At 38.4% G+C, this 57671-nt stretch carries 54 protein-coding genes (2 of these 54 only partly in view); 34 read left to right on the plus strand and 20 right to left on the minus strand.

What is annotated here, in order from left to right:
- The 5 genes from CDH51_RS18575 to CDH51_RS20140 all read left to right on the plus strand — a co-directional run.
- Positions 1-392: the 3' portion of a DUF5367 family protein gene (locus tag CDH51_RS18575; protein ID WP_100630144.1), read on the plus strand. Its footprint begins 13 nt before the window's first position; 392 of the gene's 405 nt are visible here — the last part of the coding sequence; the start codon falls outside the window, past its left edge; the stop codon is at positions 390-392.
- On the plus strand, positions 373-1350 hold the full coding sequence (locus CDH51_RS18580; protein ID WP_157807173.1) for a TolB family protein: 978 nt from the start codon (positions 373-375) through the stop codon (positions 1348-1350). The genes CDH51_RS18575 and CDH51_RS18580 overlap by 20 nt, the downstream gene beginning before the upstream one ends.
- Complete coding sequence (locus tag CDH51_RS18585; RefSeq protein WP_100630044.1) at positions 1347-3017, plus strand: serine hydrolase domain-containing protein; 1671 nt, start codon at positions 1347-1349, stop codon at positions 3015-3017. Before CDH51_RS18580 ends, CDH51_RS18585 begins: the two co-directional genes overlap by 4 nt.
- 221 nt (positions 3018-3238) lie before the next feature.
- Positions 3239-3691, plus strand: coding sequence for a GNAT family N-acetyltransferase (locus tag CDH51_RS18590; protein ID WP_100630147.1), 453 nt, complete (start codon positions 3239-3241; stop codon positions 3689-3691).
- 37 nt (positions 3692-3728) lie between these two features.
- Positions 3729-4112, plus strand: coding sequence for a hypothetical protein (locus CDH51_RS20140; RefSeq protein WP_133390035.1), 384 nt, complete (start codon positions 3729-3731; stop codon positions 4110-4112).
- A 29-nt stretch (positions 4113-4141) separates the two neighbouring features.
- Here CDH51_RS20140 and CDH51_RS18600 read toward each other — a convergent pair whose 3' ends face one another.
- A complete protein-coding gene (locus CDH51_RS18600) occupies positions 4142-7702 on the minus strand; it encodes an ABC transporter permease/M1 family aminopeptidase (protein ID WP_100630046.1) in 3561 nt (1186 codons plus the stop codon).
- Entirely contained in the window at positions 7699-8586 is an 888-nt protein-coding gene (locus CDH51_RS18605; RefSeq protein WP_100630047.1) for an ABC transporter ATP-binding protein, read from the minus strand. Before CDH51_RS18605 ends, CDH51_RS18600 begins: the two co-directional genes overlap by 4 nt.
- A 200-nt stretch (positions 8587-8786) precedes the next feature.
- Between CDH51_RS18605 and CDH51_RS18610 the strand changes: the two genes are divergently transcribed.
- Together CDH51_RS18610 and CDH51_RS18615 are read left to right on the plus strand one after the other, a co-directional pair.
- On the plus strand, positions 8787-9902 hold the full coding sequence (locus tag CDH51_RS18610) for a sensor histidine kinase (RefSeq protein WP_100630048.1): 1116 nt from the start codon (positions 8787-8789) through the stop codon (positions 9900-9902).
- Positions 9893-10588, plus strand: a complete 696-nt coding sequence (locus CDH51_RS18615) for a LytR/AlgR family response regulator transcription factor (protein WP_100630049.1) — start codon at positions 9893-9895, stop codon at positions 10586-10588. The genes CDH51_RS18610 and CDH51_RS18615 overlap by 10 nt, the downstream gene beginning before the upstream one ends.
- Before the next feature lie 7 nt (positions 10589-10595).
- Here the strand turns inward: CDH51_RS18615 and CDH51_RS18620 are convergent, their stop codons facing one another.
- The 4 genes from CDH51_RS18620 to CDH51_RS18635 all read right to left on the minus strand — a co-directional run bounded on the left by CDH51_RS18620 (position 10596) and on the right by CDH51_RS18635 (position 13246).
- On the minus strand, positions 10596-10943 hold the full coding sequence (locus tag CDH51_RS18620; protein WP_100630050.1) for a 5-carboxymethyl-2-hydroxymuconate Delta-isomerase: 348 nt from the start codon (positions 10941-10943) through the stop codon (positions 10596-10598).
- 143 nt (positions 10944-11086) lie between these two features.
- Positions 11087-12049, minus strand: a complete 963-nt coding sequence (locus CDH51_RS18625) for an alpha/beta fold hydrolase (protein WP_100630051.1) — start codon at positions 12047-12049, stop codon at positions 11087-11089.
- Positions 12050-12229: 180 nt separating this feature from the next.
- Positions 12230-12523: a Bor family protein gene (locus CDH51_RS18630; protein ID WP_100630052.1), complete on the minus strand. Its 294-nt coding sequence runs from the start codon at positions 12521-12523 to the stop codon at positions 12230-12232.
- A 30-nt stretch (positions 12524-12553) separates the two neighbouring features.
- Positions 12554-13246 carry a DUF4386 domain-containing protein gene (locus CDH51_RS18635; RefSeq protein WP_157807174.1) on the minus strand — a complete coding sequence of 231 codons (693 nt, stop codon included), beginning with the start codon at positions 13244-13246 and terminating at the stop codon, positions 12554-12556.
- A 263-nt stretch (positions 13247-13509) separates the two neighbouring features.
- On the opposite strand from CDH51_RS18635, the gene CDH51_RS18640 reads away from it, so the two are divergent.
- From CDH51_RS18640 to CDH51_RS18665, 6 genes are all read left to right on the plus strand, one after another.
- On the plus strand, positions 13510-15177 hold the full coding sequence (locus CDH51_RS18640; RefSeq protein WP_100630056.1) for a serine hydrolase domain-containing protein: 1668 nt from the start codon (positions 13510-13512) through the stop codon (positions 15175-15177).
- 32 nt (positions 15178-15209) lie between these two features.
- Positions 15210-15389: a hypothetical protein gene (locus tag CDH51_RS18645; protein WP_100630057.1), complete on the plus strand. Its 180-nt coding sequence runs from the start codon at positions 15210-15212 to the stop codon at positions 15387-15389.
- On the plus strand, positions 15358-16542 hold the full coding sequence (locus CDH51_RS18650; protein ID WP_157807175.1) for an amidohydrolase family protein: 1185 nt from the start codon (positions 15358-15360) through the stop codon (positions 16540-16542). The genes CDH51_RS18645 and CDH51_RS18650 overlap by 32 nt, the downstream gene beginning before the upstream one ends.
- A 102-nt stretch (positions 16543-16644) precedes the next feature.
- A complete protein-coding gene (locus tag CDH51_RS18655) occupies positions 16645-17733 on the plus strand; it encodes a serine hydrolase domain-containing protein (RefSeq protein ID WP_198514352.1) in 1089 nt (362 codons plus the stop codon).
- Positions 17734-17749: 16 nt separating this feature from the next.
- On the plus strand, positions 17750-18193 hold the full coding sequence (locus tag CDH51_RS18660; protein WP_100630061.1) for a GNAT family N-acetyltransferase: 444 nt from the start codon (positions 17750-17752) through the stop codon (positions 18191-18193).
- A 97-nt stretch (positions 18194-18290) separates the two neighbouring features.
- Positions 18291-19250: an NAD(P)-dependent alcohol dehydrogenase gene (locus CDH51_RS18665; RefSeq protein ID WP_100630063.1), complete on the plus strand. Its 960-nt coding sequence runs from the start codon at positions 18291-18293 to the stop codon at positions 19248-19250.
- Position 19251: 1 nt separating this feature from the next.
- Here the strand turns inward: CDH51_RS18665 and CDH51_RS18670 are convergent, their stop codons facing one another.
- Positions 19252-19824 (minus strand): Crp/Fnr family transcriptional regulator, encoded by a 573-nt coding sequence (locus CDH51_RS18670; RefSeq protein ID WP_100630064.1) that lies wholly within the window; start codon positions 19822-19824, stop codon positions 19252-19254.
- 201 nt (positions 19825-20025) lie between these two features.
- Entirely contained in the window at positions 20026-20604 is a 579-nt protein-coding gene (locus tag CDH51_RS18675; RefSeq protein WP_100630066.1) for a Crp/Fnr family transcriptional regulator, read from the minus strand.
- A gap of 101 nt (positions 20605-20705) precedes the next feature.
- Here CDH51_RS18675 and CDH51_RS18680 point away from each other — a divergent pair, with 101 nt between their 5' ends.
- From CDH51_RS18680 to CDH51_RS20225, 7 genes are all read left to right on the plus strand, one after another.
- Positions 20706-21689, plus strand: a complete 984-nt coding sequence (locus tag CDH51_RS18680; RefSeq protein ID WP_100630068.1) for a cyclase family protein — start codon at positions 20706-20708, stop codon at positions 21687-21689.
- Between the two features lie 7 nt (positions 21690-21696).
- Positions 21697-22143 (plus strand): DMT family transporter, encoded by a 447-nt coding sequence (locus CDH51_RS18685; RefSeq protein ID WP_100630069.1) that lies wholly within the window; start codon positions 21697-21699, stop codon positions 22141-22143.
- 4 nt (positions 22144-22147) lie between these two features.
- Complete coding sequence (locus CDH51_RS18690) at positions 22148-22876, plus strand: GNAT family N-acetyltransferase (protein ID WP_100630071.1); 729 nt, start codon at positions 22148-22150, stop codon at positions 22874-22876.
- A gap of 100 nt (positions 22877-22976) precedes the next feature.
- Positions 22977-23609, plus strand: a complete 633-nt coding sequence (locus CDH51_RS18695) for an NAD(P)H-dependent oxidoreductase (protein WP_100630073.1) — start codon at positions 22977-22979, stop codon at positions 23607-23609.
- A 15-nt stretch (positions 23610-23624) separates the two neighbouring features.
- A complete protein-coding gene (locus CDH51_RS18700; protein ID WP_100630075.1) occupies positions 23625-24281 on the plus strand; it encodes a VOC family protein in 657 nt (218 codons plus the stop codon).
- Positions 24282-24361: 80 nt separating this feature from the next.
- Positions 24362-24913 (plus strand): type 1 glutamine amidotransferase family protein, encoded by a 552-nt coding sequence (locus tag CDH51_RS20220; protein ID WP_198514353.1) that lies wholly within the window; start codon positions 24362-24364, stop codon positions 24911-24913.
- Between the two features lie 107 nt (positions 24914-25020).
- Positions 25021-25458 carry a type 1 glutamine amidotransferase family protein gene (locus CDH51_RS20225; protein ID WP_198514354.1) on the plus strand — a complete coding sequence of 146 codons (438 nt, stop codon included), beginning with the start codon at positions 25021-25023 and terminating at the stop codon, positions 25456-25458.
- A 3-nt stretch (positions 25459-25461) separates the two neighbouring features.
- On the opposite strand, the gene CDH51_RS18710 is transcribed toward CDH51_RS20225, so the two are convergent.
- Positions 25462-25770 carry a helix-turn-helix domain-containing protein gene (locus tag CDH51_RS18710; RefSeq protein ID WP_100630077.1) on the minus strand — a complete coding sequence of 103 codons (309 nt, stop codon included), beginning with the start codon at positions 25768-25770 and terminating at the stop codon, positions 25462-25464.
- A gap of 178 nt (positions 25771-25948) precedes the next feature.
- Between CDH51_RS18710 and CDH51_RS18715 the strand changes: the two genes are divergently transcribed.
- The 8 genes from CDH51_RS18715 (at position 25949) to CDH51_RS18750 (ending at position 33060) form a co-directional block, all read left to right on the plus strand.
- Positions 25949-26164: a hypothetical protein gene (locus CDH51_RS18715; protein WP_100630078.1), complete on the plus strand. Its 216-nt coding sequence runs from the start codon at positions 25949-25951 to the stop codon at positions 26162-26164.
- A 234-nt stretch (positions 26165-26398) separates the two neighbouring features.
- Positions 26399-26806 carry a plasmid mobilization protein gene (locus CDH51_RS18720; RefSeq protein ID WP_100630079.1) on the plus strand — a complete coding sequence of 136 codons (408 nt, stop codon included), beginning with the start codon at positions 26399-26401 and terminating at the stop codon, positions 26804-26806.
- A complete protein-coding gene (locus CDH51_RS18725) occupies positions 26791-28044 on the plus strand; it encodes a relaxase/mobilization nuclease domain-containing protein (RefSeq protein WP_100630081.1) in 1254 nt (417 codons plus the stop codon). The genes CDH51_RS18720 and CDH51_RS18725 overlap by 16 nt, the downstream gene beginning before the upstream one ends.
- Positions 28041-30008 carry a conjugal transfer protein MobC gene (gene mobC, locus CDH51_RS18730; protein ID WP_100630082.1) on the plus strand — a complete coding sequence of 656 codons (1968 nt, stop codon included), beginning with the start codon at positions 28041-28043 and terminating at the stop codon, positions 30006-30008. Before CDH51_RS18725 ends, mobC begins: the two co-directional genes overlap by 4 nt.
- 250 nt (positions 30009-30258) lie before the next feature.
- The gene (locus tag CDH51_RS18735; RefSeq protein ID WP_100630084.1) at positions 30259-31230 is read left to right on the plus strand and encodes an ArdC family protein; all 972 of its coding nucleotides are present in this window, start codon (positions 30259-30261) and stop codon (positions 31228-31230) included.
- Between the two features lie 96 nt (positions 31231-31326).
- A complete protein-coding gene (locus tag CDH51_RS18740; RefSeq protein ID WP_100630086.1) occupies positions 31327-32169 on the plus strand; it encodes a maleylpyruvate isomerase N-terminal domain-containing protein in 843 nt (280 codons plus the stop codon).
- Positions 32170-32381: 212 nt separating this feature from the next.
- A complete protein-coding gene (locus tag CDH51_RS18745; RefSeq protein ID WP_100630088.1) occupies positions 32382-32654 on the plus strand; it encodes a hypothetical protein in 273 nt (90 codons plus the stop codon).
- Positions 32655-32715: 61 nt separating this feature from the next.
- Positions 32716-33060 (plus strand): n-acetylglutamate synthase, encoded by a 345-nt coding sequence (locus tag CDH51_RS18750; RefSeq protein WP_100630090.1) that lies wholly within the window; start codon positions 32716-32718, stop codon positions 33058-33060.
- Positions 33061-33327: 267 nt separating this feature from the next.
- On the opposite strand, the gene CDH51_RS20465 is transcribed toward CDH51_RS18750, so the two are convergent.
- Positions 33328-33636 carry a winged helix-turn-helix transcriptional regulator gene (locus tag CDH51_RS20465; RefSeq protein ID WP_100630092.1) on the minus strand — a complete coding sequence of 103 codons (309 nt, stop codon included), beginning with the start codon at positions 33634-33636 and terminating at the stop codon, positions 33328-33330.
- A 91-nt stretch (positions 33637-33727) separates the two neighbouring features.
- On the opposite strand from CDH51_RS20465, the gene CDH51_RS18760 reads away from it, so the two are divergent.
- On the plus strand, positions 33728-34495 hold the full coding sequence (locus CDH51_RS18760) for an MBL fold metallo-hydrolase (RefSeq protein ID WP_100630093.1): 768 nt from the start codon (positions 33728-33730) through the stop codon (positions 34493-34495).
- Between the two features lie 169 nt (positions 34496-34664).
- Here the strand turns inward: CDH51_RS18760 and CDH51_RS18765 are convergent, their stop codons facing one another.
- From CDH51_RS18765 to CDH51_RS18775, 3 genes are all read right to left on the minus strand, one after another.
- A complete protein-coding gene (locus tag CDH51_RS18765; protein ID WP_100630095.1) occupies positions 34665-35063 on the minus strand; it encodes a response regulator in 399 nt (132 codons plus the stop codon).
- Complete coding sequence (locus tag CDH51_RS18770) at positions 35053-37374, minus strand: PAS domain S-box protein (RefSeq protein ID WP_100630096.1); 2322 nt, start codon at positions 37372-37374, stop codon at positions 35053-35055. Before CDH51_RS18770 ends, CDH51_RS18765 begins: the two co-directional genes overlap by 11 nt.
- A 316-nt stretch (positions 37375-37690) precedes the next feature.
- On the minus strand, positions 37691-40933 hold the full coding sequence (locus CDH51_RS18775) for a DUF5689 domain-containing protein (protein ID WP_100630098.1): 3243 nt from the start codon (positions 40931-40933) through the stop codon (positions 37691-37693).
- A gap of 393 nt (positions 40934-41326) precedes the next feature.
- Between CDH51_RS18775 and CDH51_RS18780 the strand changes: the two genes are divergently transcribed.
- Both CDH51_RS18780 and CDH51_RS18785 read left to right on the plus strand, forming a co-directional pair.
- A complete protein-coding gene (locus CDH51_RS18780; RefSeq protein ID WP_100630100.1) occupies positions 41327-42727 on the plus strand; it encodes an eCIS core domain-containing protein in 1401 nt (466 codons plus the stop codon).
- A 462-nt stretch (positions 42728-43189) separates the two neighbouring features.
- Complete coding sequence (locus CDH51_RS18785; RefSeq protein ID WP_100630102.1) at positions 43190-44278, plus strand: eCIS core domain-containing protein; 1089 nt, start codon at positions 43190-43192, stop codon at positions 44276-44278.
- A gap of 174 nt (positions 44279-44452) precedes the next feature.
- On the opposite strand, the gene CDH51_RS18790 is transcribed toward CDH51_RS18785, so the two are convergent.
- A complete protein-coding gene (locus CDH51_RS18790) occupies positions 44453-44653 on the minus strand; it encodes a hypothetical protein (protein ID WP_100630104.1) in 201 nt (66 codons plus the stop codon).
- A 290-nt stretch (positions 44654-44943) separates the two neighbouring features.
- Here CDH51_RS18790 and CDH51_RS18795 point away from each other — a divergent pair, with 290 nt between their 5' ends.
- Together CDH51_RS18795 and CDH51_RS18800 are read left to right on the plus strand one after the other, a co-directional pair.
- Positions 44944-45279 (plus strand): helix-hairpin-helix domain-containing protein, encoded by a 336-nt coding sequence (locus CDH51_RS18795; protein WP_198514355.1) that lies wholly within the window; start codon positions 44944-44946, stop codon positions 45277-45279.
- Between the two features lie 534 nt (positions 45280-45813).
- Positions 45814-47412, plus strand: coding sequence for a hypothetical protein (locus CDH51_RS18800; protein ID WP_100630106.1), 1599 nt, complete (start codon positions 45814-45816; stop codon positions 47410-47412).
- Between the two features lie 93 nt (positions 47413-47505).
- On the opposite strand, the gene CDH51_RS18805 is transcribed toward CDH51_RS18800, so the two are convergent.
- The 6 genes from CDH51_RS18805 to CDH51_RS18830 form a co-directional block, all read right to left on the minus strand.
- Positions 47506-48282, minus strand: a complete 777-nt coding sequence (locus CDH51_RS18805) for a hypothetical protein (protein WP_100630108.1) — start codon at positions 48280-48282, stop codon at positions 47506-47508.
- An 86-nt stretch (positions 48283-48368) separates the two neighbouring features.
- Positions 48369-50786, minus strand: coding sequence for an EcoAI/FtnUII family type I restriction enzme subunit R (gene hsdR / locus CDH51_RS18810; RefSeq protein ID WP_100630110.1), 2418 nt, complete (start codon positions 50784-50786; stop codon positions 48369-48371).
- Positions 50783-52882: an ATP-binding protein gene (locus tag CDH51_RS18815; protein ID WP_100630112.1), complete on the minus strand. Its 2100-nt coding sequence runs from the start codon at positions 52880-52882 to the stop codon at positions 50783-50785. The genes hsdR and CDH51_RS18815 overlap by 4 nt, the downstream gene beginning before the upstream one ends.
- Positions 52879-54066 carry a restriction endonuclease subunit S gene (locus CDH51_RS18820; protein WP_100630114.1) on the minus strand — a complete coding sequence of 396 codons (1188 nt, stop codon included), beginning with the start codon at positions 54064-54066 and terminating at the stop codon, positions 52879-52881. The genes CDH51_RS18815 and CDH51_RS18820 overlap by 4 nt, the downstream gene beginning before the upstream one ends.
- On the minus strand, positions 54063-55517 hold the full coding sequence (locus CDH51_RS18825; protein ID WP_100630115.1) for a class I SAM-dependent DNA methyltransferase: 1455 nt from the start codon (positions 55515-55517) through the stop codon (positions 54063-54065). Before CDH51_RS18825 ends, CDH51_RS18820 begins: the two co-directional genes overlap by 4 nt.
- 6 nt (positions 55518-55523) lie before the next feature.
- Positions 55524-56186, minus strand: coding sequence for a hypothetical protein (locus CDH51_RS18830; protein WP_100630117.1), 663 nt, complete (start codon positions 56184-56186; stop codon positions 55524-55526).
- A 506-nt stretch (positions 56187-56692) separates the two neighbouring features.
- Here CDH51_RS18830 and CDH51_RS18835 point away from each other — a divergent pair.
- Positions 56693-57671, plus strand: the 5' portion of a protein-coding gene (locus CDH51_RS18835; protein ID WP_100630119.1) for an exonuclease domain-containing protein. 176 nt of this gene lie beyond the right edge of the window; only the first 979 of its 1155 coding nucleotides appear in the window; its start codon is at positions 56693-56695; its stop codon lies off the right edge, out of view.

Genomic DNA, 57671 nt, shown 5'->3' on the forward strand with positions numbered 1-57671 from the left:
ATATTAAAAAAGCGAGTATTTCCGCACTGATTATTTGGCTAATAGGAGTCAGTGCCTTTATTGGCTCTTATCTAATTCCCCTGATGGATAATTTAGACGAACAGGCCAATTGGTTTCTAACACTTGCTTTAATTCCTGCTATATTAATTGGCGTACATTTTTATTATAGAAAGAGCAATAGAACAAACTGGCTATCATTAGGTGGTTTCATGTTCTTTATTACGATCCTACTTGATGCAATAGTCACTGTCCCGCTTTTTATAATTCCAGCAGGAGGCAGTCACCTCAGTTTTTTTGGTGATCCTGGCTTTTGGATTTTGGGGATTGAATATATGCTGGTAGTAGGGCTGGCTAATTTTCTATTTGGTAAAAATGAACTGGCTAAAAACTAACATCAAATCAAGACGATTCGCTACTGCCTCCATTTTCCTTGCGGCCAGTATGCTGTCTCTTGGATGTTCTAAACGATTGGTCGAAACGTCAAGCTTAGCTTCATTAAGTAAATCAATGCCAAATGATGAAGCGACAGTTTTTGGGAAAGGGACAATTTCAACGGATGCTTTTGAATTTGGGATTACTTTCTCACCAGACATGGATGAGGTATTTTGGACAAGAAGGGAAACTGACTCTAATAATGAAATTTGGACTATGAAAATGGAGGAGGGTACATGGACTGATCCTGAGTCTGCATTTTTTAAGGCCAAATCTGGTTGGGACTTTGAACCACATATCAATCCTCAGGGAAGCCGACTTTATTTTGGAAGTACAAGGCCGCTGCCAAATTCCTCTAAATCTAGTGGGCTGCACCAATGGTATAGTGAAAGAACACAAAACGGATGGACTGATCCGATCCCCTTAGAAAGCCCATTCATTGATAAGCCAGTAATAATGTACTTGACTTCTTCAAAAAAAGGAAATCTTTTCTTTACTACCGGAGAAGAAGGTGACGAGCCTGAAGATTGGGTAATCTATCAGTCTATCATTCATGAAGGAAGATATCTGTCAATTGAAAGAATGGGGAATGCCATCAACTTTGAAGGTGAATATATAGCACATTCTTACATAGCTCCTGACGAAAGCTACATCATTTACGACGCAAAACGAAGCGATGGACTGGGAGATAGTGACTTATATATCAGTTTCAAAAGAAAGGGTAATTGGTCGAAGGCATTGAACATGGGGCCCACTGTAAATACTCATCTAACTGAAATGTGCCCCAGTGTTTCTCCCGATCAGAAGTACCTATTTTTCCACCGAGGAGATGAAAATCAGGGGGATATCTATTGGGTGAAATTTTCAACACTAAAAAAGCAATTGGAGATTCAAAGTAAAATCAATTCGAAAATATGAAATTCAGGTTTTTAATAATTCTACAGTTTGCATGTGTTCACTGTGCAAAAGCTCAAGTAAATTCAGACTTAGAATCCATTTCTTTTAAAATTGATAGCCTGCTTGCTAATTATCAAGAGAATGAACCTGGAGTCGCTATCGGACTTGTAAAAGAAAATCAATTGATTTTTGAAAGGTATTTTGGATTGGCCAATCTTGATTATGAAATACCAATTCATAAAAACACCTCGTTCCATGTGGCTTCAGTTTCAAAGCAGTTTACAGCTTTTGCCATCCTTTTGCTGGAAGAAGAAGGCAAACTCTCCTTAGCCGATGATATCAGAGTCTATCTTCCTGAGATGCATGAATTTGAGAATACAATAACCATCAGTCATTTATTAAATCATACCAGTGGGCTAAAAGATAAGTATAACTTATTACGACTTTCCGGATGGACGCTAGATGATGTGATTACCAATGAACAGGTATTAGAAATCATTTTTAACCAAGAGACATTGAATTTCCAGCCTAATGAGAAACATATGTATAGCAATGCCAATTATGCATTGTTGGCAGAAATTGTGGCTAGGGTGTCGAAGATGTCTTTTGCGGAATTTATGCAGCAACGCATTTTTGAACCCCTGCAAATGAATGATTCAAAATTTGTCGATCAAAAAGGGCAGGTGGTCAAAAACAAAAGTCTTTCTTATTTTAGGATTGATTCAATTTACGTGGAAGATCTTTTTAATAATTTCAGTGTTGGCGCTACCAACCTGAACACGACAATCACAGATTTGAGTAAATGGGCTATTAATTATCAATCCAAAAGAATAGGTAGCCAAGCTGTTTTTGACAAAATGCACACCTTAACACCTTTGAATAATGGTGAAAACTATGGCTATGCTAATGGCCTGTTTATCAATACCTACAGGGGTTTTAAACGGCTAGAGCACAGTGGTCAAGATGCGAGCTATCAGGCTTATTTGGCAACTTTTCCAGAATTGAATATCAGTGTGATGTTTACAAATATCAACGGCGAAATTAATGGTGCAAGGATGGTTTATGATATCATGGATATTTGTTTGGAGGTGTATGGCAATGATAAAATTGCCATAAAAACGATTCCCAATAAGCTGACCCATCAAGAACCTATCACACTAACACCTGATGAATTAAAGCCATATCAAGGCCATTATTGGGACGAGGGAGACAATTACTCCAGGGAGATTAAATTTGAGAATGATACCTTGCGCTTAATCACTAGCAATGGTAAAACTGCTTTGGTCCCTGTTGGTGAACATAGTTTTGAATTGGATATTGAAGAATATGTTGCAGTTTCTTTTTTGGAAGAGATGATGATTATCACACTGGATGATGGGTACCAAATAGTTTCTGAGAGATATACTCCTGCAAATTACAATGCCACCACACTGGATGAATTTACAGGAAGATATTACAGCCCAGAACTGAACGCCTATTACTCATTTTCCATAATTGGGAATCAGTTAGTCGCAAAACACACAAGACTGGGTGAATTTTATTTAGAAGCGATCAAAAAGGATTATTTCATTGGTGATAAGGGGTCTTTTTTAAAGGTGGTTTTTATAAGAAACACATCCAATGAACTCACAGGATTTGAAGTATCAAGCAGCAGAGCGAAAAATGTTTCTTTCTTGAAAATTGAATAGTTGATTATTTGCAACTGAGTTTACAGATTTTGCTCAATCGGAATTATTCAAGGGAATTTTCCGATTTTAAGATCTTCTCCTAAACTCAAAAAATGGTTTAGCTTGCACTGCTAGGGATCACAAATGGTTTCACAGGCTTCTTGTTTGATATAGGAACTCTTTGATCTTATAGAAATGGCCGAATGAATAATCCTAATTTTAAAATCATTTTCTATAAAGACATGCAACTAAGAAAAGCAAAAAGAGGAGACCTAAGATATATTGTGGAAATGCTGGCGGACGATGACCTGGGAAGCACCCGTGAGGACTTTCGATTTCCAGTTCCAGCCTCGTATATGGATGCTTTCGAAAATATCAACTTGGATCCTAATCAAGAGTTGATGGTAGTTGAAAATATGAAGGGAGAGATTATTGGCACCATGCAATTGACTTTTATTCAGTATTTGACTTATCAGGGTGGTATTCGGGCCCAGTTGGAAGCGGTAAGGATCCATAAAAATCATCGAGGAACGGGACTTGGAACTGAAATGATCAAGTGGGCGATTTCCAAAGCAAGGAAAAAAGGTGCCCATGTGGTCCAACTCACCACAGACAAGAAAAGACTAGATGCTTTACGCTTTTACAGAGATTTGGGATTTGTAGATAGTCATGAGGGGATGAAGTTACATTTATGAACAAGGAGTTGAACAGAAAATCGATCGGAGGGTCCTTATGAAATCAAAAATCGCTATTCGGGTTTTATTGTCGATATTAATTCCTCTTGCCTTATTTCACCTAGGCGTGCTATTAAATATAGTACCGGTAGAAATAATATGGGGTGGAAGGTTGAACAGTAATAGTTTGGTTTATCTGCTTGAAAGCATTTCTATTTTGGTTACATTATACTTGGTGATGATTTTATCAATAAAAGGGAAGTTTCTTGGACCAATACTTCCTCCCAAGGTTGTGAAAATATCTCTTTGGTTCTTTTTGATTCTTTTTACCCTGAATACAATTGGAAACGCTTTCGCAAAAACAACAACGGAACAAATATTTGCATTAATTACTCTGATAATCTCACTCTTATTGGGGATTGTCTTGAAAGATAAGGGGTAATGAAGATTGTTGTTTTAGATTCGGTTACTTCAATTATTTTCCTTCTCCCCAATAATATTGAAAAAATTATCCTCCCGGTTTTGCTCGGTTCGGGTACCCCAGGGATCTAGGGAAATGATCTCAGGAAATTGATCCAACCTGATTTTAAGCTGTCCTTTTCCAGACTTTACTCGCACTTTTTGGGAGAGGAGGATTTCTTGGTCATTTTGGAGACCTTTTGGATGGGTTAGAAATGCAGCAAATTCAATCTCCTCATCCATGGATATTTCCAATTCTGAACCATCGGACTGTCTTTCCTTTTTGGTTGCCTCATAGTCCAAAGTCACCTGATAAAGCCCTTCTTCAAATTTCTCAATTTGGGAGTTTTGAATTTTAATGTCATAGGTAATGACTTTTTCAAACCAATCTTCAATCAGTTTTTGATCTTCGGAACTGGACTGGTTTTTCATTTTCTCGATTAATAGCTCGGCATCTACCACTGGTTTGGGCTCACTTAGAGATTTATCGACAAGCTCCCGAATGATGGAATTGAGTTCTTCTTCACCCAAAAGTTCTCTTGCGGCAAGAAAGGCAGATAGACTTTTTCCGTAGGCCAAATAGCTTTGATTATCCTGTTTGGAAATACTGCTTTCAGGTTTCGATGCCATGGCTCGTCCTGTGAAATAAGTCCGATTTGCCTGATCACTCAGATACCATGTGGCTGATTTCCCAAGCATTTTCTCAAGAAGTAATACCTCTGCATATTTAGCAAGACCTTCCACCAATAAGGTGGCTCCAGGGATATTTCTGGGTGCCAATAGGTGTCCAAACCATTGATGCGCTACTTCATGAACTGCTCGCTTGGTTTGAAGGTCAAACTGAGGTGAACCTTCTTTGACCAAGTAATACTTGTCTTCCGTCATGCTGATTACCCCTGGATGCGCATAGCCTCCAAAACCCCAAAACCCTGGGATTTCCACCAACTTCAAGTGATCAAATGGGTATTCCCCAAAATTTTGATTGAAATACTCCAGCGCTTCTTGCATTACCTGAAGTGTTTTTGCATGGATATTTTTGTGATTTTTAAGGCTATAAACTTCCAATTGAACACCCTCACTCTGAATGCTGTCTTTTTGGTAAATACCCGAAAAGAAGGCTACTGTAGGGAGAATAGCTTTTGTTGACTTGAAATGAAAAACTCTTTGATCCCCCTCGATCTTTTCATTAATCAGTTTACCGGATGTGATGGCTGTCTGAGTTTTCTCTGTTTTTATAATAGCCTCGAATGGTACTTTGAAAAGATTTTTTTCCGTGATTCCACTGTGGGAATTATCTAATTCTTCGGAAAGCTTCGGGGCCAAACCTCTCTTTTTTCGTTCAGAAAAATCAGTGATCTCCATGGATTCAGAATAGCCAAAGAAGGGAGCAAAATCCCGGAAGTTTAGGTAAGAACCATTTTGTACAATAGCTTTTCGGGTCCCAAGAATTGATTTTTCAGGCTTGACTTCCAAAGAAAAATTCAGACTGTCTCCGGGAAGAATTTCCTCGGAAAAGGTGATATGGAATAAACCCAAATCTTCTTGGTATCCATAGTCTGCGACTTTTTCCAATTGAAAATCATTCAGCTTTTCTTTTTCATGAATTAATAATTCTGTGATGGGTTTATCGAATGGATTGAACAGTTTCCCTTTTACTTTAGCCTTGTAGTTTCCTTTGGAAGGGAACATTTCTACTTCCAGATCTAAATCGGCATAGGCCAAAACCGGAGCATCTTCAAATACTTTGAATTCTTTTTCATACAGCGCTCTCTGGTCCATTACCTGGCTTTTGGAGGGAAAACTTCCTTCCTTCTCTGTTTTCAAATAGATCCCTGTCCAAAGACCTAGGAAAAGAATTGAAATTACCGTTGCCCAGCGGACAGATGGTATTCTTAGCATTGTTTGGAGTCGAGAGCTTATACTTTTATCCCACATACTATATAGCCAAAAGCTAAGGGCTATGGCAAGAATCCCCCAAAGCATGCTCAGTATCAAAAAGGAACCTGCATGAGAATCAAATCCTGCTAGTTCACTATAAGTAAGAAATGGTGTGCTTCCTATCAGAAATAGGGGGTGAGACAAACCAACTGTCGAGCTCAAGGGACCGGCGAAAACCCCAAAGCTTATGGCAGATAAGCCCATCCCCAAGTATTTGTGGAGGCTGATTCGCTGAATCAGTAAGAAAGAAATGCTGAAGAAGATCAGGTTGAAACCTGGGCTGAGAAAGAGTGAGAAAATAGCCCAGCTGTGCTCATTCCATGGATTTTCAATCAGCTGAAAAGCCAAACATACCAGGATTGTCAAGCTGATCATTGTGAAAATGACCAAAATCTGAGTGACCGCCAATGAAAGAAAAATATGTCCCTTTGGGGCTGGCGTGGCGTTTACTAGCTCATGTATTTGACTGTCTTTTTCCCTCCAAACGAGAGATCCACTGATGAAGAGCAAGAGAATGATTCCAAATAGTAATAAGGGTTGTTGAACTCTATCCAAAAGGATTTGAGAAGCTGGAAGGTAGCTTTCTTCGTAAGAGCCTCCTGCAAAAAGCCTGAAATAAATCTCTGTACCTGCGATGATTAGCCAAGCCCCCAAAATCGTCCAAAAAGGAATGCTTTTGAGTATAAAATGAATAGATAGACGTAGTTGAGAGCTGAAAACTGATTTGTAGCTTCCCGTTTGTGGAATGATTTTTTTCTGTGAAAAAGCAACTGAGTCCGCTAATTTCTCCCTCTTTTTTTCTTTTGGTCTTTCCTTGGAATTTCTGAATGAAAATCGACGATAAGCCGTAGTCAAAAGGGCTGCAGAAAAGATTAGCCAGATGATGCGATTCCATGCAAACAAGCCTGAAAATTCAATTCCCAATTGATTCTTATCGAAATTAGTCCAAAGATTGGTTTGATGGAAAAAAGCTGAAAGCCCAAATGGGTCGGCCAATGCTGCCCAAGCCAGATTTTCACTTGCTATGGGAGCGGCATTGGCCATCAAGGGTGAGTTTAGGAAAATGGAGCAAATGAAATAGGCTGCATAGATTCCCACTGCCATGGCATAGGTAGCAAGCTGGTTTTTTGTCAGCAATCCAATGATAAATAGTAAGGTAGTAAGGGTGGTGATTGTAGGAATGAGAAGCTTGAAGGCTACTGAAAGTGAAGGATAGGGCTGAAATTCTGCGATTCTACTTGGATCAAGATCTGAGAAGTACAGCCCTAGTTGAAAACCAATGATAGCCGGTAGAATAACTATCAATGAAACCAACCAAGCACCAAAGAAGCGAGAAAGGAAGAATTTCATCTTTGAAATAGGCGTGGCATAGATTAATGCCTCCATATGTGAATGGGCATCTCGTTGGGTAGCCTTGACAGCAAAAAACATGATGGAAAACACAGCTCCGAGGCTTAATAATCCCATTTTGAAAAAGAGCTCAAACTCGGAGTTATAAATTGCTTCGGAACTTGGTGAACCTTGTCCTCCCATCATGAAGGCAAAACCAAAATAGACTGTAGCGAAAAGGGGGGCTGTCCAGCTTTTGAGTTGAATTAATAATTCGAATCTCATCAAGTGAAAAAACTGTTTCATGATTGGGTGATTTGAGACTGTAGGATGCTGAAATAAAAATCTTCTAAGCTGGCTGTCACGGGTTCGAAATCAGTTCCCGGAGCTTTTTCGGACTCGATATGAATCTTGGTTTTCCCTGCCATCAACTTCGAGGAGATCAGTCTGAATTTGCTTTGGTAGTCTGGCAACTGTTGTTTTTCTATGGTTTTTGCCCAAATTTTTCCATTCAAGTTTTTGGTTAGGTTTTGTGGATTCCCTTGACTTAAGATTTTGCCCTGGCTTAGTATTGCCATTTGTGTACAGAGCTCCTGTACGTCATCAACCAAATGAGTGGAAAGTATCACAATGACATGTTCTCCAATTTCCGCTAGAAGATTGAGAAACCGGTTCCGCTCTTCTGGATCTAAGCCTGCAGTAGGCTCATCTACAATGATTAATTTAGGATTGCCGAGCAGTGCCTGTGCGATGCCAAAGCGCTGACGCATTCCTCCGGAAAACGAGGAAACTGCCTTTTTCCGATGCTGAAAAAGATTGGTCTGATGCAAAAGCTGATTGATTTGCTTGGTTCTTTCTGCGGAATTGTCAATCCCTTTGAGAATTGCCATATGATGTAAAAGATCCCATGCTGAAATGCCGGGATAGACTCCGAATTCCTGAGGTAGGTAGCCCAGAATAGATCGGATTTTTTCAGGCTTTTGCTGGACTTCTGAGCCATTAAAGAAAATAGCTCCTGTATCTGGGCTTTGAAGCATGGCAATTGTTCTCATTAAACTGGACTTGCCAGCTCCATTTGGCCCCAATAAGCCAAACATTCCATTTTCAATGGTAATGCTTACCTGATCCAAAGCCTTTACTCCATTTGAATAGATTTTACTGAGGTTTTGTATTTCAAGAGAATTGTTCATCGCTCAAATTTTTGATTTTACGAAGCTTGGGAATTCTTTGAAGCCGATCTAATTAACATGTCGAACTAGTCTGGAATGATGACAAACTGCTTATTTCAGGTATTTCTTATTGGAAAGAGCGTTTTGATAGGTTCGTCATGAAAAATGGCTAGTTGGTCATCTTTATTTTTTGGAAAACAGGGTTTGGCTACCTTAGAAGAATGTTTCCAAAAGCTTCATTTTTCAGGTCATTAGGATGGGGATTAGCAGTGACTTTGTTGGTCACGTTCATTCTCCAGTTGCTGGGGTTTATTCGAATTGATCCTGTTGAATACCTTGAAAATATCCTGATTCTTGGATCCTGGTGGATATTGGTTAGTTTGATTTTTTATTACGGTAAAAAAATCCAGGTTCGAAGGAAGAGCCTGATTCATATTTTCTCTCTCGCAATTTTCTTTTGTTTCGTTTTGCTTTTGGATCAGTGGATGTCCATTCCAGATAATCCGGTTTCCATTTTCCTTTTGATCCTATTTTGGATGGGGATAGCGCAGTTTGTTGCTCCGGCCTTTTTCAAAAAATACAGGAAGTATATTCTTGGTTTTTATGGATTGGTATGGGCTCTGTTTGTTTTACTCCGGTGGAATGAAAATACCTATCAGGAAAACCGGGAGTTGGCAATCTTTCTACTGTTGTTTCCCATTCCAATTTTCTTGTTGCTATGGATTTTTGAGCAATGGAAAAGGATGAAAGAGTTGGAAGCTGAAAAGAATCAAGCGGAACTCGCCATGTTGAAGAACCAGATCAATCCTCATTTTCTATTTAATACGCTGAACAACCTGTATGGACTTTGCGTGGAAAAATCCGATGAGGCTCCGGAAGTGGTGTTAAAGCTTTCAGATATGATGCGATACACTATTTATGAGGGGAGCCAAAATGAAGTATTGCTCAGTAAGGAAATACACTACCTGGAGAACTTTCTGGGCTTGCAGAAATTAAGACATCGATACCATCCTAAGATTGATTTTCAGTTAAGCTTGGAACAGGATAAGATGATTTCACCGCTGCTGTTAATCGTCCCTTTGGAAAATGCCTTTAAGCATGGAGTAGAGAAGTTGACCGAGCAGGCCTTTGTCAAAGTTTCCATCAGCTCAAATCAGGAGAAGCTGAGATTTACCGTTGAGAATAACTTCGATCCAAGTTTACAAAGCAAAGAATCCGGTATCGGGCTGGAAAATCTTAAAAGAAGGCTGAAGTTGGCCTACCCGGAGGCTCATTTTTTGCAAATCACAAAAAATAAGGATATTCATCAAGTGACCTTGGAGATTTTATGGAACTAATCAACTACGTGATATTGGATGATGAGCCGATCGCTCATCGAATTATTGAGAGTTACAGTGAGAATTTTTCTTTTTTGAATAAGGTTGGGAATTTCTACAATGGATTTGAGGCGCTGGAGTTTTTTAGAAAGGAAAAAGTTGATTTGATCTTTTTGGACATTAATATGCCCAAGTTGACCGGTTTTGAAATGCTCAAGTCAATCACCGATCCGCCAAAAGTCATTGTCACTTCTGCATATCAGGAATTTGCATTGGAGGGCTATGAGTTAGATATCACAGATTATTTATTGAAGCCATTTGGCCTGGATCGTTTTATTAAGGCAATCAATAAATTGAAAGTTTCTCAGGAAAACATGGGGACTAGTATAGCTGAAGAATCATCTTCCAGAATTTTCCTCAAATCAGATAAAAAGCTGGTACAACTTGAGCTGCAAGACATCTTTTACGTGGAAGCATTGGGGAATTACACCAAAGTCTTTCATACCGGAGGGATGTTGATTTGTCCGGATAAGATTTCGGATTTGGAAGAGAAGCTAGTATCTCCTCCCTTTATAAGAGTTCATAAGTCCTATCTGATCAATCGGGACCAGATAGAGTTTGTGGAAGGAAATCAAGTTAGTATATCAGGAACAAAACTGCCAATAGGTCAAACGTATAAAGCAAACTTGTTGGGATTTTTGAATTAAATGGGGTTTAGCCAAGCATTTTTTTGTTGAAATATCCCTGCTTTTCAAAATCTCTGATATTCATGGAAATAATTGTAAGCTCGGGGAAAATCTGATTGAGCGCTTCTACTATACTTTCTGATAGTGCATTTTTTTGTTCAGCCGTGCGGCCTTCCATGATATTACCAAAGACATGGATAAACTCGGAAGGTGTAAATGTTCCGAATGAATAGGTAAAGGGTCTTATTCTGACTTTAATATCTTCCGGCTGAAATAAGCCTGATGCGGTTGCTGCTTCATAAATCGTTTTCATAATTTTTTCCGGAGGCTGCTTTTCAAAAAGCACCTCGGAACATTCGACAATAAAATGGGGCATAGTATTTTATGGTTAGTGTGAGTCTTGGTTATTAAAGTGTAGTGTATTGACACTCTGATGATTTCAATTTTTCTGAAATTGAATCAGGGATTTTCAGATCAGGATATCGATCTTGTAGAAACTGTTAATGGGTTAATTACCTTTTAAGCAGACTGCTGTTCCAGCCACTTCACTATTGCTTGATTCGTTTCTTCTGGTAATTCTTGTTGAATCCAATGACCGCAATCAAGACTGATCTCAACTAAATTCGGTGCAAACTCTTTTAGATTCGGTGATTTCGGAATTAAATCACGATTCCCATAAATCATAAGTGTAGGATGTTGAATCAATGGTTTTACGTCAGCTAACAAGTGCCAATTTCTATCCATGTTTCTATACCAATTTATAGCACCTGTAAATCCTGATGACTCGAAGGCTGAGACAAAAACAGAGAGTTCATGTTCATTCAGTAAAGGATCACCAAGTGGTTCTTCAGCTTTAGCAAGGTTAATCATCAACATTCCTGGCTCAGGAGGTGCAAGTGGGAGGTTTTTTCGGAACATATTACGAAGGAACTGTTCTGTATTTTGCTCCAATATAACATCGGCTACACCTGGCTGTTTGTTAAAATGCACAAAATAGAAATCCTCACCAAAGACCTCTTCCATAAATGATAGCCAAGGTTTCTTCCCTCTTTCTTGATAAGGTAGAGCAAGGTTAATTACATTTTTTACCCGTTCCGGATGCAGTAATGCCAGGTTCCAAACCACATTTGCTCCCCAATCATGGCCCATAAAAGTTGCATCTTGATATCCATAATAATCAAGCAACGCAACAAGGTCATCAGTTAGATTTTTGATATCGAAACTCGCTATTTCAGTTGGAGAAGAGGAATTACCATAACCTCTTTGGTTTGGAACGATTACATGGAAACCGGCTTGGACTAATGCTGGGACTTGGAAACGCCAAGAAAATGCATTTTCTGGAAAGCCATGGCAGAGTACAATTGGTTTATTGACATTTGATTTGCCAGCCTCAAAGACTTCGAGTTTAATACCGTTAATAGGAATAATCGTTGGAGGTGGAAAATCGATTGAATTGTGTTTTTCAGTCATTATGTTTTTCATTTTTTAATTGATAATGGATAGCAACATAAAAGTCTGTTTCATCGGATGATTAGCTCCAATTCAGAATTAGGTGTTAAAAGCATGGAGAAAAGGACTTTTTGATGAGATAATTGCTTTGATGATTCAAGGGTATCCACAGGTAACCTGCGGATACCCTTTCTTTTTTGATTGTGCGTGATTTTACTTCCTTACAATGGTAGTCGTAGGAGCATAGATCCCGAAAGTCAATACATGAACCAATCCATCCACAAAGGTGTGCTTGGTGGTGACCTCATAATCTTTGGCACCCCGAGCCATTTTTTCAGGATCGGAAATTTTTAGGGGTGCTAAGCCCTCAATCAGGTAATGGTTTTTCTCTCGGTATTCAATACCGGTTTGGGAGCCTTCTCCTACTGTAACTGTATAGGAATGGCAGGAACTTAAGAGAAGGGTAGCGGCAAGAACCACTGCGAATGTTGAAATGATTTTTCTCATTTTGCTTGTGTTTATTTGTAAATAGTTGGTTTAGTTATTTCTGAATCCTTTGAATATTAGGTAAATACACAAGGATAATTCTGAAATCACGGCGGTAGTCAATACGAGTATTTCACTTTGTGGTGCGTATTGGGGCGAGAGGATATTGGTAAAGGAATCAATCAGGTAGGCAAACCCGGCAATGAATACCATGGCTCCAAGAATTCTGGAGAACCAACCGGATTGATACATCATATAGCCCAATAGGATACAGCTCATTCCAAATGGAATTCCGCTGAGTAGATAGCCCATACGATGTGATTCAAATAGATAGCCTATTTGTTGAGCTACCCATGGTGCATCACTGGTCTCGGGGAAAAACTGGAAAAGAGAAGGAATCTGTAAGAGGTGTATCAGATTGATTCCGATAATTCCTGCTTGAACCAAGCGGAAAAAGGCCGCCAAATAAGAAAGTCTTGGAAAGTTCTCTTGAAATAAGATCAAGAAGAACCAAGCCAATCCTACATCGGCTAGTACCATTAGCATGTCTGAAGCCACTCCCAGTCTAAGTAGGCTTTGGTTTCCTTGGATGTTTTCCATCGTCTGGATGAGGTCTTCAGGAATGAATAATACACCTCTTACTCCCATTTCACTGAAGAGCCCGCAAACAATTACCAGCAAGTAAAGTATGCCTGTCAGTCCTAAATGGAGATTTCTATCGCTTGGATGAAGTTCCTTTTTCATGTGTCTATAATTGTTTTTCAGTTGCCACATGGAATCTCGCATGTTTAATAGTCATTCCAGTCTGTGACTGCTAAGTCATGCTCGATTTCATTTTCTAAATTTTCTACAAACCTAGGGTGCTGAAAAAGGCTGTACATTGATCTGGGTTAAGAAGTGAAAAATTGTAGATATTGAAGAAAAATCAATTCTTAACCTAAGTCAATGTCCAAGGGAAAAGGGTCCCTTACTTTTGAAACTAGAAATCACTATGTAATCAATAGCCTATGAAAAAGCTAGCCCTCATTTTCATTCTGTATATAAATGCCATCGGGATTTCCTTTGCACAATTAAATGCTGATCAGGTAGCCGCAATTGATTCAGTTTTTAGGAAATGGAATCAGCCGGGTATGCCTGGAGGTTCGGTTGCAGTGATGCAAGATGGTAGGGTTCTCTACTCCAAGGCTTTTGGGCTTGCTAGTATAGACTTTGGTGTTCCAAATTCGCCGAATACTCTATTTAATATTGCTTCTGTTTCCAAGCAATTTACAGCGATGGCCATCGTTCGAATGGCTGAAAAGGGTTTACTTTCCTTGGATGATGAAGTCCAAAAGTATCTTCCTGAAGTCCCTGATTTTGGTCAGCCAATCACTTTTCGACATTTGATTCACCATAGTAGTGGACTGAGAAGTGTGCATGATATGCTGGGCTTGGCAGGATGGAGGGGTGATGATTTGCGTACTAATGAGGATGTATTTCGATTTGTAACCTTGCAAAAGGATCTCAATTATCCGGTGGGTGAGCGATTCGGCTATTGTAATACCGGTTATGTGCTCATGGCCTTGGTCGTAGAGGGACTTTCCGGAAAATCTTTTGCCGAATGGATAAAGAATGAGGTTTTCGATCCTCTAGGAATGACACACACTTATGTTGAAGACAATTACACACGAGTAATTCCTGGAAATGCCTTTTCTTATTACCACAGTCAAGGAGCAATATTTGAGCGGGCAATGGATTATTGGAACTATACAGGAGCAGGAAATATTCATTCCACTACAGAGGATTTACTTTATTGGGCTAAAAATTTATACCGCCCTACACCGGGCTGGGAGAATGCTTTTGAGCAAATAAAAGAGGTTGGAATTTATTCCAACGGGCAACCTAGCAATTATGCCTTTGGGCTTTTTGTAGACGAGTTTAATGGACATAAACGAATCCATCACTCAGGCTCTATCGGTGGGTTTCGGGCGCAGCTTGCCACTTTCCCAGAATCAAGATTGAGCATTGTTATGCTTTCTAATTATAGCTCCTCCAACTTGGGCCAAAGACTCACAAGGCTGTCTGAAATAATTTTAGGTACGGATTTAAGTTCTCAAGATCAATCCATCGTTAAGGCAAAAGAAGCTGATGCTCTTGAATCAAATGATAGCAAACTCTTTGTGGGTAAATATTGGGATACCTATGAAAAGCAACTGATCCAAATTTTGGCAGGAGATTCTGGAATTGTCGCAAAAGTTGGTGAATCTGAATTTCTTCTAAATCATTTGGGAAATGGAACATTCGCTTTTCCCAAATCCGATGGGCGTGAATTAAGATTTGAAATTGAAGAAGGGGAAGTTAACGGAGCACGGTTGCTTTCAAAGGAAGAGATAATAAATCCTTTGATTCTGCTGGGAGAAAATGCCTTTTCAGTAGCTGATTTGGAGAATTTCGAAGGGGAATTTTACAGCGAGGAGCTTCAGACCTCTTATTGGTTTTCAGTAAATGGAGAAGGCTTAGTGGCCTATCATCCAAGGCATGGTGAGATCCCTTTAGAAAGACTTACAGCGAATGCATTCCGGGGAAGCTGGCCGGTTCTTACAGTAGAATTCTTTCCTGATTCAGAGGGAAAAGTGAAGCAAGTCAAGCTTTCAAATGGACGGGTAAAGAACCTTAGGCTTTCCCGTCTGGACTAATTTCCAAACTAACTAGTAAACAAAATTTGAAAATGAAATTATTCATTCTGGGAATCTTATTGCCTTTTTGGAACGGTGTTAATCCTGATCAAGATGCTGATACCTTGCTGATTAAGCATGTCCATGTGATTACAATGGAATCTAAGCGGGTTTTGCAAGATCAAGATGTGCTTATTGCACATGGGAAAACTGAGTATTCAGGAGGCTTCTGAAAATCAGAATTCGGACTCCTTTCAAGTAGTTGATGGTACCGGAAAGTTTATGGTGCCGGGGTTTCATGAAATGCATTTTCACTGGAGAAATCAAGATGGAGGCATTGAGCGTGACCTCAATCTTTTGCTTGCTAATGGGGTGACTACCGTCCGTAATATGGCCGAATACGATTGGCAGGATCAGGTGGATATCCGTGAAAAAATCAATTCCGGTGAAATTTTTGGGCCAAGGTATTTTACAACTGGACCATATCTGAATTCTTCCATGCTTCAAACAGAAGAAGAGGCTTTAGAGGTCGTGAAAACCCATCTGGAAAAAGGTTATGATTTTCTAAAGATTGCAGACAATCTTCCGAAAAATATCTACCTGACCCTATTGGAGGAAGCCGAAAAGGTTAAGCTTCCTGTCATTGGACATGCTCAACGGGCGATGGATTTAGACTATTCTTTGAGAATGAAGTCCATCGAGCATGTCGAAGAGTTTGTCTACCTCTTTGATGAGGAACAGCGAAAGAATGAAGAGGTTATGAGCGAGACCGTTCAGGCTATCCAAGTCAGTGGAATAACTATAGTGCCCACGCTAAAAGTATTTGAGCGGATTGTTCATTACCTAAATGATGCTCAATTCGAAAAGTTAAGAGAACTGGATCAAGCACAATATCTACTTCCCGGGGATAGGAATTACTGGCTTTCAGAGGAAAACCCCTACAGAAAAGATTTAAAAGGAAAAGTGCTTTTTGGAAAGGATGCTACAGTCTTATTAACTGAATGGCTGGAGTGGATGAAGGATTTTACCCTCCATTTGGCTGAGGCAGGAATACCCTTGATGATTGGGTCAGATACCTTTGGTTTGGTAGTTCCTGGCTTTTCAGTTCACGAAGAAATGGAGCTTTTACAGGAAGTCGGTTTAGATCCATTTGAAATCCTGAAGGCAGCAACGATAACTTCAGCCAGATATCTTGGAACTCAAGCACTAGAGGGGACAATATCTATCGGTAAAAACGCCAACCTTGTCCTTCTGAACTCAAATCCCTTGGAGGATATCCGAGCCTCAAAAGATATAGCTGCAGTCATATTCAACGGAAAATTGCTGGATCGTACCGCCTTAGATTCCTTGTTGAAGGAAGTATTGGAAATCAATGCTTCCCAATAAGCTTAAAAAGATTCCCTAATTACAAATCTCAAAATTTAAATCAATTCAAATATTGCCTCCATATGGAATTGGCAATCCCATATCATTAGTCAAAGAATAGAAATGAAAACTCAAAAACAAACTAAAAACGCCCTCACTATCTGTATGCTTTTTGCACTGTTGCTTTTAAGCCAACTAGGCCTCAAAGCTCAAACTCTGGAAACTAAGATTGATAGTCTATTGACAGAATTGTTTGAAAAAGAAGGACCTGGAGCAGTTTTTATGGTAGCCAAAGATGGAAAGCCTATTTATAGGAAAGCATTTGGAATGGCTAATCTGGAGCTAGACGTACCAATGGTCCCCGAAAATATATTTCAGATCGGTTCCATGACCAAGCAGTTTACTGCGGTTGGAATTTTGATATTGGAAGAAGAGGGGAAACTCAATATCGAAGATGATGTTAGAAAGTATATTCCCGATTTTCCTGTTCAGGGAGCCCAATTAACCATTCAGCAATTAATGAATCATACCTCTGGGATCAAGGATTTTACCAAAATGAAAACCATCATGACAATTGCACGGAATGATCTCAGTCCCAAAGAATTGGTAGATTTTTTCAAGGATGAGCCAGTGGACTTTCTTCCTGGTGAAAAATTTGAATACAACAATTCTGGGTATGTGGTTTTGGGTTATGTGATTGAATTGGTTTCTGGAATGAGTTATGAGGATTTTGTGGAGCAACGAATTTTTCAAAAATTGGGTATGAAAGATTCTCGCTATGCCTCCGATCGTGAATTGGTAAAAAACAGAGCCTATGGATACCATGACAGAAATGGGTATACCAATAAAATGTGGGTGAGTTTGAATATTCCCTATGCATCTGGTTCGTTGATGTCTACCGTGGATGATTTGCTGATTTGGCAAAATGCCTTGAACACGGATACCCTTCTGAAGAAGGAAACCCTACGAAAGGCTTTCACGCCCGGGACCTTGTCCAATGGAGAAACCTTGACATATGGCTTTGGATGGCATATCAAGGAATTAGAAGGAATGCCGGTTAGAGAGCATGGAGGAAGTGTTTTTGGCTTTAAATCCATGGGAGTTTACCTTCCGGAAAAGGATATTTATGTGGTTGGATTGAGTAACTGCGATTGTAACTCACCTACTGTCATTACCCGAGAAATTGCCAAATTCGCCTTGGATTCACTTTGATGAAAACCTCTATAAAATGAATTACTTAATAGAAAAATGTGAGCCTTCTGTTTTTCCACTTTTAGTGGAAATTTGGGAGGACTCAGTAAGAAAGACTCATAATTTTTTGTCAGAGGAGGATATTGCTTACTTCAAGCCTTTGATCTTGAATTCCTATTTACATGCAGTTGATCTTAGGGTGGTACGGGATTCGGATAGTCAAATCTTGGGTTTCCTTGGAGTGGCTGAAGAGAATTTGGAGATGCTGTTTTTGCATTCAAATGCTTTTGGAAAAGGCCTAGGTAGACTTTGCCTAGACTATGCAATTAATGAAATGGGAGTGGAAAAGGTGGATGTCAATGAACAGAACGAGCAGGCCTTGGGCTTTTACCTTCATTGTGGGTTTAAAATTATTGGCCGTTCTGAATTAGATCCCCAAGGAAAACCATTTCCAATTTTGCATCTGGCATTGAAGTCCTGAGTAATTCTTTTTTTGAAGAAATCCACTTCTTAACCCAAGTCAATTTTTGGGAAAGAAGTGGATTTTACTTTTGAGGAGTAAATCAAACTAGTTGAAAATGAAAGCATTTACCTTCAAAAATTATGGAGCCTCGGATGTGTTACATCCTGAAATTCTGGAAAAGCCAATTCCAAATCCCAATCAGATTGTGGTGAAAATTCACGCAACTTCCGTGACAGCGGGAGACTGGAGAGTCCGCAGTGCAACTCCTTTTCCTATTCGGTTTCATTCCGGGATATTGAAGCCAAAAAATACTTTGCTTGGCCATGAGTTTGCCGGAGTGGTTGATATGGTTGGAGAGGAAGTGGCCGAATTTCAGATCGGGGACCGGGTTTTTGGAAGCATGGGGATGAAATCTGGGACTTATGCAGAATATGTTGCAGTTGACGTTGAGTCGCCCATCGCAAAAATTCCTGAAGGATTGAGTTTTGAGGAAGCTGCGGTGGTTCCGATTGGCTTTCTTTCCGCATATCATTTTCTTCAAAAAGTAAATCTTCATCCTGGAATGAAGGTGTTAATTCATGGAGTCTCCGGCTCGGTTGGGTCAGCTATGCTTCAATTGGCCAAAGCAAAGGATGCCTATGTAGTAGGGGTCTGTAGTTCAAAAAACGCGAATTGGGTAAAAAATTGGGGAGCTGATGAGGTAATCAGCTATGATAAAGAAGACTTTACTATACTCCCCGAAAAATTTGATCTGATTGTCAATGCGGTTGGAAAAACTTCTTTTAGGGAGATCAGACATTTACTCAAGCCCGAAGGGAAATACTTGTCTAATGATGCTGCCTTGACTGATTATTTGGATTTGCTGATGCAAACTATAGGGGGTAAAAAAGAGCAAATCATTTTGGGGATTGCTGACCAAAAAAAGTCAGATTTGAGAGTAATTCAATCTTTGCTGGCTGAAAGAAAAGCCAGACCTTATCTGGATAGAGTTTATTCATTTGATGAACTCCCAGCTGCCCATGCCTATGTGGAAAAAGGGAGAAAAGCAGGGAATGTGGCCATTCGGGTAGCTTAGATCAGGCTTTGGTCGCCAATCGTTTTCGAATCCTGCTTAAAGATTCCGGCTTTACTCCAAGATAAGAAGCAAGAATATATTGGGGAACCCGGTTGAGGAGTTCAGGTTGTTTTTCCTGCAATTCCAAGTAGCGTTTCTCCGGTGACTTGATCATGTAATCAGCGAGCATTTGCTGGTTTTTTCCAAACTCTTGCTCAATGGAAACGCGACAAAGCGATTCAAAAGCCGGCACCTGCTTGATTAATTCTTGCTCATTGTCATAGCTGAGAATGGTCAGAGTAGTGTCTTCCACACATTCAAAATAGTGATTGGCCGGAGTTTTATTCAGGTAGCTGGAAAGGGAAGCAATTGGCTGGCCTTCTTCGAAAAAGTGGATGGTCTTTTCTTCTCCGTCTATTAAATAATATAAGCGCACCAATCCTTTGAGGTTGAAATAGGATTCCTTGGCTACCTGACCCTCAGCTAGAAGAATTGTGCCTTTTTTGAAGGTTTTGATCGGGATCAATTCATCAATGATTTGGGCCTCTTCTTCTGTAAGAGGAATTTCAAAAAGGGCTGAGCTTCGAGTAACCATTGTCGAAAATAAGGAATTTCTAAAAATCCGCCTGTCAAAATTTCGGGTTAAATATGAAGAGGTTTCAATCTAAGCCTCTATTAATCAAATTAGAACCCAATTTGATTAAAATGAATACTATCATTCCTATTACTTATTAGCTGTTTTGAGTTTGAGTATGGAAAGGTTTTTAGAATTACTGAGTAATGATAAGCATGGATTTTACCAGTCCATTTTCTTTTTCATCCGACTAAAAAACTCTGGTGTTACTCCCAAATAGGATGCGATGAGTTTCTGGGGAATTCGGGTTTCGTATTTCTTGAATTTTTCATGAAAAGCGCGATAACGATCTTCCCCGGACTGACTATTGGTTTCTAAAATCCGCTCTTGAAAAGACACAAAAGCTCGCTGGGTAACAATTCGGAAAAAACGCTCCAATTGGGGGATTTTAGAATACAATTCTTCCAACACCTCATAAGAAAGTTCAAGAACGGTGCTTTCCTCCAAGGCCTGAACATTAAAAATGGCTTCCCCTTGGGTAATGAAGCTTTTCAGGTCACTGATCCACCAACCTTCAAAAGCGAATTGGATGATATGGTCTTTTCCTTTGTCATCCGTAAAGTAGGCCATAACCGATCCCTCAAGTACGAAATTGGTCACATTGCTTTTCCCTCCTGCAAATACCAAAAATTGCCCCTTTTTGTATTTGCGGGTGCTGAGTTTGGAAAGAATTAGGGACTTCTCTGAGTCAGATAACACAATGTATTTTTCCAGGCTTTGCCAAAGAAGTTCAGGATTCATCTTGATCTAGGTTAAGTAAAAGTCTTAATCCAGGTCATTCGACAGGGATTGTAATTGACGGACCTTTGAAATGTCATTATAAACCAAAAAAAACTAATATCATGAAAAGATGGATGATCATTTCCTATTTTCTGACATGTCAGGTAGGAATAGGACTAGCTCAGGGGACTTCCTCCGAACAAGTTGGAATAAGTCCCTGGGGACCTGAAGATGAAATTGGAACGCTCAACATGATGGACGAGAAAAGTCGATTGGATGTGTTGAGCCAAATTAGATCAGGCAAGGTGTATGACTTAAGTGTAGAATACTTTGTAGGTATGCCTAGCTTTCATGCCCTAGGAGATCCTGCCTACCAGTTCTGGATGACTCATACCCCTAAAGGCACCGTAGTTGATAATCCCAATGGGCTAGGGGAGGCCATGAATTTGAAGGTGAGCTACACGGGGGATGCTATTTCCATGTACACCCATATGGGTACCCACATCGATGCACTCAACCATTTTGGTCTAAATGGGAAGGTATGGAATGGCTTTAGTGCCGAGGAGTATTTGGGAGATAAGGGTTGGAAAAAAACCGGTGCTGAGACTATCCCACCTGTGATCGGTAGAGGAGTCCTGATTGATATTCTAGCTTTGAAACAAGTAGATCAACTTCCTGAAAATTATAGAATTAACTCCTCTGATCTGAGGGAAGCTTTGGCGAAACAAAAGGTTGAATTACAAGAAGGGGACATTGTTCTCATCCGAACCGGCCAGGCACGCCATTATGAGCAGGCTGAAAGGTATTTGGATAAGTACCCTGGAATCAATCTGGATGCTGTCAAATGGTTGGTGGAAGATCAAGGAATCATGCTTTTGGGTTCAGATAACCTAAGTTTTGAGGCTTTTCCGCCTGAGCGGGAAGATAATTGGGTGCCCGTGCATACCTATTTATTGGCTGAAAAGGGGGTGATGTTTATAGAGCAAATGAATCTGGAGATTCTCGCTGAGGATGGGGTTTATGAATTTGCTTTTATCGGATCCTCCTTGAAATTAAGAGGTGCTTCAGCAGCTCCCATGCGACCGATTGCAATCCCTATTAAATAGATTGGTTATGGAAAATCTTCAGTTGATGGGATTGGCATTTGGAGTTGGGATTCTGATAGTCATGCAGGGAAGTTTAAATGCTCAGCTTGGAGTTAGACTTGATAATGCGCTTTTGGCATCCTCAATCAACCTCTTAGTAAGTGGGGGACTAGCGGTTGTAGTTTTGCTATTTGCTTCTCAAAATCTTTCGGCTTTAAGTAAGGTCCAAGCGATCCCAGTGTATTTGTTGTTTGTCGGGGGTATTCTCAGTTTTCTGGCGATTACATCATTTTACTATGTTATTCCTAAAATCGGTATCGCCACCACTGTAGCCTTTGGTTTAAGCGGTCAACTGATTTTTGCAGCAATTGCCAGCCATTTTGGATGGTTTGGATTACCTGTTGAACCCATTACTCTGAAGAGAGTAGCAGGGATTATCTTGATGATATTTTCAGTCTCATTGATCAAATCTTAATCAAATGATGAAAAGTCAAAATATTTTCAATCTCACCGAGCTCTGGAAATTGGGCGGGATGAATTCAGGAGAATTGATCTCCAGAGAGGGCGTCTTTGCAAGTATTGCAGATAGCGGAGATTGGCCTAACAAACTATGGATAGATGGAGAATTGACATCAGAAAAACTGGAGATCATTCGCTCAATTGGAAAAGACAAACCTCTTGGACTAGGGCTTTGGGAGGATGGATTTTCAGATAAGCTTTTAGCTAAAATCGGGTTTCAGCCCAATATGGAACTGATAGGAATGTCTGCTGATTTAACAAACTTCACTCGTTCAGGTCAACTGGATGTCATGCTGAAAAAGATTAATTCAGGTGAGGAAGCTAGTATTTGGTCCAGGGTGTTCTTCGATTCCTTTGGCTATGAAATTCTTGCTCCTACTATTCTAGCATTGAAAGAAAAAGTCGATTTCTACACGGCTTTGTTTGAAGAAACACCCATCGGGACCAGCATGATCTTCCACGACTCAGAGAGGATAGTTGGGATTTATTCCATAGGGGTTGCTCCCGCTTTTCGAGGAAAGGGTTTGGCTAACCAATTATTTGAAGCCACACTTTCGGAAGTCAAAAAAACAGGGGCCAATAAGGTTGTCCTTCAGGCTTCTGCCATGGGGATGGGCTTGTATTTAAAATATGGATTCCAATCTGATTTTAAGATCAGGTTTTATAAACAAAAAAAAGAAAAGAAATGAAATCGAGTATGGTAAAGTTCGATATCCATAGGGATGCCCCGATACATCGGGGTCATTATGCGAGATTCTATCTCACCTTTGAAAATTAAATAATAAACAGATGAAATTGATAGAAACATTGAATTGGCGATATGCCACAAAGAAATTTGATTCGAAGAAAAAAATTGATTCGAAAAGTTTAGAATTGCTCAAAGAGGCCATTAGGCTGTCGGTATCTTCCTATGGTCTTCAATTGTACAAGGTTTTGATTATTGAAGATCCAAAAGTCAAGGAACTGCTTCGGGCAGCTTCTTGGAACCAGTCCCAAATCACGGATGCCTCCCATTTATTTGTATTTTGTAGTTACAAGCAAAACTTCACAGAAGGTGTTGATTCGTATATTTCCCTTCTACAGGAGGCTGCTGAAGAGTCTAATCATTCCGGAATTTTGGCCTATGGGAAAAGCATAAAAGAAAACCTCTCCTCAATGGAAGACTTGGAAAGAAAGTTCTGGTCGGAAAAGCAGGTTTATTTGGCCATGAATAATCTCTTGATTGCAGCGGCAGAACTCAGGTTGGATGCCTGTCCCATGGAAGGTTTTGAACCGGATAAGTATGACCAAATTTTGGGCTTAAGTGATCAGGGACTACATGCTGTATTGGTTGCTCCCGTAGGTTATCGAGCAGTAGATGATTCCGCACAGTTTAGAAAGAAAGTGAGGAGAAGTACTAAGGAGCTTTTTGAAATGATTTGATAAACATCTGGGTAAATGGAGATTTTGACACTGGTTTTACAAAGTGCAAACTTGGAGAAAACAAGAAGGTTTTATCAGGAAAAACTGGGTTTTGAGATTCTTCTCCAAGATGAGAACAAGCTTGTTTTTCAAGTTGGGTTTTCAAAATTGATTTTTGAAAAAGTGGAAGTAGAATCAAGTCCCCAATACCATTATGCCTTCTTAATCCCATATAATTCTATTGAACAAGCTTATCAATGGTTACTAGATCGGGTCCAGATTCTGAATTCAGAATCTGGACCAATTGTGGATTTCAAAAGCTGGAAGGCAAAGTCGGTGTATTTTGAGGATAGTTTGGGTAATATTTTGGAGTTTATCGAGCGGTCAGATCTTCAAAATGAAATAAACGATGACTTCTCAAGCCAAAGCATTTTATGTATTAACGAAATTGGGATAGTTGGAAACTCTCCTTTGGAAATAGCCGAAAAAATCAGAAATGATTCCGGATTGGATTATTTCTCCAAAGGACCAAAAGAATCTGATTTTATGGTGTTGGGAGAGGACTCAGGGTTGCTGATAATTTCTAAAAAGGGAAGGAACTGGTATCCTACTTTAAAGCCCTCAAAACCCTTTCCTGTAAGATTTGAAATCAAGAAAGGGGATAAGGAAACTTGGTTTGAATGGCATAAATAAAACAGGACACTTGTCTAAAATAATTTATCAACCTTAAGAATTAATCAATCATACTCTATAAATCAATTAAAAAATAAATCATGTTCAAAAAATACCGGATCCTTAAATGGATACTAAACTCCATAGCCATTATAGTGGCTATTTTTGTCATTCTTGGCATTTATGTCTCAAGTCTTTTACCAGCCAAAGACGAAACGATAGCAAATAGTCAGGCACATAATATTGATTACATCAGTAAAGATTTACCTGCTTATCGCGGAAAAATACTGGCTGTTGTAACCAGTACAGACACCATGGGAGAGAGTGGGAAAAGTACAGGGTACGAACTAACGGAATTAGCCAGAGCTTATTATGTTTTTAAGGCTAATGGTTTTGAAGTTGATATAGCTAGCCCTTTAGGAGGTCGCCCACCCGTTGTGTTGGATGATGATGATATGGGGATATTCGATTATGCATTTTTGAATGATTCCATTGCTCAATTTAAAACAAATAATAGTTTATTATTAAATGATATTGAACCTGACACGTATGAAGCAATTTATTTTGTAGGTGGGAAAGGGGCAATGTTTGATTTCCCAAATAATAGTTACATACAGGCTCTTATCAAAGATTTCAATAAAAAAACAAGGTAATTGGCGCTGTATGTCATGGTCCAGCAGCATTTGTTAATGTCACCTTAGAGGATGGGAATTCATTTTTAAAAGCCAGGAAGGTAAGTGGCTTTACCAATAGGGAAGAGTTGTTATTAATTTCAAATGCAGAAACTATATTTCCTTTTCTGTTGCAAGACAAATTGATATCTCAGGGAGCCATTTTTAATGAAGGTATTATGTATCTAGAAAAAATTACTCAGGACAGAAATTTAATTACAGGTCAAAACCCATGGTCAGTTTGGGCTATGGCAGAAGCCATGGTAAAGCAATTAGGATATAGACCTAAAGATAGAGCTATCACAGCTGAAGAAAATTCTGTTAAAGTCTTATTTGTATATGAAACAAAAGGTAAAAAAGATTCGAAAGTAGTTGTTGAACAAATTCTAAATGAAAAGAAACAATCAATTTCTAGGTCATTACTTCTTAGTCACAGTGCCGTGTCGGTAATTCAAGGGCATTTAAAAAAGGCTTATGATCTTTTACGATTAGCCTCCTATGCAAAAAATATTGAAATCAGTAAATAAGGTTCAAATCCTAAACTTTTTCATCAACCCCTCCCAGTTCTCATTCTGATCATTTTCTTTTAGGCACTTTTCCAGTTCTTGGCGGTCATAGTAGATGACTCCTCCCAGTCTTGTGAATGGGATTTTATCCTGGTTTCTGAGGGTCTGAAGTGTGCCTGAGGAAATACCGAGGAGCCGCTGCACATCTCGGGATTTGAGCCATTTCTTTTCAGTGAAAGCAGGACTTTTTTGTTTGATTAATTCCCGGATTTCTGAGAGGATTTCCTGTTTTAATGATTGAAGATCAGCGAGTGTGATAAGTTCGATTTCCATTCTTTGAATTTTTAGGGATTCCAATTAAGGGGATGTTTTTTATTGATTTTCACCAGTTCAAGGGGAGTGGGGGTATATGCGTATAGTTTTTTAGGTAAAAGTCCTGAGTCATTAGATACTAGTGAAGATTGCCTCCTTTCTGTTCAGAAGTTTATACCCTCACTAATTATCAAATACCATGAAACATGATGTATCTGAACCATTACGGGGCATCTATTCAGGCCCTAGTTTAGAAGAGGTTAATCGCTTTTTTATCCGCTCGGATTTTCCCTTGGAAGAAGGTGAGGTTTTCTATTATTACTACCAGGCCTTGGGCTGGAGGACTGAATCGGGTTTGCCACTCAGAGACTGGAAAGCTGCTGCTTCGGATTGGCTTTGGAATCTTGAAAATTAGGATGAATGAAGGCAAGGTTTTGACCAATTCGAAAGGTTTGATTTCGATTAGCCGCGCTTTTTTGATAAACCTTGAAAGGGTCTTCTTTAAATTCCTTACAAGATCTGCTTTAAAGCCCTGCAAGGGGAATTACTGCGCTGTGGTGCAGTAAGCAAGATGTAGGATTGTCTACACCAATCCCCTTTGGGTCTGCTCCGAAGTCGCATTGGAGAATTACCATAATTGAAAACCAGCATGAAAGGAAACAGTAGAAATACAAAAAATAAAGGCTTTCCACGAAGAGTGGAAGGAAGGATAAGCGAATCAAGATTTCAGGAATTGAAAGCAATTCTTGATAGGGATCCCAGCCTGTCAATGAGTGAGTTGATTCGAAGAATTTTGCAAGGTCAGCCCATTAGAATTCAGGTTCAGGAAAGAGGACTTTCCAACATCATGGAAAGGCTGATTTCGGTGGAATCTGAATTGAAGAAAATAGGGGTGAATCTGAACCAGGTTGTGAAAGCATTTCATGGAAATTCCAGTTCTATTCAAAAATTTTTATTGGCCAAAAAGCTACTGGATTTTCGGAAGAGTCTGGAAATAGAGTTGAAAAAAATGGAGGATATCTTAGGTAAACTTCAGGTCAAATGGTTGTCCGAATAAGCACAGGAAAGTCTGTTTACGGACTGATTCGATACAATGAATCCAAGCGTAGGGAGTCTTCTGCCAAACTGATTTCTCATCTGGGATTTTCCAGGGGAGCGGAGAACCTTTCCACTCATCAGTTGACCCAGCGGTTTCAATCCCTGACATCTCTAAACCGAAGAACAAAAACCAATGCGGTTCACATTTCTCTGAATTTTGCTCCCGGTGAAAATCTTAAGGATGAAGTCTTGGAGGAGATCAGTAGGAAGTATCTGAATAAAATTGGATTTGGAAATCAGCCTTGTCTGGTTTATCAGCATTTTGATGCAGGCCATCCCCATCTTCATCTGGTGACAGTCAATATTGATCGGGAAGGTAAACGAATTGAGACCCATAATCTTGGGAAGAATCAATCTGAAAAAGCCAGAAAGGAAATTGAGCAGGAATTTGCTTTGGTACCGGCAGAAAAGCAAAAAAGAATAGGGCCCAGTATTCAGGAACTGGGCAAGTTAGTCTACGGTCAGGAGACCACCAAGTCCAGTATTCAGACAGTTCTTAATCATGTCTGGAACAATTACACTTTCTCATCGCTGGGAGAATTCAATGCTATTTTATCAGGTTTTGGAGTTTGCGCCTATCGGGGAGAAAAGGATTCAGAGCGCTACCGAAAGGGAGGCTTAGTCTTTCATCTCTTGGATAAACAGGGCAAGCGCAAAGGGGTGCCGATCAAGGCAAGCAGCTTCTATCTTAAGCCAACCCTTAAGAAGCTAAAATTCAGATTTGCCCGGGATTTAGAAAAGAAAAAGGAGCTGTGCCCTTTGGTTAAAGACCGGGTAGTTGAGATTCTTGGAAAGAGCAATAGCCTGAAGGGTTTTCAGGATAGTTTAAAAAAGTCAGGGATTCTTCTAGTCTTAAATTATACAGATACCGGGCAAATCTATGGGACTAGCTATGTAGATCATCTTCATCGGGTGGGGGTCAAGGGATCTGATTTGGGGAAAGAATTTGGTGCCAATGACCTTTCCCGTCGCTTTGGTTTGGTTCCTCTTTCTTCTGCAAAACCCCTTTCGAAAGGGGAGGCTTCAAAATTTGGAGCCAAGGTAAATAAGGACTGGGTGAGGCAAACCTTTAAGGATTTGGAGATTGACCCGATTCCTGATTTTTCATTGGTCTTATCGGATTCGCCCTACCAGGGACCTGTGCGAAGGGAAAGGAAAAAACGCAAGAAGAAAAAAGATCATTCCAGCGAATCATGAACACGGGAGAGAATCAGGAAGGCCTGAAAAAAATACTGGATTTCACCAGACTTGGCTCCATAGCTTTGATGGGAATTCATACCTATATGATAGCCTATACTAAATTGATTAATTGGGGGCTAACGCATGAGTGGATCGATTTTTTATTGATTCAGCTCGGAAAAACGGGTTTGTTTGAGGAGGGTTTTAGGATTAAAGGAATCGCAGTGATTTTACTTTGGATTTCCCTATTGGGGGCTAAGGGGAAAAAGAACCCGGATCTAAAATGGTATGTGATTGTTTTTTGGTTTTTAGTTTGGAATGGCTTGTATGGCTCGGTAGGTTTTGCAGTGGAATATTGGAATTGGGGTAGGGAGGTTTACCTGGCTATTCTTTGGGGATCTTGGATAGGTATTCTGATGATGGGAGGGAAGCTGTCAAGGGTTATCCGGGATGGATTTTCTCCTGATGTGTTTAACCACCTACAAGAAACCTTCCCTCAGGAACAACGGCTTTTGGAGAATGAATTTTCAGTCAATCTCCCTACTCGCTTTCAGTTGAAAAAGAAGGTGATGAATGGTTGGTTGAATATTATTAATCCCTTTCGGGCCATATTGGTTGTGGGTACTCCGGGTGCAGGTAAATCTTATTTCGTTATCCGACATATCATTACCCAACACCTGAGCAAGGGCTTTTCCATGTTTGTCTATGATTTCAAATATGATGACCTCTCCAGAATCGCTTATAATAATCTGCTGAAGTACCGTCATGTTTATCCAATAGAGCCCCAATTCTACACCATCAATTTTGATAATCTGGAGACTAGTCATCGCTGTAATCCTTTGGAGCCAAGTACAATGACGGATATTACGGATGCTTCCGAATCTTCGAGAACCATCATGCTGGGCTTAAACCGAGAGTGGATTAAAAAGCAGGGAGATTTCTTTGTGGAGTCACCTATCAACTTTGTGACAGCCGTAATCTGGTTTTTAAAGAAATATCGAGGTGGGAAATTTTGTACGCTTCCACACGTGATCGAACTGATGCAGGTAGAATACCCCAAACTGTTTTCGGTTTTACGCACTGAACCAGAAATTGAAGTATTGATCAATCCGTTTGTGTCAGCCTATTTGCATGGGGCTGCCGAGCAGTTGGAAGGACAGATTGCCAGTGCCAAGATTACCATGGCCCGCCTTGCATCTCCTCAGCTTTACTATGTGCTCAGCCAAAGTGAATTTACGTTGGATTTGAATAATCCAACAGAACCCAAAATCATTTGTATGGGAAACAACCCTCAAAAACAGCAGGTTTATGGGGCGGTGCTTTCCTTATATATTTCTCGCATCACCAAATTGGTTAACCGGAAAAACTGCTTGAAGTCCAGCTTGATATTTGATGAGTTCCCAACCATCTATTTTAATGGAATTGATTCCTTGATTGCCACGGCAAGATCCAATAAGGTAGCGACCACTCTTGGGGTACAGGATTACAGTCAGTTGAAGAAAGATTATGGAAGGGAGCAGGCTGAAGTGATCATGAATACCGTGGGAAATATTATTTCCGGTCAGGTATTGGGAGATACCGCCAAACAGTTGTCAGATCGTATCGGGAAAATCAATCAAGCCAGAAGAAGTCTGTCTATTAATTCAGGTGATACTTCCATCAGTCATTCCACCCAATTGGAGTTGGCAGTTCCACCGTCAACGATTTCTCAGCTTTCATCCGGTCAGTTTGTTGGGATTATAGCAGATGATCCTACCCAGCGGATTGAGCTGAAAGCATTTCATTGTGAAATTCAAAATAATCATCAGGCTTTGGCCAAGGAGGAAAAGGGCTATCAATCCATTCTGGCTGTTCGGAAATTAAAAGGGGAGGAGGTTTTAGAAAATTATAGAAGGATTAAGTCTGAAGTGGGGCAATTGATCGAGGAGGAGTTGGATCGAATGATGGATACCCCTGCTTTGACGGGCTTAATGATTAAGTAAAATGTGATTAATTAAGCTTGGTTTAAAACTATTCATCTCCCTGCTTTAATACGGATACCCCAAACCATTAATTTTTACTACTCCCTGCTTCAGCTAAGGTAGCGGGGAGGATGCACACGAGGCAAGAGACTACGGCATAAAGCCAGCACTCTTGCCTTCTCTGGTTTATTCCGTTTCCTCTTGCACTTAGTGCCTCCTTTCCGCGGGGATTGCTGTATCAGTTTATGTCTAACCTAAAACGAAAAGAAAGATGAAGACTACAGCAAAAAAAGAAAATGGATTAATCTCAAACGGGAAGAGTTCAGTCAAAAGCAAGGGATGGAGAAGCCCAAAGAAGTCAACAAAGGACTTATATCAGGAGGTCACTGATTTGATTTTGGAGAAACTGGAAAAAGGAATCATTCCCTGGAAGCAGCCTTGGGGAGACTTGGGTTTGCCGAGTAATTACCTGACAAAGAAGCCCTATCGGGGAATCAATCTTTGGATTCTTTTATCACAAGAGCATAGTACACCCTATTACCTGACGTTCAAGCAGGCTCAGGAGCTTGGAGGGAAGGTGAAGAAAGGAAGTAAATCCATCCCGATCTGTTATTGGAATTTTGTATATCGGCATAAGGAAACAGGAGAGCGGATTCCTAAGGACTTGATTCAATACTATCCCAAGGATTTGGTGACGAAATCCTCTTACCTGAAAGAATACAAGGTCTTTTGTATCTCGGATATTGAAGGAATCGAGTTTGAAGACATTAAAACAGGTAAGGCAGGTATTCCTCCAATTGAGCAATGCGAGGCAATATTTGATGAAATGTTGCATCCGCCGAAAATTAGAATTCAAGGCAATGAGGCATATTACCATGTAGGGGAGGATTGTATCACGATTCCGGAAATGGCTAGGTTCGAACGGGCAGAAAGTTATTATTCGGTGCTATTTCATGAGTTGGTGCATGCAACCGGAAATGAAAGCAGGCTTGGAAGAAGCGGAATTACTGAACCAACCCAATTTGGAACAGAAGCATACAGTAAGGAAGAACTGATTGCTGAAATGGGAGCGGGGTACCTGGGGGGAATGACCGGGATACTGGATGAGGACTTAATCTCTAATCATACGGCCTATATTCAAAACTGGATTACTGTGCTAAAGAAGGATAAGAGTTTACTGATTGAGGCAGCATCCAAAGCTCAAAAGGCAGTGGATTATATCTTGATGGAATGTCCATTTTGAAGAAAGGGGGAAACCCCTTTTTTGGTCGATTTTTTTAAGCTTTAATTTTGATTTAAGCTTCAGGTAGGAGATTTTTGGGTTTCTAGCCAAAGTATTGTGAAACATTCCATTCCTATCCGAACCATCCATTTATTTGAAAAGTTGGACCTCCTCTTGTTGGAAAAATTGAGGGTTCTTAATTCTGAGGAATGGGAAGCGTCTACCAGGGCGGGTTCATGGACTGTCAAGCAGCTAGCATGCCACCTTTTAGACGGAAACCTTCGAGCATTGTCCATGCTTAGGGATGGCTATTTTGGTGAAAACCAGGGTGATATTAATTCTTACACCGATTTGGTGACTTTCCTGAATCGATTGAATGCTGATTGGGTTAAAGCGATGCAGCGCCTCAGTCCAAGCGTATTGATTAGCCTTTTGGAATCTTCAGGGAAGGAATATAGAGGGCTATTGAGATCATTGAAGCCATTTGAGAAGGCAGTTTTCAGTGTAGCTTGGGCAGGGGAGGAAGAGTCATTAAATTGGTTTCATGTAGCAAGGGAATACACGGAAAAATGGCATCATATCCAGCAGATTTTAGAGGCGATAGACCAATCAGATAGAAGGTTGCTAGCAGAAGAATTTTATATGCCTTACTTGGAAACTTCAATGCGTGCCCTCCCAAATCATTTTTCTGCCTTGGATCTAGATGTGCGATCATTAGTAAAAATAGAGATCAAAGGTGAGTTTAAAGCTACTTGGTGGCTCAGTAATACCGAAAATTCCTGGGTTCTTTTGCCATTTAGCAAAAGACAACCTTCTTCTGTCATTACTGTCCCTGATGATTTGGCTTGGAGAATTTTTACCAAGGGTGTTTCTCAAAAGGAGGCATTGGAAAAGTTAGAATTCACCGGAGAAGATATCTTTGCGAATCATTTTGTGAAGATGTTAGCGGTGATGGCATAGATTTTTATTCATAAGGCTTGAATCTAATTGGCTGAAAAAAGTCTACTTCGGCCTTTGTTGCTTTAGGCCGGGAATAAAGGAAAAAATAAGTTTATAATGGGTGTGACGAAGTTAAAGTAAATAGATATCATAAAATCTAATATTTATTTAAATCTTGAATATTATCCAGAATTTTAATTTATAATTATCTTCGAACCTAACCTGTAAATAAAATGGACTGGAATAAAGTAATAAATAATTCAATTGAAATCTTGCAAAAATCAGACAGGGGGGTGGTTTTGATGGATATGTACAATAATATTTTAACTCCTGAGGAAGCCGCTTTTAATAAAATTACAGTTACGCCATTCAACGCTATGGCCTTAATTCAAAAACAATTTGCTGCCCTTGGTTTTGATATTTACAAGAAGGAGAACAGGATTAAAATGATTGCCTTGCTTGAGGAGATAGACAAATTGGCAAGTTCAAGGAAAAGCAATTTTTAAGATTGATTTTTTATCATTAAACTGACAATGTCTTTTATTTAACTTTTGGCTAGTAAATTAGGTGAAAACGAATTACAATCAACGGAAATTTAAGATAGTCCAGACTAGCGGTGCAGGAGAATTGGATTCAGACCAGATTTTTGTTTATATGCAGAAAGGGGAGATACTAACCTGTACTTATTCAGGAGTGGGTTTTCTACAAGGAAATATTTTGGGTAAGGTGGATCCCAGTACAGGAAGTTTGATTTTTACGTACCATCAACTGAATGATCAGGGGGAATTATCAAGTGGAATATGTCAGTCAACTCCAGAGTTTCTTGATTCGGGTAAAATACGACTTCATGAGAAATGGGAATGGTTATCCGGGAAGAAGGGTATTGGAGAAAGTATTTTGGAAGAGATTTAATTTATAAATCCAATTCTAGTTCCTAGGATTGTGTAAAGAGGCGACATGTTTTTACAGCTTATCTGATTGCAGATTTTAATTGTGTTACTTTTTTTATCCAATAGCCTTGGCTTTTGTGATAATTTTTTGAGCGTTGGACAGAGTAGGATTTGGAATGAAAAGGGGGGTAGTGGCTAATTTAGAGGAGGTAGGAGAAGGGGTTTTGATTTATGTCACCCTTAAAAGGATGTCAAGGAAAGTGCTGAATTAAAAGGGAGAACAAGAACTTTAGGAATTTCCAAAATTATCCAAATCTTTAAGTATTGGTCCCAATTTCTTGCCCTTATTGGATAGGTTGTAGGAAGTTCTAGGAGGAAACCCTTGAATTTCCTTCCGTTGTATTAAACCGTTTTCCTCCAATTGGCGAAGATGCTTTGTAAGTACTTTTTTTGAAACCTTGGGTATTGTTTGCCAAAGTTCATTGAAACGGTAATTTCCTTGATGAAATAAGTGATACAAAATCAAAGGATTCCATTTTCCAGAAATCATATCCAGTGATTTTTTTAATCCGCAATTCTCAAATTCAGTGTACTTCATAGTTTCTTTTGAAAAACTAGATTACCAAAAAGTAACCTTCTTGGTAAAAGGTTGAGTGTCTCATAGGTTTGATGAAGAAATAAAAAATGAGATGAAATTACAACTTTGGCGAAATGCTACTTTAGAATTGACAATTGGAGATTGGAAGCTATTGGTGGATCCTATGTTAGGAGAAAAAGGCTCCTTTGGTCCATTTCCATGGACAGATGATAAGCGAGACAACCCCTTGGTGGATTTGCCTTTTACAAAAGAGGAGCTTAAAAGGAAGTTAAATCAAATCAATGCGATATTCGTATCCCATCTCCATCCTGATCACTTTGATCAAGCAGCAATAGATTTGATTGACAAAAATAAAACAATCATTTGTCCTTATACTTTAACAAAAACCATAAAATCTTACGGCTTTCGGTCTGTTATTGAAATACGGGATGGATTAAACCTAAATGGAATCAATTTACAACTCACTATGGGAAGACATGGGGAAGGGGAGATTGGAAAATTGATGGGACCGGTTTATGGATTGGTGATTTCTCAAGGGAGTAATTCTATTTACATAGCTGGAGACACAATTTGGTGTCCGGAGGTTGGCAGTATTGTTGAGTTTTATAAACCTAAGCATATGATAGTAGCAGGTGGTGCAGCAACATTTCAAATGGGTAAGCCCGTTACTATGAATGCCCAAGATATCAAGGAATTAGCTGATTTTACATCAGGATCTTTAATCTGGCTTACTCATTTGGAAGCCATAAGTCCCTGTCAAGAGGGACGAGATTTTTTAGTGGAATTTATCAAGCAAAATAATCTTTCTGGGAGGGTCTTTGTCCCAAAGGATGGAGAAGAATTTGAGTTGAAGTTTTGAAGTAAAACCCTTAATGAATTCACTTGAATTCAGGGATTTAATCTGTTGTTGATTTTGAAAGGCGTGAATACAACCAAAAGTAACAGCTTCAACATTTACTTTTGTAACGGGTTATTAAGAAGATTTAATTAGTTTTAGACAAGATTATTTAATAAAAAATTCAACAGAATTACTTGCTTAAATAGGTTTTCAAAATCTCAATGGATTCTTTGTTTAGGGGTTTGTTGAAATAGCCTTTTATCAATTTATACTCATTGGCCATTTCTCTATGCGCCATTGATATTGAGGAGGTAAGCATGAAGACATGCAAATTATCAGTAAATTCACTCTTGATTTCATTGAGGATATCAAATCCACTTAATTCTGGCATGTTTATATCTAGAATAAGAATTACCTCTCCATTACTGAAGCTTAATTCGTTAATTAAATGAGTCAGTCCTTCTCTGGGAGAATTGAAGGACTTAAAACTGACTCCTTCCCCGATAAGCCCACTTTTTTCCAGGAGTTTTTTCGTAATTAGAATACAGATAGGGTCGTCGTCTATTGCGATGATTTTCTTAGGAAGCATTAGGCAAAATAATTTTGAAACTTGTACCTGAATTAGTTGTATTGATCACCTGGATGCTACCCTTAATCAATTCCAATAAGGTAGCCGATGATCTGAGCTTCCATGATTCTAGTTCAGGAAAATCACTAAGATTATATGTTTCTATTCCTTTTAGTTCTCGGTCCAGTTTTACCTTTATTTCAATAATAGCATTGATTGACTTTTCTTGATAGGCAATTATTTCCATATGAAATGGAATGTTTTTTTGTCTGTTTTTATGAATGAACGAGAAAATCTGATTTAGAGTAAGTTTCAAATAATCTTTGGTAGTCAAGATTAAGAAATCCTCAGGGATGGATATTTTTAGATTGTTGATGCTGTATTTAAAATAAGGGAAATTAGTTTTAATGATGTCATTGATGAAATAGTCCAGATTTATAGGCTCTATGTCGTATATGCCAGGCGACTCTAGATTTGTAATTGCATCTAAATCAGAAATCACCTCATTTACCTTATCCAGACATATTTTAAATGAATCTAAGAAACCTTGTTTTTCTTTTTGAGAATCAGAGAGTTCGATCAATTGATAAAGCCCTGTTAAATTAGCTATTTGACTTCTAAATAGGTGGGAGGTAATGTTGTTGAACTCAACCAGTTTAGCATTCAAGACAGAGGTTAATCTAAGCACCCTATTCAATTCATTTTGCTGAAAAACTTTGTCTGTCACGTCATGACCTATCCACAAAAGACCTTCTGAACTTTTTTCACCCATGAAGACTACATCCCATTCACAAAATTTTTCTTCCCCTTTTTTGGTGTATTGCTTTAAGATCGATCTAAATATTTTCCCGGGATTTTCAATTGCTTTTTTGGCTATTTTTTCTGACTCTAATAGTCCGGGCTGGTCTATTACTGAAATGTCAGCAGCTTTTCCAAATCCATAACTTTCATCAAAGCCGAAGAAATGCTTATAATATTCATTGATAAAAATCACTTCTTTTTCAGTACTCATCCTGAAAATGAAAAATGAATTGTTATTTACTAACCCTTCTAAAAATTGTGTTCTTTTTTCAAGGAGAAAATTATTTCTCTCCAGCATATTCTTCACCTTCATATCTTCAGTGATATCTTGAATGCTTCCTATGATTTTTATGGTTTTTCCTTCTACCTTAATGGGGTTTCCAATTACTTTTACCCATTTATTTTGATGATCATTTGATAGAAATCTATAGTTGTTTTCATACGGTTTTCCAGAATTTATGCATTCCTCAAAATCCCTTTCCATTTGATCATAGCTTTCTTTAGGATAGAAGCTTTTCACAAAGTCTAGACTAAGTTCATGTCTGTTATCAAGTCCATATATTCGATAGGTGTTTTGTGTCCAAAATATTTTGTTTTCCTCAAGGTTTACCTCCCATGCTCCAATGGTACTTTGTTTTTCCATCTCTTTCATTAGAGATTGGTAAAGTAAGAGGTCTGATTGAAGCTCCTTTGTTATTGTAATATCTTTAAATACGATTATTAAAGTATTGTTGGAATCGAGATAGTCTAGATTATATGTTCGTTTGTTATGCTTGGAATAATATTTTATCGATCCTTCTTTTTGACCTATTAAGGATATTTGACCTTTTACTTCGGATACCATTTCTTCCAGTGGGTTTGATATGGTTTTCGAAAGATTCTTGGAAGATGGGAATGTGAATACAAAATCTTGCGGTAACTGTAGCAAGTCTTTAGTATGATCACCGATTGTGACAGTTTCATCATTATAGTCCAGAACAATACCCCCAACCTTGGCTATTTTTGCTATATCATAGACTCTTTTTTGCCATTTTTCAATTTGCTGCTTTTCTTTTTTTATTTGATAGTTGGATTTATGGATGTCTAATAGATTATTTGCTTGCTTAGCAAGCAATCGTAGGTTCTTTAGTTGGAAGTCATCTAGGTGCTTTGGGCTGTAGTCTAAAACACAACATGTCCCAATCGTATTTCCTGATTCGGATTTCAAAGGAAACCCTGCGTAGAATTGAACACCAAATTCTTCCAAAGCAGGATGATTTTTTAATTCAGGATCTTCCTTTAAGTCCGGAATTACCAAAAAATTCAAATTTTCCTCTTTGAGTTTTTTACAAATTGAGTATTTAATCGGAGTTTCTCGAACATCCAACCCGAAAGCAGATTTAAACCACTGTCTTTCCGGTTCCAGCAGTACGATAAGACTTACAGCACAATCGCAAATTTCAGCTGCCATTTCTGTGATTTCATCAAAAACTCCCTGCTTTTCTGTATCTAAAATCTGGTATGATTGTAGGTCTTTATATGCTAAATCCATTTTTTTATCTGTAAAATACAGGAAATGTTGTAATCATTTGATAGATTTAATAAAATCTAAAAATATTAAAAATAATTAGAATACGGCTACTGGATCTTTGATTTTGAAATGTAGTGAGATCGTATGGTTGGTTGGAGAAAAATACGATCCAAGAACAGGAAATTAGTAATTCTACTGAAAAAATTAGGTTCTTTAAGAACTGGATGAAAAGGTTGAATCATTCATGAGGGTAAACAGAATCATTTCTTCTAAAAAAAGAGGCTGTCTCTACTTTGAGACAGCCTTTTTATTTCTATAAATTGGGATTACCCTGATTTTATTTTTTCACCAATCGGACCACTTTGGTTTCTGAGCCTTGATTGAGATGTAGGTAATACAATCCTCTCTTCAATTCTGATTCTTCAAAGTCTAATTCTAATTTTCCATTAACGAATGAACTCGTACCACTTTGAATCACATTTCCTCGATGGTCAAACAGGATATAAGAAACTGTTATGTCCAATTTAATATCCAAGGTTATGCTAACTTCTGATTCAAAAGGATTTGGATAAGCTTTAATGATTCTGGCAGATTCAAAATCTGGATCTTCAGCAGGTTCATTTTCTTCTGTATCACAAGGGATGGTTCCACAAGCTCCCAAAGTAGCACCTCTTCTGAGTAAGGCCGGTACTGCTTGGATAGGAACGCTGATTGTTCTGGATTTGCCGGAATTACCTAAACTTATGCACATAGATACTCGATTCGCACTTCTGCCACTTCTTACATCCACCACACAAACAGTGACCGTATCGGTAAACTCGTTGCCAGCCTCATCGGTTACTGTAAGCGTGTAGGTAGTCGTTTCGGTAGGTGATACCACAATCTCCTGTCCAACCTGTCCATCACTCCAGGTATAAGTATACGTTCCATTTCCGCCGGTTGCGGTCTCCGCACTTAAAGTAATATGGGATAATGGTGGATATCCTAAATAGACAACCCCTCCTTCACCTGCATCAGAACTCAAGGCATCACCCGCGACTAATCTGGCAGAAACCGGTAAGTGATCAGAAGTCGTATTGGCGTAGTTTTCAATCAGGTTGAATGGAATAAACAATACTTCAGAACCTTCTAAGTAATTATCATAAAGTTCATTGGATAGGGTGATGTGATCGATCACATTATCATTGAATATAAAGGATCTAAGACCCGCTTCACTAAGTGAAATCGTTACACCGTCAAATTCAGGATCAGAGATGATTACTTCATAAGTGCTTGGGCCGGATCCTATGGATTCATCTAAATCATCATTGTAATCTCCCAAAAGAATAATGTTTTGATCCATGAAATAGGTGTCCAGGCTATCCTTCAAAACTTGGTTATCATAGCGTCTTCTTGCCAAGTCTTCATTGGAAGAACCTGATTTCGCATGAATATTGATCAAGCTGATTTTTTCCTTCACCCCATTGATATCGGCAATTAGTTCCACTAACCAAGGCAATCTTCCACTGGACCAGAAGGAGGAAGGTGTACCAGTTGGATAGTCGTCCAATAATGAATTGCCCCCTAATCTGGCCTCGTCATAGATTTGTTCAAACAAGGCACGCTCACTTTGGATTTCTACCACAGCTGTATTGTAAATCAAGCAGAGCTTTTGAGGAGGGAATGTTGGATCCGGACCTTCAAATGATCTGGAGAAGCGGTCAGAGCAAATGAGAGCGTATCCAGGCAATTGAGAAACCAAACTTGCCAAGAGCGCATCATCACTGACCTCCTGCACTGCAATGATATCAGGCAGGGTTTCCTGGAATACCTTTAGTGCATTGCTTGCCTGTAGGCTGACATCATTCGGACCAAAATTGGATATAGTAGCTCCGAAAAACTCCATATTCCAAGTCATGACATCCAATGTCTGGTCTTTTGGAATGGAAGAACCTGCCGCTTCATAAGCGCTTGTTCCAGGTAAATCCTCAATGAATCTAGGGAATAGCTGTAGCGTTCCTCTAAAGCTGCCTAATACTCCGGTGATTAATTGTGGGGCCTGAGGAATGACTCTTCCCACAAGGCTAGATACTTGGCCATCAATTCGAAGGTCTAAAATACCGGAACCATCAATGATTTGATAATTACTTTCTGGGAAAAATAGCCCTTGTGGAATTAAAAAGGATGAATTCGGAATCTGAATAAGTTGTCCTTCCAGACTTGAATCGATTTCAGAAATTGTAACAACTTTAGGGTTGATGGTATTGCCACTGCTCAGTAGCTCAATCTCTGAAATATTTACCAGTTGAATCTGTTGGTTGAAAGAACCGGTAGAGGCTAAAATCTCAACCTCATCCCCAATTTGATATAGTCCTGCTCCATGAAGCTGGCTATCAAAAACTGGAATTCCACCGCTTTGATCTTGTATAAATGCAGGACCGCCAAATTGGTCTGAAGCAGTGATGATACCACGAACCAATACTTCGGTTCCTTGCGGTTTTAAACGGGCTTCTGCAATGGGTATCAATACAGGTTCTGGATCAACAATTACTCCTCCAAAACTCTGTCCTGTATTGATTTGATTATAGGTATTCGGAATGGATTCTGACCAAATGAAATCTGAATACTTCATTCCTGTACCCTGTAATTGTAGAGAAGTACCAACAGGAGCCGAGCTTGGCTGTGATTCACCAATATCCTCACTGGATAAGCCATCGGCAGGTCCTCCTACAGCAATGAAATTCCCCTCATAACTTAAAAACTGAAGTACTTCGTTTTCTGGGGATGGGCCAACAAGAGCAAAACCATCAGGACTGCCGTTCTGAAGTCCCGGTGTTGCAAAGAAAATAGTGCCAAATCCATTGTCTTGATCAGGTAAAATACCTGAAAGAGAGATTGTGGAATACACCGCCCCACCGTTACCATTGTAAAGGACAAGTGAATAGCCACTTAGGTCTAGACCCGCAGTACCAGCGAGCTCGATACCTTCATTGACATCAGAACCAGTATTGTCATAATGAATTTCATTTACGAATAGAGTTGGTTCTCCCGTAAAATTCTGCCCGCTGTTGAAAGAACCGAAACTTTGGGCTGATTCAGGACTCCAGGTAAAATCAGCATAAGTCTTACCATTCCCCGTTAATTGAAGTGAGACACCAACAGGGGTAGAAGACCCTTCGCTGACACCAATGTCCTCGGAATTCATTCCGTCTGCCGGTCCTCCAATTGCTGTAAATGTTCCTTCATAGCTCAAAAATTGTATCACAGAGCCATTTTCTACTAAAGCAATTCCATCGGGTGCACCATTTTGGATCCCATTGACCGGGTAGGAAATCGATACTACTCCATACCCCCCTCCCAAATCTGGGATTAATCCTGATAGATTATTGGTGGAATAAACACTGCCATTTGCTCCATTGTAAAGAACCAAAGACCAACCACTGAGATCAGTTCCAGCCGGTCCTGCTATTTCTATAGCCTCCCCAGAGTCTGTGCCTGTATTGTCATAGTGGATTTCATTAATAAAAACTACCTGAGCCTGAGCTGTATAAGCTCCAAAAAGCAGGAAGATAAATAATGGTTTAAGTAAATTTTTTATCATTTTATTCAAAGTTTTAAAAAATAAATATCCTCAAAACCATACTTATACTGCCTATTCCAAAGTTATGCTTCGGTTAAGTTTTTATAAATCCGAATCTCTAAGTTTCCAACTTCCACATTCTTTAATTCTTGAATCCTATTCTCCTATATTGAATTTCCTGCCACAGTTCTTTCTTCTGAGACTAGTAAGGTATTAGTTAAATGCTATCTGTTTTAATCCTTGATACCTCTTTGGGTATTTATTCTCAAAATGGATTTTAAATCTTCTAAATTTTTCTTTTATTGAGCTAAGCTTTTGATTTTCATTGTATTATTTACTGTTAGACCTTTCCTGTTACACCTTGATTTTTGGGGCTCAGTTCAGTGAAAAGGATCTGATGCAAAATTCAATTTTATGCGTACACTTTCTAAAGAAAATGGAAGAGTAATTGGCTCTTCCAGTCCCCAAGTAAATGCAAAGAACCAAGTTCGTGCAAATTCCCCATATCAGTTTGTTGACAACAGGCCCGAGGCCATAGCTCAAAGGGAATTAAAAGAGTTGGCGAATAACAGTAATGGTTCCCGGTCAGAGCAAGCTGCTCAATTTCAGAGCCTGGCTGGAAACAAATCTTCTCAGGCACCTTCCTTACAGCGAAAAGCGAACAAAACCGGCTTGCCTGATGATCTCAAATCCGGGATTGAAAACCTTTCTGGCTATTCCTTGGATGATGTGAAAGTCCATTATAATTCGGATCAACCTTCACAACTTCAGGCACACGCCTTTGCTCAGGGTACAGATATCCATTTAGCTTCAGGTCAAGAGAAGCACTTGCCTCATGAAGCATGGCATGTAGTACAACAGAAGCAGGGAAGGGTAAGGCCTACTTTGCAGATGAAAGGTGGTCCCGAAAACAACGATAATGCTATTTTAAAAAAGGCAGCGGATTTATTGACGGTAAAGCACTTAAAAGGGGAGAGAATTCAACAGAAAAACATGGATACTTTTCAATTGAAAGCAGAAGTCAAAATAACAAAAGATGGTCTTGATTTGGGAAGAGAACATGACCTCAAACGATATCTGGATTTGTCTTACAGTACTTCTGAAAAAGGAAAGACTAAAAGTGAAATGCAAAAACAGAATACCTACAGACACATGGATTCGCAAGCCACTCGGCGAGATGCTATGGCCAATGTAATGCGATTCTATCTAGAGGATAATGAAGTGGTAAATAATGCGACCGAATTATGTGGAGATTTACAGCCAAATATTGATATGTGGGAGCAAGAGATTGAAGGAGAAGGGGGGCAGTTCTTGGGGAATCCTAAACGAAATTCAGCTATTTCCAATGAATATGATAGTTTAGTTCTTGAATTGCTAATCCAAGATCGGGAAGTCACTGAAGAGGCAATTGATCATGATCTTCGGATCAATTTACGAAATACAACTTTCAAAGTGCTAGGCGATAATAAGGATAATATTCACATTGCACTAAATAATGCATATAGCGAAGAGTCCACTGAAGAATCTGATTTTGTTGAACTATTGCCGATATTTCAGTCAGGAGTAAAACAAAGCATGGAGCTTACCTATGCAAAACTTTCAAAAAGTAAGCAGGTAGATATTCCGAATCTTAGAAAAAAACTGGATAGTACATACGAAATCCTCAGCAATGCTTTGCGTTCAAACCCATTTGAAGTAATGAAGATTTTTTATAAGACTGTTAAAAGTGCAGACCGAGTAGTAGACAAAGTTGCTGAAAAATGGAATTCTACAGATGAAGATGAATTAAGTGATTCGGATGAAATGTGGTATTAAATGATTCTGGCTGAAAGTATCGTTCGATTTAGAAACAGGACAAAGGAGTTGAATAAATTCTCAAATTTTTGATCCTGTAGTTTAAATAAGATAGCGTGACAATTGAAAATTGCTTTTCTATGGAAATAGGCCTAATTAATAGAATGTCGTTGTATTCAAATCGATGAAAGGATACTCGAAGAGTAATTGTCCCTTTCTTTTTGGGTTGGTAATCTTAACTTCCTTAATAATCCCGGATCTTAAAAATAATAGTTTAGCAATTGTTGTTTTTCTCATTTTGAGGAACAAATAGGATTTTTAATCCCAAATTTGATTTGTTTCAATCTTTCATATCTTCTAAATTTTTCTTTTATTGAGCTAAGCTTTTGATTTTCATTATATTCTTTACCGCACGACCTTTTCCTGTTCCACCTAGTTTTAGGGCTCAGTTCTGTGATAAGGTTTTGACTTAAAACCGATTTTATGCATATACATTCTGAGAAAAATGGAAAAGTAAATGAAACTCCAAGTCCGCAGGTAAATGCAAAGTCCCAAGTCCGCCCAAAATCACCATTCCAGTTTGTTGACAACCGGCCCGAGGCTATAGCTCAAAGGGAATTAAAAGAGTTGGCGAACAACAGTAAAGGTTTCCAGTCAGAGCAAGCTGCTCAATTTCAGAGCCTGGCTGGAAACAAATCTTCTCAGGTACCTTCCTTACAGCGAAAAGCGAACAAAACCGGCTTGCCTGATGATCTCAAATCCGGGATTGAAAACCTTTCTGGCTATTCCTTGGATGATGTGAAAGTCCATTATAATTCGGATCAACCTTCGCAACTCCAGGCACATGCCTTTGCTCAGGGTACGGATATCCACTTAGCTTCAGGTCAGGAGAAGAATTTGCCACATGAAGCATGGCATGTGGTGCAGCAGAAGCAGGGAAGGGTGAAGCCTACTTTGCAGATGAAAGGTGGGGATGCTATTAATGATGACCATGTTTTGGAAAGAGAAGCTGATTTAATGGGGCAGAAGGCACAACAAACTCCCGATAATAATCATGATTCAGGGCTAGTAGAAAATCAGAATTTGACTCATCTATCAATACAAAAGAAGCCAATTATTCAGCTAGTGCTTTCTGGAGAGGAACTAATCGACTTTTACAATGAAAAATTGTATCAAGGAAAAACACTAGCTGATATTTTAGATGAGAATGATTATATGGAGGAAGATGAGAAAGAACAACTAGGGACTTATTTCTACAATAGAGATAAGGATTTAGAAAAGTCAATAAGAGTAGCAGAAGCGTTAAAATCAATTGATAAGTCTACTAGAATGTCAAGGTGGGATTATGATGGAAAAACCTATCATTTGAATTTTACAACTGAGACCCATCATGTTACTGAAGAAGGAAATCCAAAGAAACATTATTTCTTTGAGGGAACGGGTGAAGACATCCAACCCAAGCAATGTTCTCCTGAGGAGAGAGGTAGAAATAGTAAAGAAAGTAAATTTACATTTTCGAGTTTACCGGAGGAAGTTCAAGATTTTATAAAGACCCAATGGTACAAACTATAGCCCTGTATCGTTATCAGGATGAATCATCTTGAAGATGAATCGTGCATACTTTATTAAAAACTGGAAAGTGAATCTAGCCTTCAAATTATCTAAGACAGGAGTAATCAAATCAAATTTGAGTAAATTATTGGACTTGGCTAAAGGAAAGCTTGACTACGGTAAACTTTTCAAAGTTTAACTAGTATGACAAGCAGGGCTGCAATACTTGCATCCATTTGACTGTTTGAAAGTTCTTTTTGCTTCGGCCACTGCAGTGTTGCAGTTACCGTGCCAACCTAGGGATTTGTAAAACTGGGGGAAATAAGGACATCCTTCTTTGTGTACCTCATGATCTCCGTTGGATTGTGCTTGGCTGTTGACGACGAAAACAGGCATCTTAAATAATTTTTGTGGTTAAAGATTCAATTTCAATATCGTTATATTCTTAAGGAAAGGCATTATGGTTTAGATCCCGCTGACAATAATTGTCAGGATTTCTACTCACTAAGGAGAATAGGGCTGATGTTGATTTACTTAGGGGGTGGTTTGTCTTTGGATAGAGAGGATTAATTTCCATTCATTTAGATTTTTCTCAAAATTTGGTTTCCATATGTACTATTCTTGTGAATAGTATTTGACTTGTATACCTTCCATATGTCAAACAGGCTAAATAATATTTTCGGATCATGAAAAGTAGGGCCAATATCAAGCTAGAGCTTTCAAAAGAAGAGAAAGAAAGCATGAGGAAGAACAAAGTCAAGCTTTCGGAAATTTTGGACTTTTCCGCTGATGAGATTGAAATTTTATTAAATGTTTCTGAGTCAAGAGCTAGGGAAATCCATGCTTTAGCCGATTTCCAACAAGTACCCTCTATCGGGATTAATTTTGCCAAAGACTTGATATCAATGGGTTTTTACAGCATCGATGACTTGCTAGGTAAGGATGGTGCTGAATTAACCGATCTACATGAAAAACATATTGGTTATAAAACTGATCCCTGTGTGGAAGACCAATTTCGCTAAAACCAAGGATTACTCCAAGAACTGGTGGGACTTTACGTCAGAGCGAAAGAAATTTAGAGCGGAATTTGGATACCCAAAAGATAGACCTGAAAAGAATTGGACTGAAATACTGTAAATGCAAGGCTAGTAAAGGGAGAACATGAATAGATCATTACAGTTAAAGCGACTTTTTTATCCCCTTAGGATAATGCTTTAAAAGCAAGGTTATCTACCTGCCATGGTCCGCTTGGAGCCCTAGCTCCTCCCAACCCTTACTTGGGAGCGACTAGGGAGATGATAGGGAGCCAAGTGGGATGATAGTGGGAGGAAGTATAGCTTATCCCCAGCTTATTTATAGGGTTATTTGGGTGAGACTTACCAAATGCTATATGGCTTCCTACAGCTTCAATCAAAAATGAAATGATAAGAGTAGAACTTCAAAAATTGCCTTTTCATTTCAAATATTTCACCAAATTAGATTGGGAAAAAGAAATTACCTACTGTAAGAATTTGTAAACTAGACCTTTGTAGCCTTTTTTTAAAGAAATTATTAGTATGGCAAATCGTTTTTTTAAGCGAATCGAAGATGAATTCGGAGCCTTGTTGGGATATGAGTATGACAATAGTGTCAACTGGAACATTTTTGTTTTATTAGACGACAAGTACGTTAACTTGGACTTGAGTAAGCCTATTTTTTTTACCGCCATAGAATTTGACAAAAGTAAATTTGGCGCGATCTTCAGAAGAAAAGAAGATACTCAAGCTGTTGAAAAGCCCAATATAATTTTTAATGATTGTCGGTTTAGAATTCAGGAGGCGGTATCTTTCAAGAATTTTATGGTAGAATTCAGAAATTGCAAATCTTCAACCAATAACTTTTCATTTGGAAATTGCTCTGATTCAACGATACAAATCACTAATCAGACTTCTTTTGGTTCCATCTTAATAAAAGACTGTACTGACATTGAGTTGCATCTTAAGGGTTTGTCTTTGAGGGGTTTAAAGCTTAGAAATGTAAAAAAAATAGATTTTAAAGCTGAAAAACTCACCGAACCAGGAATCATGGTTAGTGAATGTGTTTTCAAGGATTTTTCAATTTATAGCTCTAAAATTAAAAATCTCCAGTTTGAGAATTCTGAAGCAGGATTTTTAACGCTAAGCGCTGTTTCTGGAGGAGAATTGAGTTTGTTTGGTAAGCATAAGGTTAGGTTAGGGGAAAAGAGAGTCTTTGAATATGGATACCTGAATATTCTGAGTTGTAATTTTTCAAATCTGCATCTTAACGGAACTGATGAGGATTTGCTCATTAAGAGCATAGAGATTAAAGATACTTCAAATTTTACTCTCGCTTCCCTAGAAATCAATTCTCTAACCATTATAGGTACTAGTCTTTCCAATGTTCTGGTCTTTTCATGTATCATTAGAAACTTGCGTTTCCTTTATTTCAAAGTAAAAGAAAACGTAGACTTTAACTTGGGCGAATATGGTGAAGGTGGGTTGATCCTTGACAATGCTATTTTAGAGGGTGTCGAAACAAATCCAAGCTTCTTGCACCATTTTAAAAGTATTGAGTTCAAAAATTCATCTATAATGGGGCTGGTTGCTCCCTCATTTAAATTGGTTGAGCCGGAAACGATAAGGAGGATGAGGGGTGATTTTGAAGACAAAATTGATTTCTGCAGGGAAATGAATGCATTAATGATCGGGCAGAACAATAAGCATTATGCCACAATTTACAGGGCTTTGGAATTGGAGTTTAGAGCTAAAGTCAAGGACTCATCCTTAAATTGGTTTGATAAAGTTGTGCTTAACCTTAATTATTGGTCTAATGCACATGGGACAATGCCTCAGAAAGCTTTCTTTTGGATTTTGTTCCTAATTGTTTTAATGTTCGGAATTATCAACCTTGATTTGGCTCTACAGACTGGTCTTGCTTATGAAGCTGGTCTAGACTTCCTTCACCAAAATTATTCTTACTTCATTAAACCATTTACTTTCTTATCAGACATAGAAGAGGGGTATAGGCCGTTAAACAGTGAGAACATGAATGCTAAGTTTCATCCTGTTACCAAAGGTTTTGACTTCTTGTTCAAAATCTTATATGCGTATTTGTTGTATCAGTTTGTAGCTGCTTTTAGGAAGTTTAATAAGTAGTTATTTTTTCTTGAAGGGCAGTGCTAGATTGAGTATTTAAAGAGTTTTAAAATTGGTTGTAACCTCAGCTGTAGAAATTAAGCTTGTTAGAATTCAAGGTTTATACAATTTCAATAATATTTTTTCTCCAATTAAACCAGAGACTTTAATGGCTGGATTTTCACTAGAGATTGTAATTCCAAAATTGTTATTTATTATACGTATTAATTTTTCTATTGGCATGGATGATTTTCTCGCTAATTCTCCTAGTCTAAAGTGATTTTTAGGTGTTTTTCCTATGACTTTAAAATTTGATAAATTATTATTTTCATCTATATTCAAACATTCAATCTCTACCTTACTTTTTTCTATTTCTTTTAGGTTAAATATTGAGTTTAAAAGAAAAATCTCATCTATTTCCGCAAAACACAATATTTGCTCCCTAGTTATCAAATTACTAAAGGTTAGTAATTTATAATTATTTAGAATAGTTTCCCATTTTTCAAGGAGGGAAATGTTTTCAATTTTAACTAAGCTATTAAAGTGATTTTTCTTTACCTTAGGGTCTAGATTAAAATTATTGTAAAATTTTACTTTTACTGAATTCATTTTGATTTGATCCATACAAGGATGTTTTGTCCAGGGAGGGCCCAATTCATCAAAGTATGCACACCCTCCATTTTCACTTTTAAAAAAGAAGACTTTTTTATTACAAATTGGGCAAAGGGCATTTGGGTTTGTGTAAGAGATTGGGTTAGACTTTTCAAACTTAAATTTTGAGACACTTAATATTGAGTAAGAATCATTTAAATTTAATGTTTTTTTTCCTTTATGTCCTTCTCCTCCCCATCCACATGTACAGTCAGGACTATGATTCCAAGCATTACACATAATTTCAATTTTTATATTTTACCATAATTTGTTTTAGCCCTTGTGGTTTAATTTATAACTATCAATTTCTTAATTCATTTATTTTTTCATGCCACTACATCTTGATACAAATACTTCTGAAAATCAATAAAAAGGTTTCTTGCCTCCAAGACCCCGCCTAGTATTTCTGCACCGCTGAAAATGTCTCCATATTTATTTTCTAGGATAGTGTTGAGTTTGGAGTCGTCTAATTCTTCAATTCCAGATTCTCGATACTTGTCTAGGACAAATTCAATAAAGTCTTTTTGATTTTCATTCAAAAGGGGAACAATGGATTTTTTGGCAGCTACGGATCGTTCTTCTCGTGTTTTTGCAATAAAATCACCATTGAAAACATATTCTAATACATCAAAAAGATCACTTTTATCCAAGTCTACCAATTTCTGTAAGGTTAATAAATCACTTTGCGGAAAGCCTGCCTCTTCCAATTTCTGCAAAAGAGTTCGCCTTGTGACTGGATTACTCCAAATTGCTCTCAATTCCTCCTCATCTTTGAAAAGCTTGGGGAGTTCTCCGAATAACTCGGTCATAAACTCCTCGCCAGAAATGGGCTTTCCTTCTGCACTCCAAAAGGAAGTGGACATCATGTGCTGAATAGTCCTTTCTTTTCCTTTACCTAATTTGACTTTGACCTTTTTTGGTCTTTTTTGGCAAATACAAGGAGACTCACCGCAAACCAAACAAGGTGATGGAGGCTCCTTTATGCAAACACAATCAATTTGTCCGCAATCTTTGCATGGAACTGGAGGAGGAGGGTGGCCAATTATTTCTTCGGGTTCCGCTGGTTCACCATCCCACTCTGGATCAGAAAAATGTTGATAGGCATTTACGTAATCATAAATCGTAAAGAAGTCTTTTCCGTCATAAACGCGCGTTCCTCTACCTACAATTTGCTTGAATTCAATCATGGAATTGACAGGTCGGAGCAAGACGATATTCCTTACATTCCGAGCATCAACTCCAGTTGAAAGCTTCTGGGAAGTAGTGAGGATGGTTGGGATGGTTTTTTCATTGTCCTGGAATTCCCGAAGCTGCTGCTCTCCGCTTTCCCCATCATTTGCTGTGACCCGAACGCAATAAAAAGGATCTTTGGATTGAGCTTCTTGATTGATCAAATCTCGAATAAGGGCTGCATGGGCTTGATTGGCACAAAAGACGATGGCTTTCTCTTTTTGATTGCAGTCTGATAGAAAGATCTGAACTCGTTTTCGCTCTCTTTCTACTATCTCAATGGTTCGGTTAAAATCCTTTTCCTCGTAGCGCTTGCCTTCTTCAATTTCTCCTTCTTCAATCTCATCATCTGAGGTATAGGTGTAATCATCCAAGGTCGTTTGAATTCGCTTGACTTTGAATGGTGTCAAAAAACCATCATTGATGCCCTCTTTGAGTGAATAGGAATAAACTGGCTCCCCGAAATAGCGATAGGTATCTACATTGTCTTTTCTCTTGGGAGTAGCTGTCAAGCCCAATTGCACTGCTGGAGAAAAGTATTCCAAAATCCCTCTCCAATTACTTTCATCTTGTGCTCCACCTCGATGACACTCATCGATAATGATCAAGTCAAAATAGTCTGCTGGATATTCTCCGAAATAGGGGGTAGGTTTTCCATCTTCATCTTTACCAGACATAAAAGTTTGGAAGATTGTAAAGAACAAACTCCCATTGGTAGGTACTTTCCCTGTTTTCTTTATCGAATCTGGTTTGATCCTTACAAGTGCATCTTCAGGGAATGCTGAAAAAGAGTTGAATGCCTGGTTGGCTAATATATTTCTATCTGCTAGGAATAAAATTCTTGGCCTACGAGAAGCCTGATCAGGATGCTTATTTCGATCATTAAGATTCCATCGGGTTTGAAATAGCTTCCATGCAATTTGAAATGAAATGGCTGTTTTTCCGGTACCTGTGGCAAGCGTCAAAAGCACTCGATCATTTTGATTTGAAATAGCTTCTAAGGTTTTTGCAATGGCTAATTCTTGGTAGTACCGGAGTTCCCAAGTTCCGGACTTGTCTTCAAAGGGAACAGCAGCGAAAGTTTCTCGCCATTCTTCTTTAAAAGTTTCTTGATTTTCGATTTTTTTAATTGGAAAAGTCTTTTCCCAAAGTTGATCAGGACTTAAAAAATCATCTACCATACCTTCCAATCCTGTCTCCATACAGATTTGGTAGATTTCTTTGCCATTGGTGGAGTAGGTAGTGGCTAGCTTCAGCTTGGCGGCATAGTCCTTAGCCTGCATGACTCCTTCACCTACTTCCAGATTGGCGCTCTTAGCCTCAACCACCGCCAACTTCGTTCCTCGGTAAACGAGAATATAATCGGCAATCTGCCGCTTGCCTCTACCACCAACCTGAATCTTTCCAGCCGTGATTTTATATTCTCGAAGCACTTTGGAGCCTTCTACCACTCCCCAGCCTGCTTCTTTTAGCTTGGGATCTATCAGGTCGGCACGGGTTTCGGATTCGTTCATTTTAGTTTATCAATAAAAATTTTATTTCTCTGTTGTGCTCTTTTAAGTAATGTCGAATATTTTATTACTTCAGTGTAAATAGCACCATTTGATCTGCCATCAAAGCCGATCACATTTTCAGCTGGTCTGTATAAATAATCAAATTGATATGAATATTCATACCTACTTACAGAGCCTAAAACATCCCTAGGTTCAATGCTTTCACCTAGGAGGTAACCGTAAAAGGTTGTTATTTGAAATTGATCAATTGTATAATTTCGAATTAAGTTTGCATATCTATCTATTTGCGTCAGATGATCAGAAGCATTCACATGAGGCGCCTTGAATTCAATAATTATACATTTTCCTTCCTCTGGAAAAAGTAAAACATCAGGCCTTTTAATTTTTCGATTTTCTCCTAGCGAAGTTAAATAGCGTTCTTCTTCTTCTGAAAATTTATTCTTAAATACCCTTACTCCGTCAATTTCAAGCTTGCTTAATTGCTTCTCTGAACTTCCTTTGAAATAAATGAAATCCTCATTAATTATCCATAAGTCGCTTTTATCTGTTTCGTTAGATCCCTTTTGAAATATAAGATTGTGTATAAGTGCCTCATCGTAATTTTCTTTTTGTTGTTGTACATGAAGCTTTCTTTTCAATATTTTATCGAGTAAATCAAGTACTAATTTTCGTCTTGCTACATAATGGGTTAAGGTTTTTTTATTCTGCATTGGAATTGCATAAACAATTCGATCAATTTCTTTTTCTAATTCTTCTTCATAATTAGGGTTACGGGTATCGAGTTTATCCAAATTGTCAATGGATTCTTTTATTGAAGCGTCAATTGAAGCTTCTTTCTTGGCTTCAGCTTCATAAAATTTCTTTAGAATTTCAGATTCGCTATCATTGATAGATATATTAATACTTTTTGCTGTTTCCTCATCTAGCAAAAACATATTTTTTAATCTTGATAAATCTTGTTGATGTTTTTGAGTAACTTCATTGATTTCAGGATACATCGAATTAATAGATGTATTCACTTCCTCTTTAATTTCCTCTAAAAAAATTTCTTTGTCGGAAGCAAATAAGTCTCTTTCAAAAGAATTTCTGGTTGGGATATTTAATACTCCTCTTAAATTCGTATCTCTTGAATCGATATAGTTACTTGATACTAAAAAGAGATATTTGTTTCCTTTTATGGTGTCCGTATTTGCAAGAATATCCAGTGATACTTCGGATTCTTCAATTACCTCACCTTTGGAAACCAATTTTAGTCTATTTTCTTTAAGTTTATCTTTTGGTATTTTATAAGCATCGATCATAAATTCTTCAGATTCATTAGTTTTCTCAATTCCAAGATCAGTTTTCCTTGAATAAAAAAGTGGAATTGTCTTCGTCTTGTCAATACTTGGTAAATCAAATGAAGTGATATGACTTTCACTTTCTTTATTAGAATGGATATAAAATTCAATATTTATTTCAGGGATATTATTTTTATTATAGCAAAAATAATGAATATATCGTTCTAATAATTTTTCTTTTAAAGTAGCATCATTTAAGCTATTATACACATCGCTATTTTCAATTAAGTCATTAAAAGTAATAGTTGTTTCTGATTCGATTGCTTCAACTTTTTTGCATTCTTTATGATAAACAATGGAATTATGCTTTAGAAAGTCTTCTGCTTTTGAAACATAAAACACCCGTTTATAAAAAATACCCTCAAATTCATAAACACTTTCTATTTCAGTTTTATCAAAATAGTGAGCGTATTGAATTCTTCCTGAACCAAGATTTTTATAATTTTTTCTTACATCTCTAAAAATATTAAATCTTTCAAACTGATCGTCTTTAAATCCTATTCCATTATCTATAATTGAAACCTTTTTGAAATAATGGGTTTCCTCAATTGCTCCCTCGACAACGTAAATTCTTATTAAAATTTTCCCTTTATGATCTTTATCTTCTTTTTGCTTGTCTCTAATTGCTTCAAGGGAGTTTGTAAATGCTTCAAATATTGGTTGCAATGCGGTTTTAGATTTTGGTACATCTTTTCTCAATATTTCAGGCCAATACAAACCATTTCTTACTATGAATTCTCTATTCTTAAAATTCATACCACAACCTCCTTCCCAGTCAACTCCCCAATAAACGCCCGCTGCAAAATACTCTTCTTCAATTCCTCTAAATCCTCAATCTTCTTCTGATACACCGCTTCCAGCTTTTGCGTTTCGGCTCGAAGGGTATCTAATTTTCTGACAATGGTTTGCTGTTCTTTAAAATTGGTAACCGGTATTTTAAGATTTCTCAAACCTTTGTAATAAATACCTACAACGCTTGTTGTGCCACTTTTTAGTTTCTGTAATCTTTCTTTAACCAACTTTGAAGAAAAAGCATAGTTGATAAATCTTGATGAAATTCCTTTATTAAATACAACTCTCATTATGTTGTTGTTGAATAAGGTTGGTTCATCATCAATTGGAGTGAATACACAAGTTTTTCCAACCAAATCATAGCTATTTCTCGTGTTAAACAAGAAGTCTCCATCGTTTAAAGCAAACTTCTCTAATTCAATCTTGCTTGCATCAACATAAACATATTTATTATGGACTAAATTGTTATCGGAAGTAATTGAGTCCATTTTTAGGTAGCGATATGGTTTATCATTTCCTTGCTCTTTCGTACTTTTAATAAGACCTATTTGATTTTCTCGTATTAATTCTTCAAATCTTTTCTCTTCCCATCCATCCCCTTTCTTCTCAAACACCCCCTGTAAATAGCTTTCATAAAGTTCTCTGGCGTTTTTGAGGTTTTGTTCGGCATTGGCTTTTGCCTTATCTATGGTGACAAAGCACTCGTCTAAAATGGAAACAATGCGTTGTTGTTCGGGGAGGGGGGGAAGTGGGATTTTATAATTACTAATCATTGGAACAGTCAATTGAGGAATAGACGTTCCGCTATGTTTAAAATCAATTGTCTTTATAGCATAATTCAAATAGTCCAAACCTAATTTTGAACTATCCTTTGGTGTTACGACAATTAATCTTACTACTGGAAAGAATGGCTCTAATCTTTTTACCGAATATCCAATTGTTCCACGAGCTGAAACCGTAATGCTTGGTTTCACTACTTTGGCAATATTTGTATAACCATAAAGCCCATCATTTTTCTCTCCATTTGCATAAATCGGAATTTGGTAAGACTCACTTTTAGTTTTGGAAAGGTTGTCTTTTGGAACATCACCACCTGCTGATAATTCACATACTTCCCCCAACTTCTTTATTTCCCAACCCTGCTTCATATCAATTCCAAAATTGAGTTTAAGATATCTGAGCTTTCCTCGTCCAAGGCTTTCATTTCTTTTAGGATAGCTTGAGGAGATCGAAGGGCGGCTTCTTCTTTTTTGTTGGGGTTTTTGACACTTAAATCAAAAGTGATTTGGTCCACGTCTTTCATGTCGACCGTCCAAGAGTTTTCACTATCGGCAAAGGACTTTTGCAGTTCAACAAATTCCACTAGATCGTTTTCATTCAATGGATTGGTCTTGCCCAGGTTACGATCAAGGTTGAGTTGGTAGAACCATACCTTTTGGGTTGGCTTTCCTTTCTCGAAGAATAGTACCACCGTTTTGACACCAGCTCCAGTGAAGGTTCCTCCTGGTAAGTCTAAGACAGTATGCAGGTTGCAGTTTTCCAGCAATTGGCGACGCAGGGCGACGGTGGCATTGTCGGTATTGCTTAGGAAGGTGTTTTTGATCACGATTCCGGCTCGTCCTCCAGCCCGAAGGATTTTGACAAAGTGCTGTAGGAAAAGTGAAGCCGTTTCTCCGGTTTTAATTGGGAAGTTTTGTTGTACTTCGGCTCGTTCCTTTCCACCAAAGGGAGGATTGGCTAAGACTACATCGTAGCGGTCTTTTTCTTGGATATCTGCCAAGTTTTCGGCCAAGGTATTCGTGTGGATGATATTGGGAGCTTCTACTCCATGTAGAATCATATTCATGATCCCAATGATGTAGGCAAGGGATTTCTTTTCCTTACCGTAAAAGGTTCGCTTTTGAAGGATTTCGGATTCGGCAGTGCTCAGTGACTTACTTTTGCGCATAAATTCAAAAGCTTCACAGAGGAAGCCTGCCGAACCTGCGGCAGCGTCATAGACTGTTTCTCCAATTTGAGGATTGACTACCTTAATGATGGTCGTGATCAGAGGGCGAGGGGTGTAGTATTCTCCTCCATTTCGGCCGGCATTACCCATATTTTTGATTTTTCCCTCATAGAGATGAGACATCTCATGCTTCTCGTCATAGGTTCGAAAGCGAAGGGAATCGATTAGATTGATCACTTCCCGAAGGTTGTATCCGCTTTGAATCCGGTTTTTGAGTTCGCTGAAGATCTCCCCGATTTTATATTCGATGGTATCGGCGCTAAGGGCAGATTTTTTGAAGCTCCGGAGATAAGGCCAGAGTTTGTTATTGACAAAGTCGTTTAGATCATCCCCGGTTTGGGCTTGGTGATGATCTAGTTCTCCAGAGGGAAGCTTCGGGGCTGCCCAAGTACTCCAATGAAATTCTGAATTGATGATAGGTGAAAAGCTCTTACCAGTGAGTAGAGCGGCAGTTTCTCGATTTTTTTCTAAATCATCAAGGTATTTTAAAAACAAGATCCAGGATGTCTGCTCCACATAATCAAGCTCCGAACCGCATCCTGCGTCCTTGTGGAGAATATCATCTACGTTTTTAAAGGTTTGTTCGAACATGGGTATTTAAGGTGTTGGAAATACTACTGATTTTACAATTGTTGGAATTGATTTTCCTATTATATCGAATAATTTGGTCTTTGCTTCTTTCCCATAATTCTTCCATTTGGCTTTTTTAAAAACTTCTTCAGCTTTGGTTGACCCAATTCCAATAGAAATTTCATGTGCCGCTTTTTTCAATAATTTTTCGAGAGTTGAAATAGAAAAGGAAACTCTTTCCGAATTGAAAGAATAATCTGTAGATCCAAGTCTCATTTTCTTTATGTTTCCCTCTAAAAATCTTAATAGATATGGGTTTTCAATAGTAAGGATGACTTTAGCACTCCCAGAAAATTCTAGATAACCATCTGTAATTAATTCTAAAAATGAAACCCAAGAATTCCATTCATCTTTCTCATCATCGGAATCATATCTTATACCTACTTCCAATCTTAGATTTTTAATTTTCCTTTCTGATATTTTCAATAAAGTACTCCAATCAAAATTTGAAAGTGCTAATTCCTTTTCTCTTTCAAATTTCTGAAGCAAATGGAAGAGAAAAATATCTGTTTCAGATTTCGAAACTGATCCCAAACCTCTATCCAGGAAATGGTCTAAGAACTCATTTAAAAACTCTTTTTCCTTGGACCGAATTATCTTCTCGATTGTTTCTTTTTGTTTCTTATTCATAAAAGTGCAAATAGAAAGCTCAGTAAAGATATTAGTTTGAGTCAAAACTAAAAATACATTGAGTTAAAAGAAGGTAATGCCTTTATTCCAACTCCCCTAAATCCACCAGAACCACCTTACGAACCCTGGCCTTGATCATCGTAATCCCATAGATAATATCCCTGCTGGCCATGGTGAGCTTTCAATGCGTCACGATAAAAAACGGGCTCTTCTCGCTAAACCTCTGAGCTTTCTGGTTGAACCTGTCAATGTAGGTATTGTCCGGCTAAAAATGATTGATAACCATTCATTCAAAGCATTGAAAATCTATAGCCTAACTGATTTGTTTTTTAATTAACCTTAAAAATTACCCACTTTATGGTATTTTTTTGATTAATTATTTTCCTTTATTGCGACTAATAAGTTTTAGTTGATCTTTTAGAAAGACAAGATTCCCTAATTAAGTATCATGGGTAATTCTAGGGAAGGCGATTCCTGAGAGATTTAAATTCTTTAAATAGATTATCATGAACTGGCTTAAAAACCTTTTTGGAACTAAAGACAAAATTAATATAACCGTGGATGGTGTAAATCCGCAAACTGAAAATGAATTTCGATTTTTTAAATTTGTAGAGACTGAACCGGTATTCTTTCTCCAAAAATGGTTTGACCAATCTAAGCGCTTAGGTCACGAGTTTAAACCCCAATACGAACGTGCCATTCAAGAAAAACTAAGAACAGGAGAATTTAGAAACCCCCATAAGTTTCCGGAATATTTTAATTCTGAATTTGATTTCATCGCGATAGATTTTGAAACAGCCAATAATAATAGAATCAGTGCCTGTGCAATCGGTTTGGCATTTGTTAAAAACGACACTTTTGTTCACAAAGATAAATTTTTTATTTCACCGCCTGAAGCCGAAGTAATTCTTCAATCGCATTACCAAATTCATGGGATTAGTAAAGAGGACCTTGAGTTCGCACTCGACTTCAAAGACTTGTGGGAAATTGAATTTTCTAAATATTTCAATTCCAGCTTGATTGTGTTTCACAATGCAAGTATGGATCTGAGCATTTTAAAAAATTTGTTTCTACATTATAAAATCGAAGACTTTAATATTAGATACTTGGACACAATGAGGCTTGCGGAAAAATCCGGAAAGCCTAGAAAGCTTACGGATCTAGCGGATGAGTTTGAAATCAACATTAAAAACCATCATGATCCTCTTGATGATGCTGTGGTTTGTGCCCATGTTTTTAATGAACTCATTGAACTTTATCCTAATTATTTTCAATTGATTCAAAATTTAAATCCCGACTCACTTATAAAAAAGGAGATTAGGAGCCATCAGAAAATCAGCTTGGAGATTAAAAATGAGAATATTGATATTATTAAGGACTATTTAATATCAAAAAATGAATTAGAAGACTTGAAAATTGAAGGGGCAGCCTTTCTTTTTACCGGGGAACTAACTCAAGATAGGGATGAAGGCAAAGAGTTCATTC

This window comes from Algoriphagus formosus, from assembly GCF_002807035.1.
GTDB classification, from domain to species: Bacteria; Bacteroidota; Bacteroidia; order Cytophagales; family Cyclobacteriaceae; genus Algoriphagus; species Algoriphagus formosus.

Excerpts from the sequence above, each read along its gene's own strand:
- CDH51_RS18580 (WP_157807173.1), top strand. The coding sequence starts at position 373 with ATGAACTGGCTAAAAACTAACATCAAATCAAGACGATTCGCTACTGCC.
- CDH51_RS18585 (WP_100630044.1), top strand. The coding sequence starts at position 1,347 with ATGAAATTCAGGTTTTTAATAATTCTACAGTTTGCATGTGTTCACTGT.
- CDH51_RS18590 (WP_100630147.1), top strand. The coding sequence starts at position 3,239 with ATGCAACTAAGAAAAGCAAAAAGAGGAGACCTAAGATATATTGTGGAA.
- CDH51_RS20140 (WP_133390035.1), top strand. The coding sequence starts at position 3,729 with ATGAAATCAAAAATCGCTATTCGGGTTTTATTGTCGATATTAATTCCT.
- CDH51_RS18600 (WP_100630046.1), bottom strand. The coding sequence starts at position 7,702 with ATGAAACAGTTTTTTCACTTGATGAGATTCGAATTATTAATTCAACTC.
- CDH51_RS18605 (WP_100630047.1), bottom strand. The coding sequence starts at position 8,586 with ATGAACAATTCTCTTGAAATACAAAACCTCAGTAAAATCTATTCAAAT.
- CDH51_RS18610 (WP_100630048.1), top strand. The coding sequence starts at position 8,787 with ATGTTTCCAAAAGCTTCATTTTTCAGGTCATTAGGATGGGGATTAGCA.
- CDH51_RS18615 (WP_100630049.1), top strand. The coding sequence starts at position 9,893 with ATGGAACTAATCAACTACGTGATATTGGATGATGAGCCGATCGCTCAT.
- CDH51_RS18620 (WP_100630050.1), bottom strand. The coding sequence starts at position 10,943 with ATGCCCCATTTTATTGTCGAATGTTCCGAGGTGCTTTTTGAAAAGCAG.
- CDH51_RS18625 (WP_100630051.1), bottom strand. The coding sequence starts at position 12,049 with ATGAAAAACATAATGACTGAAAAACACAATTCAATCGATTTTCCACCT.
- CDH51_RS18630 (WP_100630052.1), bottom strand. The coding sequence starts at position 12,523 with ATGAGAAAAATCATTTCAACATTCGCAGTGGTTCTTGCCGCTACCCTT.
- CDH51_RS18635 (WP_157807174.1), bottom strand. The coding sequence starts at position 13,246 with ATGAAAAAGGAACTTCATCCAAGCGATAGAAATCTCCATTTAGGACTG.
- CDH51_RS18640 (WP_100630056.1), top strand. The coding sequence starts at position 13,510 with ATGAAAAAGCTAGCCCTCATTTTCATTCTGTATATAAATGCCATCGGG.
- CDH51_RS18645 (WP_100630057.1), top strand. The coding sequence starts at position 15,210 with ATGAAATTATTCATTCTGGGAATCTTATTGCCTTTTTGGAACGGTGTT.
- CDH51_RS18650 (WP_157807175.1), top strand. The coding sequence starts at position 15,358 with ATGGGAAAACTGAGTATTCAGGAGGCTTCTGAAAATCAGAATTCGGAC.
- CDH51_RS18655 (WP_198514352.1), top strand. The coding sequence starts at position 16,645 with ATGAAAACTCAAAAACAAACTAAAAACGCCCTCACTATCTGTATGCTT.
- CDH51_RS18660 (WP_100630061.1), top strand. The coding sequence starts at position 17,750 with ATGAATTACTTAATAGAAAAATGTGAGCCTTCTGTTTTTCCACTTTTA.
- CDH51_RS18665 (WP_100630063.1), top strand. The coding sequence starts at position 18,291 with ATGAAAGCATTTACCTTCAAAAATTATGGAGCCTCGGATGTGTTACAT.
- CDH51_RS18670 (WP_100630064.1), bottom strand. The coding sequence starts at position 19,824 with ATGGTTACTCGAAGCTCAGCCCTTTTTGAAATTCCTCTTACAGAAGAA.
- CDH51_RS18675 (WP_100630066.1), bottom strand. The coding sequence starts at position 20,604 with ATGAATCCTGAACTTCTTTGGCAAAGCCTGGAAAAATACATTGTGTTA.
- CDH51_RS18680 (WP_100630068.1), top strand. The coding sequence starts at position 20,706 with ATGAAAAGATGGATGATCATTTCCTATTTTCTGACATGTCAGGTAGGA.
- CDH51_RS18685 (WP_100630069.1), top strand. The coding sequence starts at position 21,697 with ATGGAAAATCTTCAGTTGATGGGATTGGCATTTGGAGTTGGGATTCTG.
- CDH51_RS18690 (WP_100630071.1), top strand. The coding sequence starts at position 22,148 with ATGATGAAAAGTCAAAATATTTTCAATCTCACCGAGCTCTGGAAATTG.
- CDH51_RS18695 (WP_100630073.1), top strand. The coding sequence starts at position 22,977 with ATGAAATTGATAGAAACATTGAATTGGCGATATGCCACAAAGAAATTT.
- CDH51_RS18700 (WP_100630075.1), top strand. The coding sequence starts at position 23,625 with ATGGAGATTTTGACACTGGTTTTACAAAGTGCAAACTTGGAGAAAACA.
- CDH51_RS20220 (WP_198514353.1), top strand. The coding sequence starts at position 24,362 with ATGTTCAAAAAATACCGGATCCTTAAATGGATACTAAACTCCATAGCC.
- CDH51_RS18710 (WP_100630077.1), bottom strand. The coding sequence starts at position 25,770 with ATGGAAATCGAACTTATCACACTCGCTGATCTTCAATCATTAAAACAG.
- CDH51_RS18715 (WP_100630078.1), top strand. The coding sequence starts at position 25,949 with ATGAAACATGATGTATCTGAACCATTACGGGGCATCTATTCAGGCCCT.
- CDH51_RS18720 (WP_100630079.1), top strand. The coding sequence starts at position 26,399 with ATGAAAGGAAACAGTAGAAATACAAAAAATAAAGGCTTTCCACGAAGA.
- CDH51_RS18725 (WP_100630081.1), top strand. The coding sequence starts at position 26,791 with ATGGTTGTCCGAATAAGCACAGGAAAGTCTGTTTACGGACTGATTCGA.
- mobC (WP_100630082.1), top strand. The coding sequence starts at position 28,041 with ATGAACACGGGAGAGAATCAGGAAGGCCTGAAAAAAATACTGGATTTC.
- CDH51_RS18735 (WP_100630084.1), top strand. The coding sequence starts at position 30,259 with ATGAAGACTACAGCAAAAAAAGAAAATGGATTAATCTCAAACGGGAAG.
- CDH51_RS18745 (WP_100630088.1), top strand. The coding sequence starts at position 32,382 with ATGGACTGGAATAAAGTAATAAATAATTCAATTGAAATCTTGCAAAAA.
- CDH51_RS20465 (WP_100630092.1), bottom strand. The coding sequence starts at position 33,636 with ATGAAGTACACTGAATTTGAGAATTGCGGATTAAAAAAATCACTGGAT.
- CDH51_RS18760 (WP_100630093.1), top strand. The coding sequence starts at position 33,728 with ATGAAATTACAACTTTGGCGAAATGCTACTTTAGAATTGACAATTGGA.
- CDH51_RS18765 (WP_100630095.1), bottom strand. The coding sequence starts at position 35,063 with ATGCTTCCTAAGAAAATCATCGCAATAGACGACGACCCTATCTGTATT.
- CDH51_RS18770 (WP_100630096.1), bottom strand. The coding sequence starts at position 37,374 with ATGGATTTAGCATATAAAGACCTACAATCATACCAGATTTTAGATACA.
- CDH51_RS18775 (WP_100630098.1), bottom strand. The coding sequence starts at position 40,933 with ATGATAAAAAATTTACTTAAACCATTATTTATCTTCCTGCTTTTTGGA.
- CDH51_RS18780 (WP_100630100.1), top strand. The coding sequence starts at position 41,327 with ATGCGTACACTTTCTAAAGAAAATGGAAGAGTAATTGGCTCTTCCAGT.
- CDH51_RS18785 (WP_100630102.1), top strand. The coding sequence starts at position 43,190 with ATGCATATACATTCTGAGAAAAATGGAAAAGTAAATGAAACTCCAAGT.
- CDH51_RS18790 (WP_100630104.1), bottom strand. The coding sequence starts at position 44,653 with ATGCCTGTTTTCGTCGTCAACAGCCAAGCACAATCCAACGGAGATCAT.
- CDH51_RS18795 (WP_198514355.1), top strand. The coding sequence starts at position 44,944 with ATGAAAAGTAGGGCCAATATCAAGCTAGAGCTTTCAAAAGAAGAGAAA.
- CDH51_RS18800 (WP_100630106.1), top strand. The coding sequence starts at position 45,814 with ATGGCAAATCGTTTTTTTAAGCGAATCGAAGATGAATTCGGAGCCTTG.
- CDH51_RS18805 (WP_100630108.1), bottom strand. The coding sequence starts at position 48,282 with ATGTGTAATGCTTGGAATCATAGTCCTGACTGTACATGTGGATGGGGA.
- hsdR (WP_100630110.1), bottom strand. The coding sequence starts at position 50,786 with ATGAACGAATCCGAAACCCGTGCCGACCTGATAGATCCCAAGCTAAAA.
- CDH51_RS18815 (WP_100630112.1), bottom strand. The coding sequence starts at position 52,882 with ATGAATTTTAAGAATAGAGAATTCATAGTAAGAAATGGTTTGTATTGG.
- CDH51_RS18820 (WP_100630114.1), bottom strand. The coding sequence starts at position 54,066 with ATGAAGCAGGGTTGGGAAATAAAGAAGTTGGGGGAAGTATGTGAATTA.
- CDH51_RS18825 (WP_100630115.1), bottom strand. The coding sequence starts at position 55,517 with ATGTTCGAACAAACCTTTAAAAACGTAGATGATATTCTCCACAAGGAC.
- CDH51_RS18830 (WP_100630117.1), bottom strand. The coding sequence starts at position 56,186 with ATGAATAAGAAACAAAAAGAAACAATCGAGAAGATAATTCGGTCCAAG.